53 protein-coding genes (1 of these 53 cut by a window edge) are annotated in these 57671 nt (G+C 60.0%); 28 read left to right on the plus strand and 25 right to left on the minus strand.

Annotated features, from left to right (window positions below):
• Nucleotides 1–35: 35 nt before the first annotated feature.
• The 5 genes from ACA056_RS12835 to ACA056_RS12855 all read right to left on the minus strand — a co-directional run bounded on the left by ACA056_RS12835 (nt 36) and on the right by ACA056_RS12855 (nt 6311).
• The gene (locus ACA056_RS12835; protein WP_497273231.1) at nt 36–1055 is read right to left on the minus strand and encodes a branched-chain amino acid aminotransferase; all 1020 of its coding nucleotides are present in this window, start codon (nt 1053–1055) and stop codon (nt 36–38) included.
• A gap of 299 nt (nt 1056–1354) precedes the next feature.
• A complete protein-coding gene (gene lpdA / locus ACA056_RS12840) occupies nt 1355–2740 on the minus strand; it encodes a dihydrolipoyl dehydrogenase (protein WP_497273233.1) in 1386 nt (461 codons plus the stop codon).
• Between the two features lie 3 nt (nt 2741–2743).
• Complete coding sequence (locus tag ACA056_RS12845) at nt 2744–4015, minus strand: dihydrolipoamide acetyltransferase family protein (protein WP_497273235.1); 1272 nt, start codon at nt 4013–4015, stop codon at nt 2744–2746.
• A complete protein-coding gene (locus tag ACA056_RS12850) occupies nt 4016–5074 on the minus strand; it encodes an alpha-ketoacid dehydrogenase subunit beta (RefSeq protein ID WP_497273237.1) in 1059 nt (352 codons plus the stop codon).
• Nucleotide 5075: 1 nt separating this feature from the next.
• On the minus strand, nt 5076–6311 hold the full coding sequence (locus tag ACA056_RS12855) for a 3-methyl-2-oxobutanoate dehydrogenase (2-methylpropanoyl-transferring) subunit alpha (RefSeq protein WP_497273239.1): 1236 nt from the start codon (nt 6309–6311) through the stop codon (nt 5076–5078).
• 185 nt (nt 6312–6496) lie between these two features.
• On the opposite strand from ACA056_RS12855, the gene bkdR reads away from it, so the two are divergent.
• Nucleotides 6497–6982 carry a Bkd operon transcriptional regulator BkdR gene (gene bkdR / locus ACA056_RS12860; RefSeq protein ID WP_046048920.1) on the plus strand — a complete coding sequence of 162 codons (486 nt, stop codon included), beginning with the start codon at nt 6497–6499 and terminating at the stop codon, nt 6980–6982.
• A gap of 303 nt (nt 6983–7285) precedes the next feature.
• The gene (locus tag ACA056_RS12865) at nt 7286–8281 is read left to right on the plus strand and encodes an IS110 family RNA-guided transposase (protein WP_497265786.1); all 996 of its coding nucleotides are present in this window, start codon (nt 7286–7288) and stop codon (nt 8279–8281) included.
• Nucleotides 8282–8376: 95 nt separating this feature from the next.
• Here ACA056_RS12865 and ACA056_RS12870 read toward each other — a convergent pair whose 3' ends face one another.
• Nucleotides 8377–9240 carry an MBL fold metallo-hydrolase gene (locus ACA056_RS12870; protein WP_497273241.1) on the minus strand — a complete coding sequence of 288 codons (864 nt, stop codon included), beginning with the start codon at nt 9238–9240 and terminating at the stop codon, nt 8377–8379.
• Nucleotides 9241–9400: 160 nt separating this feature from the next.
• Here ACA056_RS12870 and ACA056_RS12875 point away from each other — a divergent pair, with 160 nt between their 5' ends.
• From ACA056_RS12875 to nahK, 4 genes are all read left to right on the plus strand, one after another.
• Nucleotides 9401–10207: a sulfite exporter TauE/SafE family protein gene (locus tag ACA056_RS12875; protein ID WP_497273243.1), complete on the plus strand. Its 807-nt coding sequence runs from the start codon at nt 9401–9403 to the stop codon at nt 10205–10207.
• 210 nt (nt 10208–10417) lie between these two features.
• Nucleotides 10418–11602 carry a porin gene (locus tag ACA056_RS12880; RefSeq protein ID WP_497273245.1) on the plus strand — a complete coding sequence of 395 codons (1185 nt, stop codon included), beginning with the start codon at nt 10418–10420 and terminating at the stop codon, nt 11600–11602.
• Between the two features lie 256 nt (nt 11603–11858).
• Entirely contained in the window at nt 11859–13025 is a 1167-nt protein-coding gene (gene nosP / locus ACA056_RS12885; protein ID WP_497273247.1) for a nitric oxide-sensing protein NosP, read from the plus strand.
• On the plus strand, nt 12994–15588 hold the full coding sequence (gene nahK, locus ACA056_RS12890; RefSeq protein ID WP_497273533.1) for a hybrid sensor histidine kinase/response regulator NahK/ErcS': 2595 nt from the start codon (nt 12994–12996) through the stop codon (nt 15586–15588). Before nosP ends, nahK begins: the two co-directional genes overlap by 32 nt.
• Nucleotides 15589–15722: 134 nt before the next feature.
• Here nahK and ACA056_RS12895 read toward each other — a convergent pair whose 3' ends face one another.
• The 6 genes from ACA056_RS12895 to ACA056_RS12920 all read right to left on the minus strand — a co-directional run bounded on the left by ACA056_RS12895 (nt 15723) and on the right by ACA056_RS12920 (nt 20853).
• Entirely contained in the window at nt 15723–16385 is a 663-nt protein-coding gene (locus ACA056_RS12895; protein ID WP_008149733.1) for a response regulator transcription factor, read from the minus strand.
• A 56-nt stretch (nt 16386–16441) separates the two neighbouring features.
• Nucleotides 16442–16999 carry a PQQ-dependent catabolism-associated CXXCW motif protein gene (locus ACA056_RS12900; protein ID WP_497273249.1) on the minus strand — a complete coding sequence of 186 codons (558 nt, stop codon included), beginning with the start codon at nt 16997–16999 and terminating at the stop codon, nt 16442–16444.
• A 163-nt stretch (nt 17000–17162) separates the two neighbouring features.
• Nucleotides 17163–17954: an ABC transporter permease gene (locus ACA056_RS12905; RefSeq protein WP_134421672.1), complete on the minus strand. Its 792-nt coding sequence runs from the start codon at nt 17952–17954 to the stop codon at nt 17163–17165.
• Complete coding sequence (locus tag ACA056_RS12910) at nt 17951–18682, minus strand: ABC transporter ATP-binding protein (RefSeq protein ID WP_497273251.1); 732 nt, start codon at nt 18680–18682, stop codon at nt 17951–17953. Before ACA056_RS12910 ends, ACA056_RS12905 begins: the two co-directional genes overlap by 4 nt.
• Entirely contained in the window at nt 18679–19638 is a 960-nt protein-coding gene (locus ACA056_RS12915) for a YVTN family beta-propeller repeat protein (RefSeq protein WP_497273253.1), read from the minus strand. The genes ACA056_RS12910 and ACA056_RS12915 overlap by 4 nt, the downstream gene beginning before the upstream one ends.
• Nucleotides 19639–19668: 30 nt before the next feature.
• Nucleotides 19669–20853 (minus strand): ABC transporter substrate-binding protein, encoded by a 1185-nt coding sequence (locus tag ACA056_RS12920; protein ID WP_497273255.1) that lies wholly within the window; start codon nt 20851–20853, stop codon nt 19669–19671.
• Between the two features lie 158 nt (nt 20854–21011).
• Between ACA056_RS12920 and ACA056_RS12925 the strand changes: the two genes are divergently transcribed.
• The 14 genes from ACA056_RS12925 to ACA056_RS12990 all read left to right on the plus strand — a co-directional run bounded on the left by ACA056_RS12925 (nt 21012) and on the right by ACA056_RS12990 (nt 35926).
• On the plus strand, nt 21012–21134 hold the full coding sequence (locus tag ACA056_RS12925) for a hypothetical protein (RefSeq protein ID WP_256365221.1): 123 nt from the start codon (nt 21012–21014) through the stop codon (nt 21132–21134).
• Nucleotides 21135–22304: 1170 nt separating this feature from the next.
• Nucleotides 22305–22766, plus strand: a complete 462-nt coding sequence (pedF, locus tag ACA056_RS12930) for a cytochrome c-550 PedF (RefSeq protein ID WP_497273257.1) — start codon at nt 22305–22307, stop codon at nt 22764–22766.
• Nucleotides 22767–22769: 3 nt separating this feature from the next.
• Nucleotides 22770–23645: a substrate-binding periplasmic protein gene (locus tag ACA056_RS12935; RefSeq protein ID WP_497273258.1), complete on the plus strand. Its 876-nt coding sequence runs from the start codon at nt 22770–22772 to the stop codon at nt 23643–23645.
• Nucleotides 23645–24406, plus strand: coding sequence for a quinoprotein dehydrogenase-associated SoxYZ-like carrier (locus ACA056_RS12940; protein ID WP_497273259.1), 762 nt, complete (start codon nt 23645–23647; stop codon nt 24404–24406). Before ACA056_RS12935 ends, ACA056_RS12940 begins: the two co-directional genes overlap by 1 nt.
• A gap of 16 nt (nt 24407–24422) precedes the next feature.
• Nucleotides 24423–25361: a quinoprotein relay system zinc metallohydrolase 1 gene (locus ACA056_RS12945; RefSeq protein ID WP_497273260.1), complete on the plus strand. Its 939-nt coding sequence runs from the start codon at nt 24423–24425 to the stop codon at nt 25359–25361.
• A gap of 272 nt (nt 25362–25633) precedes the next feature.
• Nucleotides 25634–27430 (plus strand): PQQ-dependent methanol/ethanol family dehydrogenase, encoded by a 1797-nt coding sequence (locus tag ACA056_RS12950; protein ID WP_497273261.1) that lies wholly within the window; start codon nt 25634–25636, stop codon nt 27428–27430.
• A 263-nt stretch (nt 27431–27693) separates the two neighbouring features.
• Complete coding sequence (exaC, locus tag ACA056_RS12955) at nt 27694–29214, plus strand: acetaldehyde dehydrogenase ExaC (RefSeq protein WP_497273262.1); 1521 nt, start codon at nt 27694–27696, stop codon at nt 29212–29214.
• A 293-nt stretch (nt 29215–29507) separates the two neighbouring features.
• On the plus strand, nt 29508–29579 hold the full coding sequence (pqqA, locus tag ACA056_RS12960; RefSeq protein WP_003253598.1) for a pyrroloquinoline quinone precursor peptide PqqA: 72 nt from the start codon (nt 29508–29510) through the stop codon (nt 29577–29579).
• Between the two features lie 55 nt (nt 29580–29634).
• Nucleotides 29635–30549, plus strand: a complete 915-nt coding sequence (gene pqqB, locus ACA056_RS12965; RefSeq protein WP_436274013.1) for a pyrroloquinoline quinone biosynthesis protein PqqB — start codon at nt 29635–29637, stop codon at nt 30547–30549.
• Between the two features lie 126 nt (nt 30550–30675).
• The gene (gene pqqC, locus ACA056_RS12970) at nt 30676–31428 is read left to right on the plus strand and encodes a pyrroloquinoline-quinone synthase PqqC (RefSeq protein WP_497273263.1); all 753 of its coding nucleotides are present in this window, start codon (nt 30676–30678) and stop codon (nt 31426–31428) included.
• Nucleotides 31425–31697: a pyrroloquinoline quinone biosynthesis peptide chaperone PqqD gene (pqqD, locus tag ACA056_RS12975; protein WP_415768738.1), complete on the plus strand. Its 273-nt coding sequence runs from the start codon at nt 31425–31427 to the stop codon at nt 31695–31697. Before pqqC ends, pqqD begins: the two co-directional genes overlap by 4 nt.
• Nucleotides 31675–32817, plus strand: coding sequence for a pyrroloquinoline quinone biosynthesis protein PqqE (pqqE, locus tag ACA056_RS12980; protein ID WP_497273264.1), 1143 nt, complete (start codon nt 31675–31677; stop codon nt 32815–32817). The genes pqqD and pqqE overlap by 23 nt, the downstream gene beginning before the upstream one ends.
• A 234-nt stretch (nt 32818–33051) precedes the next feature.
• Nucleotides 33052–34215, plus strand: a complete 1164-nt coding sequence (ercA, locus tag ACA056_RS12985; RefSeq protein ID WP_497273265.1) for an alcohol dehydrogenase-like regulatory protein ErcA — start codon at nt 33052–33054, stop codon at nt 34213–34215.
• Nucleotides 34199–35926 carry a PAS domain-containing hybrid sensor histidine kinase/response regulator gene (locus ACA056_RS12990; protein WP_497273266.1) on the plus strand — a complete coding sequence of 576 codons (1728 nt, stop codon included), beginning with the start codon at nt 34199–34201 and terminating at the stop codon, nt 35924–35926. The genes ercA and ACA056_RS12990 overlap by 17 nt, the downstream gene beginning before the upstream one ends.
• Here ACA056_RS12990 and ACA056_RS12995 read toward each other — a convergent pair.
• From ACA056_RS12995 to copC, 6 genes are all read right to left on the minus strand, one after another.
• Nucleotides 35911–36786, minus strand: a complete 876-nt coding sequence (locus tag ACA056_RS12995) for an aldose 1-epimerase (RefSeq protein ID WP_497273267.1) — start codon at nt 36784–36786, stop codon at nt 35911–35913. The genes ACA056_RS12990 and ACA056_RS12995 overlap by 16 nt on opposite strands.
• On the minus strand, nt 36783–37667 hold the full coding sequence (locus ACA056_RS13000; RefSeq protein WP_497273268.1) for an SMP-30/gluconolactonase/LRE family protein: 885 nt from the start codon (nt 37665–37667) through the stop codon (nt 36783–36785). The genes ACA056_RS12995 and ACA056_RS13000 overlap by 4 nt, the downstream gene beginning before the upstream one ends.
• Before the next feature lie 53 nt (nt 37668–37720).
• Nucleotides 37721–38545 carry an NAD-dependent epimerase/dehydratase family protein gene (locus ACA056_RS13005; protein ID WP_497273269.1) on the minus strand — a complete coding sequence of 275 codons (825 nt, stop codon included), beginning with the start codon at nt 38543–38545 and terminating at the stop codon, nt 37721–37723.
• A 276-nt stretch (nt 38546–38821) separates the two neighbouring features.
• Nucleotides 38822–40120, minus strand: a complete 1299-nt coding sequence (locus ACA056_RS13010; protein WP_497273270.1) for an OprD family porin — start codon at nt 40118–40120, stop codon at nt 38822–38824.
• A gap of 250 nt (nt 40121–40370) precedes the next feature.
• On the minus strand, nt 40371–41231 hold the full coding sequence (copD, locus tag ACA056_RS13015) for a copper homeostasis membrane protein CopD (protein ID WP_497273271.1): 861 nt from the start codon (nt 41229–41231) through the stop codon (nt 40371–40373).
• 3 nt (nt 41232–41234) lie between these two features.
• On the minus strand, nt 41235–41600 hold the full coding sequence (copC, locus tag ACA056_RS13020) for a copper homeostasis periplasmic binding protein CopC (RefSeq protein WP_497273272.1): 366 nt from the start codon (nt 41598–41600) through the stop codon (nt 41235–41237).
• A 140-nt stretch (nt 41601–41740) separates the two neighbouring features.
• Between copC and ACA056_RS13025 the strand changes: the two genes are divergently transcribed.
• Entirely contained in the window at nt 41741–42361 is a 621-nt protein-coding gene (locus tag ACA056_RS13025; protein ID WP_283184283.1) for a TetR/AcrR family transcriptional regulator, read from the plus strand.
• A 115-nt stretch (nt 42362–42476) separates the two neighbouring features.
• On the opposite strand, the gene preA is transcribed toward ACA056_RS13025, so the two are convergent.
• From preA to hydA, 3 genes are all read right to left on the minus strand, one after another.
• Nucleotides 42477–43751 carry an NAD-dependent dihydropyrimidine dehydrogenase subunit PreA gene (gene preA, locus ACA056_RS13030; protein WP_497273273.1) on the minus strand — a complete coding sequence of 425 codons (1275 nt, stop codon included), beginning with the start codon at nt 43749–43751 and terminating at the stop codon, nt 42477–42479.
• Complete coding sequence (locus ACA056_RS13035) at nt 43752–45119, minus strand: NAD(P)-dependent oxidoreductase (protein WP_497273534.1); 1368 nt, start codon at nt 45117–45119, stop codon at nt 43752–43754.
• A gap of 162 nt (nt 45120–45281) precedes the next feature.
• Nucleotides 45282–46721, minus strand: coding sequence for a dihydropyrimidinase (gene hydA, locus ACA056_RS13040; RefSeq protein WP_497273274.1), 1440 nt, complete (start codon nt 46719–46721; stop codon nt 45282–45284).
• Nucleotides 46722–47272: 551 nt separating this feature from the next.
• Here hydA and ACA056_RS13045 point away from each other — a divergent pair.
• Both ACA056_RS13045 and ACA056_RS13050 read left to right on the plus strand, forming a co-directional pair.
• Complete coding sequence (locus ACA056_RS13045; RefSeq protein WP_497273275.1) at nt 47273–48757, plus strand: NCS1 family nucleobase:cation symporter-1; 1485 nt, start codon at nt 47273–47275, stop codon at nt 48755–48757.
• A gap of 152 nt (nt 48758–48909) precedes the next feature.
• The gene (locus ACA056_RS13050) at nt 48910–50193 is read left to right on the plus strand and encodes a Zn-dependent hydrolase (RefSeq protein WP_056741745.1); all 1284 of its coding nucleotides are present in this window, start codon (nt 48910–48912) and stop codon (nt 50191–50193) included.
• 79 nt (nt 50194–50272) lie between these two features.
• Here ACA056_RS13050 and ACA056_RS13055 read toward each other — a convergent pair whose 3' ends face one another.
• Both ACA056_RS13055 and ACA056_RS13060 read right to left on the minus strand, forming a co-directional pair.
• Nucleotides 50273–50686 carry a DUF6691 family protein gene (locus tag ACA056_RS13055; RefSeq protein ID WP_497273276.1) on the minus strand — a complete coding sequence of 138 codons (414 nt, stop codon included), beginning with the start codon at nt 50684–50686 and terminating at the stop codon, nt 50273–50275.
• 2 nt (nt 50687–50688) lie between these two features.
• Nucleotides 50689–51123 carry a YeeE/YedE family protein gene (locus ACA056_RS13060; RefSeq protein ID WP_497273277.1) on the minus strand — a complete coding sequence of 145 codons (435 nt, stop codon included), beginning with the start codon at nt 51121–51123 and terminating at the stop codon, nt 50689–50691.
• Between the two features lie 172 nt (nt 51124–51295).
• Here ACA056_RS13060 and ACA056_RS13065 point away from each other — a divergent pair, with 172 nt between their 5' ends.
• Both ACA056_RS13065 and sigJ read left to right on the plus strand, forming a co-directional pair.
• Complete coding sequence (locus ACA056_RS13065) at nt 51296–51730, plus strand: carboxymuconolactone decarboxylase family protein (RefSeq protein ID WP_497273278.1); 435 nt, start codon at nt 51296–51298, stop codon at nt 51728–51730.
• Between the two features lie 3 nt (nt 51731–51733).
• Nucleotides 51734–52627: an RNA polymerase sigma factor SigJ gene (gene sigJ, locus ACA056_RS13070; protein WP_497273279.1), complete on the plus strand. Its 894-nt coding sequence runs from the start codon at nt 51734–51736 to the stop codon at nt 52625–52627.
• Between the two features lie 177 nt (nt 52628–52804).
• Here sigJ and ACA056_RS13075 read toward each other — a convergent pair whose 3' ends face one another.
• Complete coding sequence (locus ACA056_RS13075; RefSeq protein WP_497273280.1) at nt 52805–53263, minus strand: hemerythrin domain-containing protein; 459 nt, start codon at nt 53261–53263, stop codon at nt 52805–52807.
• A gap of 433 nt (nt 53264–53696) precedes the next feature.
• Between ACA056_RS13075 and ACA056_RS13080 the strand changes: the two genes are divergently transcribed.
• Both ACA056_RS13080 and ACA056_RS13085 read left to right on the plus strand, forming a co-directional pair.
• Nucleotides 53697–55193 (plus strand): helix-turn-helix transcriptional regulator, encoded by a 1497-nt coding sequence (locus ACA056_RS13080; RefSeq protein ID WP_497273281.1) that lies wholly within the window; start codon nt 53697–53699, stop codon nt 55191–55193.
• Nucleotides 55194–55323: 130 nt separating this feature from the next.
• Nucleotides 55324–55572 (plus strand): DUF1652 domain-containing protein, encoded by a 249-nt coding sequence (locus ACA056_RS13085; RefSeq protein ID WP_497273282.1) that lies wholly within the window; start codon nt 55324–55326, stop codon nt 55570–55572.
• A 415-nt stretch (nt 55573–55987) separates the two neighbouring features.
• Here the strand turns inward: ACA056_RS13085 and ACA056_RS13090 are convergent, their stop codons facing one another.
• A complete protein-coding gene (locus ACA056_RS13090; protein ID WP_497273283.1) occupies nt 55988–57103 on the minus strand; it encodes a Gfo/Idh/MocA family protein in 1116 nt (371 codons plus the stop codon).
• A gap of 318 nt (nt 57104–57421) precedes the next feature.
• On the opposite strand from ACA056_RS13090, the gene ACA056_RS13095 reads away from it, so the two are divergent.
• Nucleotides 57422–57671, plus strand: partial view of a hypothetical protein gene (locus ACA056_RS13095; protein WP_497273284.1) — the 5' portion only. The gene runs 164 nt beyond the window's last position; the window shows 250 of its 414 coding nt (coding positions 1–250); the start codon lies at nt 57422–57424; its stop codon lies beyond the right edge, outside the window.

Genomic DNA, 57671 nt, shown 5'->3' on the forward strand with positions numbered 1-57671 from the left:
GGGTTATGTGCCGCTGGGGATCAGGCCCCGTCAAATCAAACCTTGACGATCCAGCCCGCTGGCGCTTCGATGTCGCCGGTCTGTACACCGGTCAGCTCTTTGTAGAGCTTCTGGGTGACTGGGCCAACTTCGGTTTCGCTATGGAATACGTGCAGTTTGTCGTTGTAGCTGATGCCGCCGATCGGTGTGATCACCGCGGCAGTACCGCAAGCACCGGCTTCCTTGAAGTCGGACAGCTTGTCGATGAACACGTGGCCTTCGACCACTTCCAGGCCCAGACGCGATTTTGCCAGCTCGATCAACGACAGACGGGTGATGCCCGGCAGCACCGACGGCGAGTTCGGGGTCACGAACTTGTTGTCGTGGGTGATCCCGAAGAAGTTGGCCGAGCCGACTTCTTCGATTTTCGTGTGGGTCATCGGGTCCAGGTAGATGCAGTCGGCGAAGTGGGCTTTCTTGGCCTGGGAACCTGGCATCAAGCTGGCCGCGTAGTTACCACCGACCTTGGCTGCACCGGTACCTTGTGGGGCGGCGCGGTCGTAGCTGGAGATCAGGAAGTTGTGCGGGGTCAGGCCGCCCTTGAAGTAGGCACCGACCGGAATGGCGAAGATCGAGAAGATGAACTCGGGGGCGGTACGCACGCCGATGTTGTCACCCACGCCGATCACGAACGGACGCAGGTACAGCGCGCCGCCGGTGCCGTAAGGCGGGATGAAACGCTCGTTGGCACGGACCACTTCCTTGCAGGCTTCGACGAACTGCTCGGTGGACACTTGTGGCATCAGCAGGCGGGCGCAGCTGCGTTGCATGCGTGCGGCGTTCTGGTCCGGGCGGAACAGGTTGATCGAACCGTCCTTGCAACGATAGGCTTTCAGCCCTTCGAAGCATTGCTGGCCATAGTGAAGGGCAGTGGAGCCTTCGCTGATGTGCAGCACATTGTCTTCGGTCAGGGTGCCTTTGTCCCACTCGCCATTACGCCAGTGCGACAGATAGCGCTTGTCTGTCTTGATGTAGTCAAAACCCAACTTGTCCCAATTGATGCTTTCGTTACCCATGACACCCTCTATCACTTAACAACCGCCGAAACGGTTCAAGGCTTCTGACGTTTTTCTGGATGGGGACAACAATACTTCATTCCGGGCCCATTTCGCAGCCGGAATTCAATCTCTGCGACCATCGATGCCCCCGATGTAGCAGCTGTCGAGCAACGCGAGGCGCCGTTCGGCGGCGAAGTCGTCGTAATTCGCCCCACGCGGTCTACATGAAAGAACGCGATGGCCGGTTTTGCGACGACTTCGTCGCCGGACGCAGCCTCGCGTTGCTCGACAGCTGCTACAGGGTTTTGTGTGCGTCGTTACAGGTGCAACGCGTGGCCCAACGCACGCAACGCCGCTTCCTGGACAGCCTCGCCCAAGGTCGGATGCGCGTGGATGGTGCCGGCGATGTCTTCCAGCCGGGCGCCCATTTCCAGGCTCTGACCGAATGCCGTCGACAATTCCGACACGCCCACACCGACCGCCTGCCAGCCAACAATCACATGATTGTCACGCCGCGCCACGACCCGCACGAAACCGCTTTTCGATTCCAACGTCATCGCCCGACCATTGGCCGCAAACGGGAAGCTGGAAACGATGCAGTCCAGACCAGCCGCCTTGACGTCGTCCGGGGTCTTGCCGACGACCACCAGTTCCGGGTCGGTAAAGCACACGGCGGCGATGGCGGTCGGGTTGAACTCACGGGATTTACCGCTGATCAGTTCGGCAACCATCTCGCCCTGAGCCATGGCCCGGTGCGCGAGCATCGGTTCGCCGCTCAGGTCGCCGATGGCATACACATTGCGCATGCTGGTCTGGCAGCGATTGTCGATCTTGATCGCCGAGCCGTTCATGTCCAGGTTCAAACCTTCGAGGTTCCATCCCTGGGTGTTCGGTTTGCGGCCGACGGCCACCAGCACCTGGTCGGTTTCCAGGTTCAGGGTGTCACCGTCCGGGTCAAGAACTTGCAGTGTATTACTAGCAGAATCAAAGCCTTGGACGCTGTGCTTCAAGTAAAGCTTTATGCCAAGTTTTTTCAGTTCGTCATGTACAGGCTGCGTCAGTTCGGCGTCGTAGGCCGGCAGGATGCGATCCTGAGCCTCGACCACGCTGACCTCGGCGCCGAGCTTGCGATAGGCAATCCCCAGCTCCAGACCGATGTAACCGCCACCGACCACGATCAGCCGTTTCGGCACGGACGTCGGCGCCAGGGCTTCGGTGGAGGAGATGATCGGGCCGCCAATCGGCAGCATCGGCAGATTCACGCTTTTCGAACCGGTGGCCAGCACCAGGTGCTCGCACTGAATGCGCGTGTCGCCGACTTCTACGGTTTTACCATCGATAACTTTCGCAAAACCTTGAATAACCTGGACTTTGTTCTTTTTCAACAATGCGGACACGCCGGTGGTCAGGCGATCAACGATGCCGTCCTTCCACTCGACACTCTTGCTGATATCGAGCGTCGGCGCGGACACGCTGATACCCAGCGCCGAATGCTGGCTGTGGTGCTGCGTCTGGTGAAACTGTTCGGCGACGTGGATCAACGCCTTCGACGGAATGCAGCCGATGTTCAGGCAAGTGCCGCCCAGTGATTCGCCTTCAACCAGAATGGTCGAGATGCCCAGCTGACCGGCACGAATCGCCGTCACATAACCGCCAGGGCCGCCGCCGATGATCAGCAGCGTGGTGTTCAAAGTCTGTTGCATGACTTACTCCACAAACAGGGTGGCGGGTTGTTCGAGCAGGCCACGAACGGCCTGGATGAATTGCGCCGCGTCCATGCCATCGACCACGCGGTGATCGAAGGAGCTGGAGAGGTTCATCATCTTGCGAATCACGATCTGGCCTTTGACGACCATCGGGCGTTCGACGATTTTGTTGACGCCGACAATCGCCACTTCCGGCAGGTTCAGCACCGGGGTGCTGACGATACCGCCCAAGGCGCCGAGGCTGGTCAGGGTGATGGTCGAACCGGACAGTTCATCGCGGCTGGCCTTGCCATTGCGCGCGGCGGTGGCCAGACGGGAGATTTCCGTGGCGCTGTCCCACAGGCTGCGGGTTTCGGCGTGACGGACTACCGGCACCATCAAACCGATGTCGGCTTGGGTGGCGATGCCTACGTGCACGGCGCCGAGGCGGGTGATGACCTGGGCTTCGTCGTCGTAACGGGCGTTGATTTGCGGGAAGTCGCGCAGGGCGACGACCAATGCGCGGACCAAAAACGGCAGCAAGGTCAGCTTGCCGCGGGTCGCGCCGTGTTTTTCGTTCAGATGAGCGCGCAGTTCTTCCACGGCGGTGACGTCGATTTCTTCGACGTAACTGAAGTGAGCGGCGCGCTGAGTGGCGTCCTGCATACGCTGGGCAATCTTGCGGCGCATGCCGATAACCGGGATTTGTTCTTCGTCGTTACGCTGGGCGTAAGCGGCGGCAATGGTCGATTGTGGCTGCTGACCCTGGGCCAGATAGGTGTCGAGGTCTTCGTGCAGCACCCGACCGGCAGGACCGGTGCCACGTACCAGACGCAATTGAATGCCGAGGTCCAGCGCATGTTTACGCACGGCCGGGGAGGCCAGCGGGCGCTCATCAGCTTCGCGAGCGACCATTGGGCCTTGGCATACGGCAGCTCGCGGCGCCGCAGCGGCGATCGGTTTGCTTTCAACAGCGGCTGCAACTTTCGGTGCCGCAACCGGCGCTTCTTTAACAGGTACAGGTTGAGCCGACTCTTTAACGTTGCCCGCGCCTTCGACTTCAATGCTGATCAGGATGCTGCCAACCGCCATGACTTCGCCGGGCACACCGCCCAGCGCAATCACCTTGCCGTTCACCGGCGACGGGATGTCGACCATCGCCTTGTCGGTCATCACATCGGCCAGCACCTGATCTTCGACGACCATGTCGCCGACTTTGACGTGCCACACCGACAGTTCAACTTCTGCAATGCCTTCACCAATGTCCGGCATTTTAATAACGTGCGTGCCCATTCAGACCTCCATAACCCGTTTCAAAGCCGCGCCCACACGGGTCGGACCAGGGAAATACGCCCACTCTTGCGCGTGCGGGTAGGGAGTGTCCCAACCGGTGACGCGTTCGATCGGGGCTTCCAGGTGATGGAAGCAATGCTCTTGCACCAGGGCGACCAGTTCGGCGCCGAAACCGCAGGTGCGGGTCGCTTCGTGAACGATCACGCAGCGGCCGGTTTTCTTCACCGACTTGACGATGGTGTCCAGGTCCAGCGGCCACAAGCTGCGCAGGTCGATGACTTCAGCGTCGATACCGGTTTCTTCAGCCGCAACTTGCGACACATAAACCGTGGTGCCGTAAGTCAGGATGGTCACGTCTTTGCCCGGACGGGTGATGGCGGCGACGTCCAGCGGTACGGTGTAGTAACCGTCCGGCACTTGTGCGGCCGGGTGTTTCGACCACGGGGTAACCGGGCGTTCGTGGTGACCGTCGAACGGGCCGTTGTACAGGCGTTTTGGCTCGAGGAAGATCACCGGGTCATCGTTTTCGATGGAGGCGATCAACAAGCCTTTGGCGTCGTAAGGGTTGGACGGCATGACCGTGCGCAAACCGCAGACCTGGGTGAACATCGCTTCGATGCTCTGGCTGTGCGTCTGGCCGCCATAGATGCCGCCGCCGCAAGGCATGCGCAGGGTCATCGGTGCGGTGAACTCGCCGGCCGAGCGATAACGCAGGCGGGCGGCTTCGGAAATGATCTGGTCCGACGCCGGGTACACGTAATCGGCGAACTGGATCTCGGCCACTGGCCGCAGACCGTAGGCACCCATACCGACGGCGACGCCGACGATGCCGCTTTCGGAGATCGGCGCATCGAACACCCGGGAGGTGCCGTATTTGGTCTGCAGGCCTTCGGTGCAACGGAACACTCCGCCGAAGTAGCCGACGTCCTGGCCGAACACCACGACGTTGTCGTCACGCTCAAGCATCACATCCATGGCCGAGCGCAGAGCCTGGATCATGGTCATGGTGGTCGTGGTCATGGCGGTTTCCAACTCGATTTTGTTGTTGTGATCGTTCATGTCAGATCCCCAACTCTTGACGCTGGCGCTTCAAGTGCTCCGGCATCTCTTTGTAGACGTCTTCGAACATGGTCGCGGCGCTCGGAATCTGGCCGCCGGCGAGGGTGCCGTACTGTTCGGCTTCTTTTTGCGCGGCAATGACTTCGGCTTCCAGTTCGGCGCTGACGGCGACGTGTTCCTCTTCGGACCACTGACCGATTTTCACCAGGTGCTGCTTCAGGCGCGCAATCGGGTCGCCCAACGGGAAGTAGCTCCAGTCGTCGGCAGGACGGTATTTGGACGGATCATCAGAAGTCGAGTGCGGACCGGCGCGGTAGGTGACCCATTCGATCATGGTCGGGCCGAGATTGCGGCGCGCACGTTCGGCGGCCCAGGCAGAGGCGGCATACACCGCGACGAAATCGTTGCCGTCGACCCGAAGGGAGGCAATCCCGCAACCGACGCCACGACCGGCAAAGGTAGTGGCTTCACCACCGGCAATCGCCTGGAACGTGGAGATCGCCCACTGGTTGTTGACCACGTTGAGGATCACTGGCGCACGGTAAACGTGGGCGAAGGTGAGGGCGGTGTGGAAGTCGGATTCAGCAGTAGCGCCGTCGCCGATCCAGGCCGAGGCGATTTTGGTGTCGCCCTTGATCGCCGAGGCCATGCCCCAGCCCACGCCTTGTACGAACTGGGTGGCGAGGTTGCCGGAAATAGTGAAGAAGCCGAAGTCTTTGACTGAATACATGATCGGCAGCTGACGTCCCTTGAGCGGATCACGCTCGTTGGACAGCAGTTGGCAGATCAGGTCCACCAGCGGCACTTCCCGCGCCATCAGGATGCTTTGCTGGCGGTAGGTCGGGAAGCACATGTCATCGACGTTCAGGGCCAGGGCCTGGCCGCTGCCGATGGCTTCTTCGCCAAGGCTCTGCATGTAGAACGACATTTTCTTCTGACGCTGGGCGACCACCATGCGGTTGTCATAGATCCGCGTCTTGAGCATGGCGCGCATGCCTTTACGCAGGATCTCGACCGGTACGCCTTCAGCCCATGGGCCGAGGGCATTGCCCTGGTCATCGAGCACGCGAATCAGGCCCTTGGCCAGATCGGCGGTGTCGGCCGGTTCAACGTCGATTGGGGGTTTGCGCACCGTACCGGCGTCGGTCAGACGCAGGTAGGAGAAGTCGGTTTTGCAGCCAGGACGGCCCGAAGGTTCGGGAACGTGCAGGTGCAGCGGTTCGTACGCTTGGTTCATGGCTTCTACGCTCGATCTTGTGAATTTCTTGTAGTGAGCTGACCGTCATTCTTCGATAAAAGAATTCTTGTCCTACAACAATCATAGGCCGGGCCAAGAAGAATATTTCTCTCTGTTTCGTTGCGTTGGCGATCATTTGAGGATAAAAAATCTGCATAAACATAAAAAACAGGTGGTTTTGTCTCATGCGCAAACTGGACCGTACCGATATCGGCATTTTGAACAGCCTTCAGGAGAACGCGCGCATCACCAACGCCGACCTCGCACGCTCGGTCAACCTGTCGCCGACGCCGTGCTTCAACCGGGTCAAGGCGATGGAAGAATTGGGCCTGATTCGCGAGCAGGTGACCCTGCTGGATGCCGAGCTGCTAGGGCTGCACGTCAACGTGTTCATTCACGTCAGCCTGGAGAAACAGGTGGAGGAGGCGTTGCAGCATTTCGAGGAGGCGATCTCGGATCGCCCGGAAGTGATGGAGTGTTATTTGATGGCGGGCGACCCGGATTATCTGATTCGGGTGCTGGTGCCGACCATTCAGTCGCTGGAGCGCTTCATGATGGACTTCCTCACCAAAGTCCCCGGTGTCGCCAACATCCGCTCGAGCTTTGCGCTCAAGCAGGTGCGCTATAAAACCGCGCTGCCGTTGCCGGCGAATGGGTTGACCCTGGCCTGACGGCAAGATCAAAAGATCGCAGGCTTCGCCAGCTCCTTGTATGTTGACCTTGATTCCAACGAGAGAGGTTACGCTCAAGGATTCATACAACAGCAAGTGCGTTTCTGGGGGAGGCCGATAGCTCCTGAAGGCAGGATTTGCTCCTGACCTTGTCTGTAGAGAGGCCCCCCCGCCTCATTGCCCACCACGAAGAGTATCGAGAAGCCGACAAGTCGGACTTCGCATTACAAGGTTGCAGTGGCATGAAATTCGAGGTCGGGGGAACCAGGGGCAATCTTACCGAAAGTCAGGGAAGTGAAAAGCATGAATACTCATGTCGGCATAGACATTGGTGCGCGCACGTCTGTCATGGGATGGCGGCAGAGCGGTAAAACATCAGGCCAGTGGGACGTTCAGCACACGCCCAAAGGACGTAAGGCTGCCGTGACAAAGATGTTAGGTCTCAAACCGCTGAGTGTGGTCATGGAGGCCACTGGCATTTACTACCTGGATCTTGCATTGGAGTTGCACGCTGCCGGCCTGCCGGTCTCGGTGATCAACCCCAAAAGCTTCCACAATTTTGCAAAAGTGATGCTGCAAAACAGCAAAACTGACCAGATAGACGCTCAATTGCTGGCTGAATATGGCGAGCGCATGACTCCCAGGCTTTGGGTTCCGCCTACTACCGATCAAATGACGCTGCGTGCGATTGGCCGCCATATCAATCGGCTGATTGGTCATCGAACACGAGCCAAAAACGAATTACACGCGCTACAAGCGACAGAAACGAGTGTGGAGCTGCTGATCGAGGATGAGAAAGAGGCGATTGCAGGGCTGGACACACGGATTGATCGCTTGAAGAAAGCCGCACGTGATGCCATCGCCAAATGCCCGGATCTGAGTTTACAGTTTCGCTGCATGATGGCGGCCCCCGGCGTTGGAGAAGCCTCAGCCATCGCCGCACTGGCTGAGCTGACAACCCTTCCGGTAACGCTTAAATCGGCGCAGGTAAGCCGCTATGCAGGCCTGGATGTCAGGTTGACCCAGTCAGGCACCAGCGTGAACCGGCCAGGGCGAATGTCCAAATGCGGTAATGCTTACTTGCGCGCAGCGATGTTCATGCCGGCGATGACGGCAATCCGTTGTGATGAGAGTGTGAAGGCCTTCTACGAGGCTCTGGTAGCGCGCGGCAAGAAGAAAATGCAGGCCATCGGTGCGGTCATGCGCAAATACCTAACCGGGTTATGGGCATGCATGCGTTCCGGAGAAGAATTTAATACGGCCAAGCTTTTTAGCGAAAAACATCTCGCGAAAGCTTGACCGTGAACAGAGTATCTACAGGGTTTGGACCATCCGCAAGATCACGGTCGCACCCGGTCAATGTAGGAGCTGCCGCAGGCTGCGATCTTTTGATCTTAAAGTTTGTTTAGCGGGATTTTCAGATAGGTCACGCCATTGCCCTCGGCCGGCGGCAAGTTCCCCGCCCGCACATTCACTTGAATCGCCGGCAGCAACAACGTCGGCATGCCCAACCCCGCATCGCGCTGGGTGCGCATGGCGACGAACGCGGCTTCGTCGATACCGTCATGAATGTGAATGTTGCTTTTGCGCTGCTCGCCCACCGTGCTCATGCACTGAGGTTCGCGGCCCTCGGGCGGGTAGTCGTGGCAGACATACAGTCGAACGCCGGCAGGGAAAGCCAGCAGTTTGCAAATCGAGGTGAACATCTGGTTGGCGTTGCCGCCGGGGAAATCGCAGCGCGCGGTGCCCACGTCCGGCATGAACAGCGTATCGCCCACCAGAATCACATCGCTGTCGATCAGATAGGCCATGTCCGCTGGCGTGTGGCCGGGAACATGCAGGGCCGTGGCCTTGAGGTTGCCGATCCGGAACGATTCGTCCGGCGCGAACAGATGATCGAACTGCGAACCATCGATACAGAATTCCGGCTCAAGGTTGAACAGGGTCTTGAACACGCCCTGAACCTTGCTGATCGACTGACCAATCGCAATCTTCCCGCCCAGTTCCCGACGCAGATACGGTGCGGCGGACAGGTGATCGGCATGGGCGTGGGTTTCCAGCAGCCATTGCACCTGCAGCTGATGTTGGCGAACGAAGGCGATGATCTTGTCGGCCTGGGTGGTGGCGGTTCGCCCGGCGGCGGGGTCGTAGTCGAGCACCGGGTCGACGATTGCGCATTGGCCGCCATCGTTTTCATAGATCACGTAGCTGAAGGTCGACGAGGCAGGGTCTAAAAAAGCTTCAATCAAGGCGGGCATGGTGGCCGTTTCTTTCTGGACAAGCCATGAGGGTAGTTTCATTTTCCCTACGCTGACCAGCCCGCATTAATTCAATTAATGAAAAAAGCTGCACGGGCTCTATCCTGTCAGTCATCGATACCGGGCGCTCCCGGCTTTTTTCGCAGATCACGAGTGTTTTATGTTGCTGGCGAGTTTCTTTGGCGTGGTGATGGGGTTGGTACTCGGTTTGACCGGAGCCGGTGGCGGCATTCTTGCGGTGCCGGCGCTGGTTTTGGGGTTGGGCTTGACCATGACGCAAGCCGCGCCGGTCGCACTGTTCGCGGTGGGCAGTGCGGCGGCTGTCGGCGCCATTGACGGGTTGCGCCATGGCCTGGTGCGCTACCGCGCAGCGTTGCTGATCGCCCTGCTGGGGGCGATTTTTTCGCCGATCGGCATCTACTTCGCCCATCAGTTGCCGGAAAAAATCCTGATGGTTCTGTTCAGCCTGCTGATGGTCATGGTGGCCTGGCGGATGTTGCGTCGTGAGCGCCAGGACGAAGGTCCAAGCGACCACGGGCACGCCAACTGGGGCCAGAAGAACTGCATGCTCGATCAGCAGACCGGGCGCTTTTCCTGGACCGCCAAGTGCACCGCGACCCTCGCGGCACTGGGCGCGGTAACCGGTGTGGTCTCCGGGCTGCTCGGGGTGGGCGGCGGCTTCCTGATCGTCCCGGCGTTCAAGCAACTGACCGATGTGCAGATGCGCGGAATCGTCGCCACTTCCTTGATGGTCATCAGCCTGATTTCCGCCATCGGCGTGATCGGCGCGTTTCAGGCCGGGGTGCGAATCGACGGTCTGGGTGTGGCATTTATTGCCTCGAGCGTCGTCGGCATGATCATTGGCCGAAGACTTTGCGCGCGAGTACCGGCCCGGGGGTTGCAGATCGGCTTCGCCAGCATCTGTGTCGTGGTCGCCGCTTACATGCTGTTTAGAGCGGGTGGCTAGCGAGTATCGGTTCCTGTGAATGCCAGTCCGTTCCACAGGCGTACACCTTAAGTTCCGGGCCTCGCCGACGGACGGTCTTACACCGAACCTGTCGCGTATGGCCTGCCACTCCAAAGCACTTCAAAACCGCCTCCAAGGCAGCGTATGACGCCGCCGGTCAGCTTTCGATAATCGCCTCCGACATCCAGTCCCCCCGCTGCGGAGCGCGTCATGCACAACAATAAGAACTTCAAGCATCGTTTCTTGCCTGCCTTCATCGCCAGCCTGTCGACCCTCGGATTGAGCTCGATGGCCGAGGCCGAGATCATGCTGTACGACAAGGACCAGACCACGTTTTCCACCGACGGCTACATCAACGCCTTCTATGTGAACAGCGATGTGGACCGTGCCGGCGACCAATTCGACCGGAAACAGGCACGGGTCAAAATGGGTTTTCTGCCCAACTACCTGGGCTTCAACATGAGCAAGCAGATCGATGACCTCAAGCTCGGCGCCCGGTCCTCCTTCTGGGTGACCATCAACGACAGTGAAACCAACGGCACCGATACCGCCATCGACGTGCGGCAGTTCTACGGCACCGTGGCCAACCCGGAGTGGGGCGAAGTGCTGATCGGCAAAGACTTCGGTCTGTTCGCCCGTTCCAACATCCTGCTGGATGAAATGCTCGCCGGTTACGGCCAGGTCAGCGATACCCTGGGGCTGGTGGACGGTGGCGGGGTGTCGTTCGGCAACATCGGCACGGGTTATCCGTACCCGTTCCCGACGTCGCAGATCACCTACCGCACGCCGGTGATGGAGGGATTGCGGGTGGCCGTGGGAATCATGGACCCGGTGGACACCAACGACAGCAGCCCGACAGGTAAGGCTTACCAGGAGAACCCGCGTACCGAGAGCGAGATCACCTATCAGTTCGACCTCGCCGGGGCGAAGATCTACAGCTGGGTCAACGGCAGCTACCAGACCTCGGACAATACCGATTCCACCGTCGAGTCCGTCACCTCCAAAGGCGTCGGCTACGGCGTGCAGGCGAAAATGGGCGGCTTGTCCCTCACCGGCTCCGGTTTCCAGGCCAAGGGTATCAACCCGTTCTTCACCAACAACGCCGGGGAACCGACCCTGCGCAACGTCGACAGTGACGGTTACCTGCTGCAGGGCTCCTACAAACTCGGCAAGAACCGACTGGCCTTGTCTTACGGCAAGACCAACGACGACGGCAATGGCGTGGTCGGCAGCGGCGCGGACTACGAAACGCGCGGCGTTGCGCTGTTCCATGACGTCAACGACAACCTCAAGCTGGTGGCCGAGTACAACCAGTTCGCAATCAATGGCCACGACACCAGCGACCAGAACGAAGACACCGACACCTTTGCGGTGGGGGCGGTGCTGACCTGGTAACCGCTGACATAAATCCCTGTGGCGAGGGGACTTGTCCCCGTTGGGTCGCGAAGCGGCCCCGATGTTGGTCGCGCATCGACTGGCTCGGGGCCTGCTGCGCAGTCCAACGGGGACAAGTCCCCTCGCCACAAGGGTTCGAACGTCACTGTTGTACTCATCCCATCGAAGCGGCTACCCGCTACCCAAGTAGCATACGTCGCAGCTCACAGGCTTCGTACACTCGTACCTCATACATGCGCACCTGCGGGAGGCGACAATGCAGCAGGTCCAGAGTGATGAAGGTGTGGTCAGTGCAATGTCCCAGGCCACCGATGCCCAACAGGTGGCCCAGGAGCTGGCGCGACAACTGTTGCATCCGCACTTGGGTTTCGTGCTGTTCTTCTGTTCCGCCGAGTACGACTTGCAGGCGCTGGGCCAGGCCTTGCAACAAAGCTTTGGCGGCATTCGCCTGGTGGGTTGCACCAGCGCCGGGGAAATCACGCCCCTTGGCTACGGCCGCAACTGCGTGACCGCGGTGGGTTTCGACCACCGTCATTTTTCCATCGACGCCGAACTGATCTCCGAGATGGAGCGCTTCAGCCTGATCGACGCCCAGCAAATGGTCGAGCGACTGGTCGGTGGCTGTCGCAGCAACACCCTCGCGCCGATCAAGGGCAACAGCTTTGCGCTGACCCTGCTCGATGGGTTGTCCAGTCGAGAAGAAATGGTTCTCGCGGCCCTGAGTGCGGCATTGGGCGACATCCCGCATTTCGGTGGTTCGGCCGGCGACGACAATTACCTGACCCACACCCACGTCTATTTTAATGGCGAGTTCCACAGCGGCGCGGCGGTGGTGGTGCTGGTCAATACCTGGCTGGATTTCGAAGTTTTCACTACCCATCACATTCTGCCCCGAGCAGAAAAACTGGTGGTCACCGGGGCCGACAGCGCCTCGCGCCGGGTCTTTGAACTCAATGCCGAGCCCGCCGCCGAGGAGTACGCCCGGCACATCGGTGTGCCGGTGGCCGAGCTCGATCACCGGATATTCGCCGCGCACCCGTTGGCCGTGCGGATCAACGATCAGTATTACGTACGGGCGATCCAGCAGGTTCATCCGGACCTGAGCCTGAGTTTCTACTGCGCGGTGGAAAACGGCATCGTCCTCACGGTCATGACGCCCGGCCCGATGCTGCCGAATCTGCAAACCCTGTTCGAAGGATTGCAGGAGCGCCTCGGCGACCTGTTGCTGACCATCGGCTGCGACTGCTTTCTCAGGCGTCTGGAACTGGAAGACGGCGGCAGTCTCGAGCAGATTGGAACGTTTTTGCGTGACCAACGGGTGATGGGTTTCAACACCTACGGAGAACAGTTCAATGGCATGCATATCAACCAGACCTTCACCGGGGTTGCCATTGCCCGAGGCCGGTCCCCTGGAAACCGCTGATCTTCAGGCGCAGATCGCCAGCCTGCAGCGCGACAATCACAAACTGCAGCGCATCAATGGCGCGTTGATCGAGCGCATCGAATCCGGGATCACCCGCGGTAACGACCCGTACGCGGCGTTCCAGCATTCGGTGGTGCTGGCCGAACAGGTGCGTGAGCGCACCGACGCCTTGAACCAGGCCATGGCTGAACTCAAGTCGGGCAATCACTTGCTCAGCGAGGCACGCCTGCGGGCGGAAACCGCGCATCAGCATTTGATCGATGCGATCGAGAGCATTTCCGATGCGTTTGTGCTGTTCGATGCGGACCAGCGGATCGTGCTGTTCAACAGCCGTTTCAAGGCGTTCTGGGGCAATAGCCGGGTGCGGATCAACGCCGGCATGCGCCTGGCCGAGGTCAAGCGGCTGATGTCCGCCACCGGGCTGTTCACTGAAGAGCCGCGCGGGCATGCCGACGAAAACCTGCTCTATCGCCTGCAGGACGGCCGCTGGTTGCAAGTCAGCGAACGGCCGACTCAGGAAGGCGGGCGGGTGATCCTGTTCACTGACATTACCGACGTCAAACTCAGCGAAACCGTGCGCCGCGAGCAGGCGGTGGCGCAGAAATCCCATTTATTGCAACGGGCGGTCGACAACCTGTCCCAAGGCGTGGCCATGGTCAACGCCGAGGGCATTCTGGAGTTGTGGAACCGACGTTTCCTCGAACTCAGCGGCCTGGCCCCAGTGGCGGCCCATCGCCCGTTTGCCGAAGTGATCGCCGACAGCGAGTTGAACCTGCTGACCCCGGCCAGTCGCGATGCAAACGGGCGGCCTGTGCAGGAACGCGAGCAACGTCTTTACGATGGCCGGGTGCTGGAAATCCGCACCCATCCGTTGCCCACCGGCGGTTTCGTCAACACCTTCACCGACATCACCGAACGCTACCAACACGCCGAAGCGCTGAGCGAAAGCGAGCGCTGGATTCGCCTGATCACCGACCATGTGCCGGCGCTGATTGCCTACCTTAATGCCGACCTGGTCTACGAGTTCACCAACAAGGTGTATGAAGAATGGTACTGCTGGCCTCGGGGCGTGATGCTTGGGCAGAGCCTGCGCGAAGTCCACAGCGAACAGCATTACCAGCGCCTGGAAGCCTACGTGGCCCGGGCCCTGGCCGGTGAGAGCGTGACGTTCGAGTTCGCCGAAACCAACATCAACAATCAGGAGCGCTACATGCTGCGCTCCTACGTACCCAATCGCCTGGCCACCGGGGAAGTGGTGGGGATATTCGTGCTGATCCGCGACATCACCGAACGCCGCCGCACCGCTGAAGCGCTGCACCAGGCCTATCAGAATCTAGAGTTGCGGGTGCGCGAACGCACCGCGGAACTGACCACGCTCAATGACCAGTTGCTGCGCGAGATCGACGAGCGTCGGCGAGCGGAATCTCGCCTGCGTGAAGCCAAACTCCAAGCCGAACAGGCCAACCTGTCGAAGACCAAGTTTCTCGCTGCCGTCAGTCATGACCTGCTGCAACCGCTCAACGCCGCGCGGCTGTTTACCAGCGCGTTGCTCGAACGGCGGGAGCCGGTGGCCAATGCCATTTTGGTGCGCAATGTCAGCAATTCACTGGAAGACGTGGAGAACCTGCTGGGTACGCTGGTGGACATTTCCAAACTGGATGCCGGGGTGATCAAGGCCGACATTGCGCCGTTCGCCCTGAGCGAATTGTTGGAGAACCTTGCGGCCGAGTACACCCAGGTGGCCCGCAGCGAAGGCCTGGAGCTGCATTTCATCCCCTGTTCGGCACTGGTGCGCAGCGACATTCAGTTGCTGGCGCGGATTCTTCGAAATCTGCTGAGCAACGCCATTCGCTACACCTACAGCGGTCGTGTGGTGCTCGGTTGCCGGCGTCATCACCAGCGCCTGTCGATCGAGGTCTGGGACAGCGGCATGGGCATCGCCGAAAACCGTCTGGAAGAGATTTTTCAGGAATTCAAACGTGGTGACGTGCAGCGTCCGGATCAGGATCGCGGGTTAGGTCTGGGCCTGGCGATCGTCGAAAAAATCGCCGGGATTCTCGGTCACCGCATTCACGTGCGTTCGTGGCCGGGCAAGGGCTCGATGTTCTCGGTCGAAGTGCCGCTCAGCGCCACGGCACCCAAGGCGCTGCCAAGCCTGTTGGTGAGTGAGCCGATGCTTGAACGTCTGCGTGGGGCGCGGGTGTGGGTGCTGGATAACGACGCGGCTATTTGCGCCGGGATGCGCACGTTGCTCGAAGGGTGGGGGTGTCTGGTGGTCACGGCGCTGTCCGAGCAGGACCTGGCGCGGCAAGTGGACAACTATCACGAAGAAGCAGATTTGCTGATCGCCGACTATCACCTGAATGACGATCAGAACGGCGTCGATGCCGTGGCCCGGATCAACGCCCGTCGCGGCTCGGCGATTCCGGCGATGATGATCACCGCCAACTACAGCAACGAACTCAAGCAGCAGATTCGTGAGCTGGGCCACACCCTGATGCACAAACCGGTGCGGCCGATGAAGCTCAAGACGGCGATGAGTCACTTGCTCGGTAGGCCTTGAGTCTTCTGGTGTGATCACTGGCCCCATCGCGAGCAAGCTCGCTCCCACATTAGATCTGTGACGTACACAAACTCTGTGTTCACTGAAGATCAAAATGTGGGAGCGAGCTTGCTCGCGATGAAGGCGACTCGGTCTCAACGCCGTAAGTAAGACCCGAAATCAATATCCCCGGCACTCAAAATCGCCTGCACCCGGTTATGCACATTGAGTTTGCGCAGGATGGCCGAGACGTGGGCCTTGACCGTGGTTTCGGCGATTTCCAGGGTGTAGGCGATCTGTTTATTCGACTCGCCCTTTGTCATGCGTTCGAGCACCAGCAACTGCTTGCGGGTCAAGGCCTGGAGCAATTCAGGTGGGAAGCTCGGGGCATCGTTCATGCGCCTTGTACCGCATTTTTGCGTGCGGATGATGTCCGGCGGCAAGTAGACATTGCCGTTGAGGATCTGCTGGATGGCCTCGGTCATTTGCACCCGTGGCGAGGATTTGGTGATGAAACCCACCGCACCATAAGTGATGGCTTGCAACACGACTTGTTTGTCCTGTTCGGCCGAGACGATCACCACCGGAATGGTCGGCGCCTCGTTGCGCAGGTTGATCAGGCCATTGAGGCCGTGCATGCCGGGCATGTTCAGGTCGAGCAGGATCAGGTCCAGGTCGTCGTGTTCCTGCGTCAGCACCAGGGCGCTGTCCAGGTCGGCGGTTTCCATCACCTCGCTGCCCGGAAAACCATCGCTGATGACGTTATGAATAGCTTCGCGAAACAGCGGGTGATCGTCGGCAATCAGAATTTTGTACACAGCCTTTCACCTCATTATTTTGATTAGGGTGTGGCAACAACACGCACGCGTAACGGTTAGGGAAAGGGCTCGGGCTGAGCCGGCGTTACGGGCAGGTTGGCTGCCTGCCAGGCGTCCAGGCCGTCGCGATACCAATACAGAGTCTTATAGCCTATGGCGGCGGCGCGCTTCACGGCGTTCCAGCTCAGCCAGCAATCGGAGCGGCAGTAGAAGACCAGCGGTTGCGCGAGATCGCCTGCGGTCAATGTGTTCAGCTTACGCGCAAAATAGTCCTGCCAGTCGGGCGTCAGGTCACCGTCGCCGGTATTGGCCAGCCAATGGCTGCCGGGGAGGTTTTCGTGGGGCTGGTCCTCGATGAACCGTCCTTGCAGCCATTGGCGGCGGTAGACGTCGATCAGCACCGGACGCGGTGTCTGGGTCAGCAGGATTTGCAGGGCCGCGGTATCGATGATGCCGGCGCCCTGGACTTGATTCGGGGTCGGGCTGCGGTACAGACCGATGCGATAGCCGTCAGCGGAGAACAGCGGTGTTTCGGCCTGCGCGACACCCAGCAACAGGCTCAGCGATAGCGCAGCGAGAGAAGGGCGCAACAGACGACGTCGGGCACGCGGCATGGGGTTCAATCCTTATAGTTATGAACCTATTACATGCCAGTCTCGGTGCGATTGAAATGCGACGATAGACAGGGGAACCGGTACTAAAGTAGTAATTTTTGCATGTTTGATGGAGATCAACTGTGGGAGCGAGCCTGCTCGCTCCCACAGGGGGATTGTGTTGTTAGTTGGTTTTGCGCAGGGCGGCGTGTTGCGGGTTGAAGGTGAATACGGCGAGCAGCGCGAATACCAGCGTCAGCCCCACGCACACCGCCAGCGCCAACGGATTGAAGCGTTCATACAAGGCAAACCGCACCAGTTCCACCGCATGGGTGAAAGGGTTCAATGCGCACAACCAGTACAACCACTCGCTGGACTCGCGCATCTTCCACAGTGGATACAGCGCCGACGACAGGAAAAACAGCGGGAAGATCACGAAGTTCATCACCCCGGCAAAGTTCTCCAGCTGACGGATCGCGTTCGACAGTAACAGACCCAACGCGCTGAGCATCAACGCTACCAGCAGCAACGCCGGCAAGGCGATCAACAAGCCCATGGCCGGTGGCTGGACGCCGTACACCCAGGCAATCGCCAGAAAGGCGTATACCTGCAACAGCGAGATCAACGAGGTGGCCAACAGTTTGCTGCACAGCAGGAAAGTGCGGGGCAGGGGGCTGGTCAGCAGTACGCGCATGCTGCCCATTTCCCGGTCGTAGACCATCGACAGCGAACCTTGCATGCCGTTGAACAGCAGGATCATGCAGGCCAACCCGGGGATGATGTACACCTCATACGGAATGTAGGTGTCGTAGGGCTCGATGATCGCGATCCCGAGTGCCGCGCGAAAACCGGCAGCGAACACCAGCAGCCACAACAACGGCCGCACCAGCGCACTGAGAAACCGCGTGCGCTGCAACACAAAACGCAGCCATTCACGCAGCACGATGCCACTGAAACATTGCCAGTAGGCGTTCATTGGGCGGCTCCTGAGGTCGTCAGTCGAGTGAAGGCCGAACCCAGGTCACCACCGTGCTCCAGGCTCAGGGCGTCGGCTTGTCCGCTGGCGACCAGCCGGCCCTGATGCAGGATCAACAAGTCGTCGCTGGGCTGCACTTCATCCAGCAAATGGGTGGTCCAGAGCACGCTGATGCCTTGCTCGCGGCACAAACTGCGGATGTGCTGATTGAGCGCCAGCCGACTGGCCGGGTCGAGGCCGACGCTGGCCTCGTCGAGCAGCAGCAGGCGCGGCTCATGCAGCAAGGCGCGGGCGATTTCCACCCGGCGACGGTGGCCGCCATTGAGTTCGCGGACCCGCTCGCGACGGCGTTCAGTCAAGGCTTGGCGGGCCAATTCGGCGTCGACCCGCAGGCCAGTCTGACGCCGGGACATCCCATGCAGCGCGGCGTGATAACGCAGGTTTTGCTCGACGCTGAGGTCCAGGTCCAACGTGCTTTGCTGAAACACCACACCCAATTGCTTGAGCGCCGGACGCGCCGCGTTGCGCAACGAACAGCCGCCAACGCGGATGTCACCGCGCTGCAAATCGTAGAGTCGAGTAAGCAGGGCAATCAGCGTCGATTTGCCCGCGCCATTCGGCCCCAGCAACGCCGCGAAACGGCCAGGCGCCAGGCTGAAACTCACCTGGCGCAACGCCTCTTTCGCCCCATAAGCGAAACTCAGCTCGCTGACTTCCAGTGCGTTCATGGGGTCACCACCACGCCCCACGGATAACGCCCGACCTTGATCGACTTGGTCACCTTGAGGCTGTCGACATCGATCACCGACACATCGCCGCTGACGCCGTTGGTGGCCAGCAATTGTTTTTGGTCCGGGGTAAACGACATCTGCCAGACCCGCCGGCCGACCAGCAGGTAATCAAGAATTTCGAAGGTCTTGGCGTCGATCACCGCCACATGATTGGCCGGGCCGAGGGCGACGAAACCGTACTTGCCGTCAGCACTGAGTTTGATGCCCACCGGTTGAACCTTATCCGGGTGCACGCCCTTGATCTGGAAGGTCAGGGTCTTGAGGCTCTGGCGGGTGGCGACGTCGAGAATGGTCACCGTGCCGCCGATTTCCGCCGAAGCCCAGAGCTTCGAGCCATCGGGTGTGAACTCGACGAAGCGCGGCCGCTGATCCACCAGGGTGCTGTCGGCCAGGGTCTGAGTGCTGGTGTCGATCCAGTGCAGCATGTTGGTGGTTTCGCTGGTGTTCACCGCCCACTTGCCATCGGGGCTGACGGCCATGCCTTCGGGTTCGACGCCAACGCTGATTTGGCTCAGCACCTTGGAGGTTTCGGTGTCGATCACCGTCACCAGCGCATCGTCTTCGTTGGAAACGTATAGCCAGCGATTATTCGGGTGCAGGGCGAATTGTTCAGGATCCTTGCCCGAGGGCAGTTCCTTGATGATCTTGCGCGTGGCCACGTCCATCACCTGGACCCGGTCCGAATCACTGGCGCAGATGTACAGGAGCTTGTTGTCGTGGGACAGCAATAAACCGCGCGGGCGCTGGCCGACGGCCAGGGTGTCGGTGACTTGCAAGGTCTGCAGGTCGATCAGGCTCAGGCTGTTGTCCTTTTCGTTGGAGACCCAGGCGGTGCTGGCAGCGGCGTGCCCGGCGGCGAGCAGCAGGGCGCAGGAAAGCAGGGTGCGGCGCATGGCAGATTCCTTGTTGTTTTAATTATCGGGTCAGGGAAAACGGCAGGTGACTTCGGCCTTGTCGTATCCGAGGCTGTCCATTTCGTTGAAGGGGTGCAGGAAGCCATCTTGCGGCGACGTGCTGACCAGAGCCCGGGGCTGCACGATGGGAATGGGTTGGCGCAACTGGCCGTTCCACGGCCGATAGCTGAGCTTGCGACCCTTGAAACCGTCCAGCGGCAATTGATCGCTGATCTCAAGCGTACGGATCGCCATCGGATCGACCTGACGCAGTTTGCTCACCGCACCGGCGATGCTGCGCACGGCGATCCAGGCCGCGAAATCGCGGTCATTCATCCAGCGCCCGGTCAGGGCTTCGAAGCGTTTCTGCAACTGGGCGGCGCCGTAGGTTTCCACGGTTTTATGCCAGCCCACCGGGGTCAGCCCCTGGGTGCCGGCGACCGGCCGTGGGTACCAGGTCTGGTAGGGCACGTATTCGCCGAAATCGCCGCGTTCATCCGCCACCAGCACCACGTCGTATTCGGCGGTCTGGGTGAACAGCGGCATGTCGGCCTGGGCGCTGCGGCGCTGATCGTTGTCGAAACTCCAGGCTTTTTCCGCGACCAGTTTCAGGCCGAAGCGTTTGGCAGCGCGGCGCAGGGCGGCCGCATAGGCTTGATCGTCCGGGGTCGGGCCGACGATTAGCAGCGCCCGTTGCCATTTGCGCACCACCAGAAATTGCGCCAGCGCATCGGCGAGCATCGCCCGACTCGGCAGGCTGTGCAGCACGTTCGGCAGGCAGTCGGTGGTGCGCAGGCTGTCGTCGGGGCTGCCGGCGTTGAACAGCAAGCTGTCGGGCAGCACGGCGCTGAGTTGGCGCAGGCTGGCGGCCGGTGCGTTGACGACAAACAGGCGCAGACCTTGTTCATGTTGAGCCTTGGCCGCTTCGACCAAGGCATCGGGATTGTCGACGTTGGCGCTGACCAGGTTGTAGCTCTGGTTCAGGAAACGCCCGGTGCTGTTGCTGTCAGTAATCGCCAGTTCGGCTCCACGCAGCCCGGCATCGACCGGCTCGGGAATGACGTTCGACAGCAACGGGCCCGGGTCGGGGCGATAGCCCAGGTAGCCGATCTGCACCTGCAACGGCGCGTCCGCGGCCTGGCTCTGGGTCGCCAACCCGGCGGCGCAGGCAATCGCCAACAGATAGATCAGGGCGTAAGGGGCAAGCTGGCGCATAAGGCACTCCGTTACAGGTAGCGCCAGCATAGGAACGCTGTGAGGCAGAAGGAAATATGCAGAAAGTACCAGTGAGCCAGTACCAAGGTAGTAACTCGCCCGGGGTGGCGCGGTTTTAGCATGGACAACAACGGCCATCACACGGGAGGAGATTGATCATGCGTATTCTCAAAGCGCTGCTCCTGCCGTTGCTGCTGATCCTGACCCTGATCGGCGTCGACAAGCTCCACGGCCCGCGTCCCGCGCCGTTGCTGGTCTTGCCTGCGCCTGCGGGGCGCTAGGCGTGCCATCCGCCACTCCAATCACCTGACCTTGCTCAAGAGCAAATTGCAGGTCACGTCTACGTTTGATGATCGTTCCCTGAATATTCGCATGGTGCTGCCGTGCACCGCTGAGGTTCGCCTGCTTCAGGCTTCGGCCTGCACAGGGTGGTGCGCCCGGCGTGTTGGTGGATACGGAAAAAATCCCGCTGTTGCCGTAATGCTGTTCACTTAAGCTTGGTGTTTCCAGGCACACACATGCGTAGCGGGGGGGTGGATCAAGAGCGAGGCGGCCGACCTGTGTTTTGTTGATCGTGTGCATATCCGTTTCTGCGGTCACGGCGGCCTAGGGTTCCGCCCTTACGGCGGGTCACTTGGAAAAGCCCCAAGTAACCAAGGGCTCTTGCCCCTTTCGTTCGGTGCCTCGCCTAGGCTCGGCATGCCCTCGCTCCGGTCCTGCTCCGTGGGCCCGCCGCCATCGGCCATCCATGGCCGGGGGCGGCTAACCCGGCATCCATGCCGGGTTGCCCACTGCGCAGAACCTCCACTCGGCCTCTCGAGGGGGCGGTGCATCAAGATCAAAAGCTGCAGGCGAGCTAACGCTCGGCCTGTTGAGTGGTGAGGGGCGTGCGTACACCGCCTCCCCCTGTAGGAGCTGTCGAGTGAAACGAGGCTGCGATCTTTTGCTCTTGCTGTGGCTGTGGCTGTGGCTGTGGCTTTTGATCTTGATCTGTTGCCCCTTTCCCAGAGGCCGAACGCAGGCATTGCGCAGGGGGCACCGCGGCAAGGATGCCGCGGTAGCCGCCCCCGGCCATGGATGGCCGATGGCGGCGGGCCCCCGGAGCAATGCCTTCGTTACGGCATGCCGAGCCTAGGCGAGGCACCGAATGGAGGGGCAAAGCCTTTTGCTAACTTTTCGGCGTTTGGAAAAGTGAGTCGCTGTAAGAGCGAAACCGTAATCAGCCATCACCGCAGAAACGGATATGTACCCCGACCTTAAGTGAACAGCATTACGCTGTTGCCGGGAATACTTCCCGTGCGGCACCTGATTCAGGTGTGCGCCACAAGCCCTACTACCAAGGAACTAGACGGCGGCCACCAAAGCAGTATGGGGCTTGCGCGAAGCCCTTCCTAAGATGGGTGCCATAGCCTCTGCCAAGAGGTTTTGCGTGCAATCAAGAGGGCATAACAATGACAACAAAACGCAACGCCTTACTCGTTGCCGGACTGCTGGCCGGCTTTATCAGCGCAGGTTCCGTCTGGGCCCACGGCAACGTGGTCCCCCAGGCTGTCGCCACCCCGGGCCTGACCCCGATCAAGGACGCTGGCGTACCGGTCGATGCCGATGGTTGGGCTTCAGTTAACCCTTATCGCGCCACCCCGGAACACGATAAGGCCGTGGAAATCGGCTCTTCGGCGTACAACCAGAACTGTGCGGCCTGCCATGGCCTGGAGGCCAAATCCGGCGGCATCGCCCCTGATTTGCGCATGCTCGATGTCGCCGAGGCGGGTGATGAATGGTTCGTCGAACGCGTGCGCAACGGCGCCGTGCGTGACGGCCGGGTCTACATGCCGAAGATGGCCGACTACCTGAGCCAGGAAGCTTTGTGGGCGGTACGCACCTATCTGGACAGCGTTCACGTCGAGGAGTAACCCATGCGCCTGCTCGCTGTGTTGATCAGCGCTGTGTTGCTGTGCTGCCAGGCAGTGCAGGCGCAGGTCCGTACCTATGACGAAATGATCGCCGCCGGGGAGCTGAAAGTGGCGGTTTACAAGGATTTCGCCCCCTACAGTTTTGAACACGACGGCCAGGCCCGTGGCGTTGATGTCGAACTCGCCGAAGCGTTGGCCAAGGCCCTCGGCGTACGCCTGGCGTTGATTTGGGCGCCGGCCGGCGAGAAGCTTGATGACGACCTGCGCGATTACATCTGGCGTGCCAGTCAGTTGCACGACCTGCAACTGGCCGACCTGATGATGCGCGTGCCGTACGACCGCGACTACGCGCAGAAACGCAATGAACTGGGCGAACTGGAAAACGGCCATGTGGTGATGTTCGGGCCGTACCAGAACGAACAATGGCAGGTCGCCTATGACCGCCGCCGGCTGGACAAGGTGGGCAGCGTCGCTGTGTTCGAGCACCACCCGATCGGCGTCGAAGTCGACAGCGTGCCGTCGTTCTACCTGACCTCGGTGTTCAGCGGCATGCTCGCCGGCAAAACCCACCACTATCCCGGAGTGCCTCAAGCGTTCGCTGCCATGAAGGCCGGTGAAGTCGACGCCGTCATGGCGATGCGTGGCGAGATCGACTGGCAAGTGCATGAAGCGGCGGACCCGCAAGTGGCGCTGGCGGAAAACGCCTACCCGAACATGGGCAAGCAGCTGTGGGAGATCGGCATGGCGGTGCACGAAAGCAACCGTCAACTGGCCTATGCCGTGGAAGAAGCGCTGGAAGCCTTGATCCGCGAGGGCTCGGTCAAAACCATATATGGCCATTACGGCCTGCGCTATGACGTGCCCGAGATGTATCAATAGTGAACTGGCGAGTGGGTTGTCTATTGGCCTGTTGGTTACCCATCGCCGCGCACGCCGTGGACATCGACCCGGGCAAAGACCCGGTGCCCTCGGTGATGTGGGCCTTCTATCACAAGCAGATGCTCGGCGATGCGCCGTTCGTGTTCGACGAGCGGGTCAAGCTGCTGGCGCCGCCGTTCGCCGAAGACGCCCGGCAAGTACCGCTGGAAATCGACGCGCGAGCGTTCAAGGGCGAAGTGGTCAAAATCCTCGCCTGGGCCGAACTCAACCCCTTGCCGAAAATCGTCGATTTCCAGCCGCTCGATCGCGTACTGCCCTGGCTGTCGATCCGCATCCGTATCGAGCAAGCCACGCCATTGCGCGCGGCAGTGCTGACCCGCGATGGGGTCTGGCATGTCGGCTCGACGCTGATCGACGCGGCCGGCGGTGGTTGCACGGCGCCAAGTGTGGTGCGCACTCAGCCGGGCTGGGAAGAGCACATCGGCGAGGTGCTGGGCGGTCGTTATCCCCGTGGCGAATTCAGCCGCGTGCGCTTGCAGGTGGCGCACCCGATGGACAACGGCATGGTCAGCGGCATCCCGGAATTCTTCATCAACCATGCCGAACTGCGAGATCAGAACGATCATCTGCTGGCACGTCTGGAGCTGTTTCCCGCCGTCAGTGAAAACCCCAACCTGGCCTTCGATATCGAAGGGGCAGGGCAGACGCGCCTGATGCTGCGCGACAACAGCGGCAATCAATTCGATGCGGCCATACCCTGACCCAAAGGAGCGCGTCATGCGCTGGATGCTGCTGTTGTTTATGAGCCTGAGCCTGCCGGCCCAGGCCGAACTCGACTACTCACTCAAGCCCCGACAGATCGCCGAAGACACCTGGCTGCTGGAAGGCAGTACCGACAATTTCGCCAAGGCGAACGGCGGCAACATCGTCAACACCGCGTTCATCGTCACCGAACGCGGCGTGGTGGTGATCGACACCGGGCCGTCGAAACGCTACGGCGAAGCGATGCGCAAGGCGATTGCCGCGATCACCGACAAACCGGTGATCGAGGTGCTGCTGACCCATCATCATCCTGATCATGTGCTCGGCAACCAGGCCTTCACTGACGTGCCGATCGGCGCGTTGGCTGGCACCACCGAGCTGTTGCATCAGCAGGGCGATGCCATGGCCGAGAACATGTACCGACTGGTGGGCGACTGGATGCGCGGCACCGAGGTGGTGTTGCCGACCCGGACGCTGACGCCCGGCGTGCGAAGTTTTGGGGATCACGATCTGCGTCTGCTGGCCCTGGGTGGGCACACGGGCGCGGATCTGGCTATTCTCGACCAGAAAACAGGCGTGTTGTTTGCCGGGGATCTGGTGTTTTACCAACGGGCGCTGACCACGCCCAACAGTCCGGGGCTGTCGGTGTGGCTGGCGGACATCGCCACGCTTCAAGGCTTGCCGTGGAGGCTGATCGTCCCCGGCCATGGCCCGGTGGCCAGCGATCAACAGCCCTTCGAGCAAATGCGCGACTACCTGACCTGGCTCGATCAGCTGATGCGCGATGGCGCCGCCAATGGCAGCGACATGGCCGAGATGATCCGCAGCCCCATCCCCGAACGGTTTGCCGGGATCACTCTGAGCCGCTACGAGCTGATCCGCAGCGTCAGCCATCTGTATCCGCGTTACGAGCGCGGGCAGATGACGCGGGTGGATTCTGGCGCGACTAAGTGAATTAACCGATCCCCTGTGGGAGCGAGCCTGCTCGCGATGGCGGTGGGTCAGTTGACAATAATGTCGCCTGACACGACGCCTTCGCGAGCAGGCTCGCTCCCACAGGGGGCAGTGTTGATCATGAAATTCGGTGTTCATCTCCTCCGACCCGGTACTAAGGAACTAGCAATCTCAGCACTGCGGGCAATTGTTCAAAGGGCGGCGGCGCCCAAGAATCTGCACCAGACCGGGAGAATTTCCCGGGTATAACAAAAACCGCAGAGGTAGCCGTCATGACCCAACCCGCACGTCGCCAACCCTTCGTCTTGAGCGTGCTGCTCAGTGCCATGCTGTTGTCTGGCTCGGCATTGGCCGGCGTCACCGATCAAGACATTCTCCAGGACCCCAAGAACCCGGAGCAGATCGTCACCAACGGTCTGGGCGTCCAGGGTCAACGCTACAGCCCGCTGGACACGCTCAACGTCAACAACGTGAAGGATTTGCGGCCGGTCTGGGCGTTCTCCTTCGGCGGTGAAAAACAACGCGGTCAGCAAGCACAGCCGATGATCAAGGACGGCGTGATGTACATGACCGGTTCTTACTCGCGGGTGTTCGCGGTGGATGCGCGCACCGGCAAGAAGCTCTGGCAATACGATGCGCGCCTGCCCGATGACATCCGTCCTTGCTGCGACGTGATCAACCGCGGCGTGGCGCTGTACGGCGATTTGGTGATCTTCGGCACCCTCGACGCCAAGCTTGTGGCCTTGAACAAGGACACCGGCAAAGTCGTCTGGAGCAAGAAAGTCGCTGACCACAAGGAAGGTTATTCCATCAGTGCCGCGCCGTTGGTGATCAACGGCAAACTGATCACCGGTGTCGCCGGCGGCGAGTTCGGGGTGGTTGGCAAAATCGAAGCCTACGACCCGAAAAACGGTAACTTGTTGTGGACCCGTCCCACCGTTGAAGGCCACATGGGTTACACCTACAAGGACGGCAAAGCGGTGGAGAATGGCATCTCCGGCGGTGAAGCCGGCAAGACCTGGCCTGGTGATCTCTGGAAAACCGGCGGCGCCGCCCCTTGGCTAGGCGGTTACTACGACCCGGAAACCAATCTGCTGCTGTTTGGCACCGGCAACCCGGCGCCGTGGAACTCACACCTGCGTCCTGGCGACAACCTCTACTCCTCGTCGCGTCTGGCGCTCAATCCGGACGACGGCACCATCAAATGGCACTTCCAGAGCACGCCTCACGACGGCTGGGACTATGACGGCGTAAACGAGCTGGTCTCGTTCAACTACACCGAAGGCGGCAAAGAGATCAAAGCCGCCGCGACCGCTGACCGTAACGGCTTCTTCTACGTGCTGGACCGCACCAACGGCAAATTCATTCGCGGCTTCCCGTTCGTGGACAAAATCACCTGGGCCACCGGCCTGGATAAAGAGGGCCGGCCGATCTACAACGAAGCCAGTCGCCCAGGCGCGCCAGGCGCGACAGGCACGCCCGGCGCCGAAGCCAAAGGCAGTTCGGTATTCGTAGCCCCGGCGTTCCTCGGCGCGAAAAACTGGATGCCGATGGCCTACAACAGGGACACCGGACTGTTCTATGTGCCGTCCAACGAATGGGGCATGGACATCTGGAACGAAGGCATCGCCTACAAGAAAGGCGCGGCGTTCCTCGGTGCCGGTTTCACCATCAAACCGTTGAATGAAGACTACATCGGCGTGCTGCGCGCCATCGACCCGAAAACCGGCAAGGAAGTCTGGCGCCACAAGAACTTCGCGCCGTTGTGGGGCGGAGTGCTGACCACCAAGGGCAACCTGGTGTTCACCGGTACGCCGGAAGGTTTCCTGCAGGCGTTCAATGCCAAGACCGGCGAAAAAGTCTGGGAATTCCAGACCGGCTCCGGCGTACTCGGCTCGCCTGTGACCTGGGAAATGGACGGCGAACAGTACGTTTCGGTTCTCTCCGGTTGGGGCGGCGCCGTACCGCTGTGGGGCGGCGAAGTGGCCAAGCGCATCAAGGACTTCAACCAGGGCGGCATGCTCTGGACCTTCAAGCTGCCGAAAGACCTGGTGGTGGCGAAGCATTAATACCAAGTCCACCGCATAACCCTGTGGGAGTGAGCCTGCTCGCGATAGCGGTCTGACAGTTAATATCATTGTTGAATGTACTGGCCCCATCGCGAGCAGGCTCGCTCCCACAGGGTGATTTGCCACAAGTAGATGTGCGCAAATCTACTACCAAATAACGAGAGTCCTCCTGCCAACGGCGCATACGTCTGACGCGCAGGGCTCTCTACTATCGGTTCATCGCCTGTTTGCCCAACAGGCATCGACCCAGACAGAGGCCCACCATGATCTACGCACAACCTGGTACACCTGGCGCCGTCGTTACGTTTAAACCGCGCTACGGCAATTTCATCGGCGGCGAGTTCGTCGCCCCGGTCAATGGTGAGTACTTCACCAACTCTTCGCCGGTTACCGGTGAAGTGATCGCCGAATTCCCTCGCTCCAGCGCCGCCGACATCGAAAAAGCCCTCGACGCAGCCCATGCCGCCGCCGATGCCTGGGGCAAGACCTCAGCGCAGGACCGCTCCCTGGTGCTGCTGAAAATCGCCGACCGCATCGAGCAGAACCTGGAAATCCTTGCCGTCACCGAAACCTGGGACAACGGCAAAGCCGTGCGCGAAACCCTGAATGCCGACGTGCCACTGGCCGCCGACCACTTCCGTTACTTCGCCGGTTGCATCCGCGCTCAAGAGGGCGGTGCCGCCGAGATCAACGAGCTGACCACCGCCTATCACTTCCACGAGCCGCTGGGCGTGGTCGGACAGATCATCCCGTGGAACTTCCCGCTGCTGATGGCCGCCTGGAAACTCGCCCCGGCCCTGGCCGCCGGTAACTGCGTGGTACTCAAACCCGCCGAGCAGACGCCGCTGTCGATCATGGTCTTCGCTGAGTTGATCGCCGACTTGCTGCCACCCGGCGTGCTGAACATCGTTCAGGGTTTCGGTCGCGAAGCCGGTGAGGCGCTGGCCACCAGCAAGCGCATCGCCAAGATTGCCTTCACCGGTTCCACCCCGATTGGCGCGCACATCATGAAATGCGCCGCCGAGAACATCATTCCAAGCACCGTTGAACTGGGCGGCAAATCGCCGAACATCTTCTTCGAAGACATCATGCAAGCCGAGCCGCAGTTCATCGAGAAGGCCGCCGAAGGTCTGGTGCTGGCGTTCTTCAACCAGGGCGAAGTCTGCACCTGTCCATCGCGAGCACTGGTGCAGGAGTCGATCTACGACGACTTCATGAAAGTGGTGATGAAGAAGATCGTCAAGATCAAGCGCGGCAACCCGCTGGACACCGAAACCATGGTCGGCGCCCAGGCGTCCGAGCAGCAATACGACAAGATCCTCTCGTACTTGAAAATTGCCCAGGATGAGGGCGCCGAGTTGCTCACCGGCGGCGCGGCCGAGCGTCTTGAGGGCGACTTGTCGACGGGTTATTACATCCAGCCGACCCTGCTCAAGGGCCACAACAAAATGCGCGTGTTCCAGGAAGAAATCTTCGGCCCGGTGGTGGGTATCACCACCTTCAAGGACGAAGCCGAAGCCCTGGCGATTGCCAACGACAGCGAGTTCGGCCTCGGCGCCGGGCTGTGGACCCGCGACATCAACCGCGCCTACCGCATGGGCCGGGCGATCAAGGCCGGGCGTGTCTGGACCAACTGCTATCACTTGTACCCGGCTCACGCCGCGTTCGGTGGCTACAAGAAATCCGGTGTCGGCCGTGAAAACCACAAGATGATGCTCGACCACTACCAGCAGACCAAAAACCTGCTGGTGAGCTACGACATCAATCCGATGGGGTTCTTCTAACTCCCGCAAGAACACTGAAGAACCTGTGGGAGCGAGCCTTTGTGGCGAGGGGGCTTGCCCCCATTGGACTGCGCAGCAGGCCCATTTTTCGGGGCCGCTCCGCGACCCAACGAGGGCAAGCCCCCTCGCCACACAAGCTCGCTCCCACATTGTTTTTGGGTGTGCTGAAAAACCGCGCAACACCCCCTACCAATGCACGCCGCCACCTCGTTCGAAAGTAGCATTCGGGTGCCTGGCGCCCCGTGCATTAATGGCTTTACCGGAATCGTCCGGCACAAGAAGAGGATTGACCCATGTGGACTAAACCCGCGTTTACCGACCTGCGCATTGGCTTCGAAGTGACGATGTATTTCGCCAACCGCTGACTGTTCACCCGGCCAGCCGTTACGTTGGCCGGGCCTGCCTTCTGGAGCATTGCCCATGCACATTCGCGTTCTCGGATCCGCCGCTGGCGGTGGTTTTCCGCAATGGAATTGCAACTGCCGCCAGTGCGCCGCAATGCGCAATGGCAGCTTGCGGGCCCAACGCCGGACCCAGTCCTCGATTGCCCTGAGCGACAACGGTGTGGATTGGGTGCTGTGCAATGCTTCACCAGACATTCGCGCGCAACTCGAGAGTTTCGCGCCGCTGCAACCGGCGCGCCGGGTTCGTGACACGGCGATTGCCGGCGTCGTCCTGCTAGACAGCCAGATTGACCATTGCACCGGCCTGTTAAGTCTGCGCGAAGGCTGCCCACATTCGGTCTGGTGCACCGAACGCGTCCATGAAGACCTGAGCAGCGGCTTCCCGTTGTTCACCATGCTCAAGCACTGGAACGGCGGGTTGCAGTGGCAGCCGGTCGGGCTCGACCGCGAGCCGTTCAGCATCACCGCTTGCGCGCACCTGAGGTTTCGCGCGATCCCCTTGGTCAGCAACGCACCGCCATATTCGCCCAATCGCGGCAATCCGCAGCCGGGCGACACCATCGGCTTGTTTATCGAAGACCGGCGCAGCGGTGCTTCGCTGTTCTACGCGCCTGGCCTGGGACAGGTCGACGATGAGGTTCTGAGCTGGATGCAACGCGCCGATTGCCTGTTGCTGGACGGCACCTTGTGGCGCGACGACGAGATGCGAGTTTGCGAAGTCGGCCAGAACCTGGGCAGTGAAATGGGTCACCTGTCGCAAAGCGGCCCTGGCGGCATGCTCGAAATCCTTGAAGGCTTCACCCGCCAGCGCAAGGTGCTGATCCACATCAACAACACCAACCCTATCCTCGATGAAGACTCGGCGGAGAGGGCGTTGCTGGAGCGGCGCGGGATTGAAGTGGCGTTTGACGGCATGAGTATTGAGCTGTAGCGGAGGGCCCCATCGCGAGCAAGCTCGCTCCCACAGGGGACTCAAGTTCGCAACAGATCCAGTGTGGGAGCGAGCTTGCTCGCGATGAGGCCTGACCAGACACCGCAGATTCCCCGGAGAACCGCAATGACTGACACCCCAATGTCCCCAGCCGAATTCGAAGCGGCCCTGCGCGCCAAAGGCGCCTATTACCACATCCATCACCCGTTCCACCAAGCCATGTACGCCGGGCGCTCCAGTCGCGAGCAGATTCAGGGCTGGGTCGCCAATCGCTTCTATTATCAGGTGAACATCCCTCTGAAGGACGCAGCGATTCTCGCCAACTGCCCGGACCGCGACGTGCGCCGGGAATGGTTGCAACGCATACTCGATCACGACGGTGCACCCGGCAGCGAAGGCGGGATCGAAGCCTGGCTGCGGCTGGGCGAAGCGGTGGGACTGGATCGCGAGCAAATCCTTTCACAGGAATTGGTGCTGCCCGGTGTCCGTTTCGCCGTGGACGCCTACGTCAATTTCGCCCGTCGCGCCTGTTGGCAGGAAGCCGCCAGCAGTTCGCTGACCGAGCTGTTTGCGCCACAGATCCACCAATCCCGGCTCGATGCCTGGCCGGCCCATTACCCGTGGATCGACGTCGGCGGTTACGACTATTTCCGTACTCGTCTGAGTCAGGCGCGACGGGATGTCGAGCATGGCTTGCGCATCACCCTGGCGCACTACGTCACTGTTGAAGGCCAGCAACGCATGCTGGAAATCCTGCAATTCAAGCTCGACGTGCTGTGGAGCATGCTCGACGCCATGAGCATGGCCTACGAGCTGGAGCGTCCGCCGTATCACAGCGTCACCACGGAGCACGTCTGGCACCGGGGGATTGCCCTGTGAGTCTGATCAACCGCGAGCAATCACCGTCGTTGCGTCAGGGTTTTCGCCTGCAATGGGAACCTCGTCAGGACTGTCACGTGCTGCTGTACCCCGAAGGCATGATCAAACTCAACACCAGTGCCGGGCAGATCCTCGATCTGGTGGACGGCCAGCGCAGCGTTGCGGCGATCATTGATCAACTGTCTGCGAATTTCCCTGGCGTACCGGGGATCGACGAGGATGTACTGGCGTTTCTGGAGGTGGCCCATGCTCAATTCTGGATCGAATGACTCGCCTCCGGGCCCGCCGCTGTGGCTGTTGGCGGAGCTGACTTATCGTTGCCCGCTGCAATGCCCTTATTGCTCCAACCCGCTGGACTTCGCCCAATCAGGCGAAGAGTTGAGCACCGAAGAATGGATCCGGGTGTTCCGCGAGGCCCGGGAAATGGGCGCCGCGCAGTTGGGCTTTTCCGGCGGTGAGCCGTTGGTTCGCCAGGACCTGGCCGAGCTGATCAAGGCCGCCCGGGACATGGGTTACTACACCAACCTGATCACCTCGGGCATCGGCCTGACCGAGCAGAAAGTCCGCGATTTCAAGGTCGCGGGGCTGGACCATATCCAGATCAGCTTCCAGGCCGCCGACGAAGCGGTGAACAACATGCTCGCCGGCTCGCGCAAGGCCTTCGCCCAGAAACTCGCGATGGCTCGGGCGGTAAAGGCCCAGGGTTATCCGATGGTGCTGAACTTCGTCACTCATCGGCACAACATCGACCAGATCGCCCAGATCATCGATTTGTGCCTGGAGCTGGAAGCGGATTTCGTCGAATTGGCGACGTGCCAGTTCTACGGCTGGGCCGAACTCAACCGCGTTGGCCTGTTGCCCACGCGCGAACAACTGCAGCGTGCCGAGCGCATCACCAACGAATATCGACAGCGTCTTGAAGCGCAGGGCCACCCGTGCAAGCTGATCTTCGTCACCCCGGATTACTACGAAGAACGCCCCAAGACCTGCATGAACGGCTGGGCCAATCTGTTTCTCGACATCACCCCCGACGGCACGGCGTTGCCTTGCCACAGCGCCCGGCAGTTGCCGGTGCAGTTCCCCAATGTGCGCGAGCACAGTATCGAGCACATCTGGACTGATTCTTTCGGTTTCAATCGCTTTCGTGGCGATGACTGGATGAAGGAACCGTGCCGCTCCTGCGATGAAAAGCACAAGGATCTGGGCGGCTGCCGCTGCCAGGCATTCATGCTGACCGGCGACGCCGCCAACGCGGACCCGGTGTGCAGCAAGTCCCCGCACCACGGTGTGATTCTCAAGGCTCGCGAGGAAGCCGAGGCACCGGGGCAGGGCATGGAGCACCTGACATTGCGTAACGAGAAGGCTTCGCGACTGATCTACCGCGGGTGAACTGTGGACGCAGAACCCCTGTGGGAGCGAGCTTGCTCGCGATGAGGCCAGCACATTCAACATTAGTATTGACTGCCAGACCGCTATCGCGAGCAAGCTCGCTCCCACAGGGGATCTCTGGTGAATTCAAGATTTGAGTACACCCCAGCCTGCTACCCATTGGTCTGATTGCATTCACAGCCGGATGCTTTAGTGTGGACGTTACCTTCCAAAACAATAAAAACAGGCTTTCCAATGAGCCAGAGTCTCAGCCAGCTGCGTAAATTCGTTTCGCCTGAAATCATCTTTGGTGCCGGCTGCCGGCACAACGTCGGCAATTGCGCCAAAACCTTTGGTGCCCGCAAGGTGCTGCTGGTCAGCGATCCCGGCGTGATTGCTGCCGGTTGGGTCGCCGATGTCGAGGCCAGCCTGCAAGCCCAGGGCATTGAGTATTTCCTGTACAGCGCAGTCTCGCCCAACCCGCGGGTCGAAGAAGTGATGCTCGGCGCCGATCTGTACCGGGAGAATCATTGCGACGTGATCGTTGCCGTCGGTGGCGGTAGCCCGATGGATTGCGGCAAAGGCATCGGCATTGTCGTCGCCCATGGGCGCAGCATCCTCGAATTCGAAGGCGTCGACACCATCCGCGTCCCGAGCCCGCCGCTGATCCTGATTCCGACCACCGCCGGCACCTCGGCCGATGTCTCGCAGTTCGTGATCATCTCCAACCAGCAAGAACGCATGAAGTTCTCCATCGTCAGTAAGGCGGTGGTCCCGGACGTGTCGCTGATCGACCCGGAAACCACCCTGAGCATGGACCCGTTCCTGTCGGCCTGTACCGGCATCGACGCGTTGGTGCATGCCATCGAAGCGTTTGTGTCCACCGGTCACGGGCCGTTGACCGATCCCCATGCGCTGGAGGCGATGCGCCTGATCAACGGCAACCTGGTGCAGATGATCGCCAACCCGAACGACATCGCCCTGCGCGAGAAAATCATGCTCGGCAGCATGCAGGCCGGGCTGGCGTTCTCCAACGCGATCCTCGGCGCCGTGCATGCCATGTCTCACAGCCTGGGTGGCTTTCTCGATCTGCCTCATGGACTGTGCAACGCGGTGTTGGTGGAGCATGTGGTGGCGTTCAACTACAACTCGGCACCAGAACGCTTCAAGGTGATCGCCGAGACCTTTGGCATCGATTGCCGGGGCTTGAATCACCGGCAGATTAGCGGACGTCTGGTCGAGCATCTGATCGCTCTGAAACATGCAATCGGCTTCCACGAAACCCTCGGACTGCACGGAGTCAGCACCGCGGACATTCCGTTCCTGTCGCAACACGCCATGCACGACCCGTGCATCCTGACCAACCCGCGCCAGTCCAGTCAGCGTGATGTCGAGGTCGTCTATGGCGAAGCCCTCTGACGAACAGCAACGAGCGCTGGCGGGGTTACTGGGATTAGGCAGTCACTCGGCGCGCAAGAGTCATTACCCGGAACTGGCTGCGCGCCTCGACGAGCTGGAAGCCGAGCGCAATCGCTATAAATGGCTGTTCGAAAACGCGGTCCACGGGATCTTCCAGGCCAGTCTGTTGGAAGGCATGCGTGCCGCCAACCCGGCGCTGGCGCGGATGCTTGGCTATCAGGATCCTCAAGAGGTGCTGCTTTCGCTGGCCGACCTGGCGAGCAACCTGTTTGTCGGCGGCGCGCAAGAGCTGGAGAACATCCGTGAAATGCTCAAGCGCGAGCGCAGCCTGCTCGGTTACGAAACCCAATTGCGGCGCAAGGATGGCACCAGCCTCGACGTGCTGATGAACCTGTTGCTCAAGCCCGATCAGGAAGGGCTGGTGGAAGGTTTTGTCGCCGACATCACCGAACGCAAAGTCGCCCAGCAGCGCCTGCAGCAACTCAACGACGAACTGGAGCGGCGAGTCACCGCGCGCACCGATGAGTTGCTGGAAGCCAACCGCAACCTGCAACAGCAGATCACCCAGCGTAAACAGATTGCCCAGGCCTTGCGCGATGCCCGGGACGCCGCCGAGGCCGCCAATCGCAGCAAGGACAAATACCTCGCCGCCGCCAGTCATGACCTGCTGCAACCGCTCAACGCCGCGCGTTTGCTGATCTCCACCCTGCGCGAACGCAAGCTGCCCGATGTCGAACAGGTGCTGGTGGAGCGTACGCACCAGGCGCTGGAAGGGGCCGAAGATTTGCTCACCGATTTGCTGGATATTTCCCGGCTCGATCAGGCGGCGGTCAAACCGGACATTGCGCTGTACCGCCTCGACGAATTGCTCGCGCCGCTGGTGTCGGAATTCCAGTCAGTGGCCCAGGCTGAAGGGTTGAGACTGCGGGTGCGCATGGGTGATTACGCTATCAGCACTGACCTGCGCCTGATGACGCGGATCTTGCGCAACTTCCTCAGCAACGCCTGCCGCTACACCGACGAGGGCACCATCCTGCTGGGGGCCAGACGCCGGGGTGAAATGCTGCGCCTGGAAGTCTGGGACACCGGGCGCGGGATCGCGGCGGACCGGTTGGATTCGATCTTCCTCGAGTTCAACCAACTGGACGTCGGACGTGCTGCCGACCGCAAGGGTGTGGGCCTGGGGCTGGCCATCGTTGAGCGCATCGCCAAGATCCTCGGCTATAAAGTCGGGGTTCATTCGTTGCCTGGGCGCGGTTCGATGTTCAGCATCGACGTGCCGATTTCCCATGAGGTTCCGCTGCCGATCAGTCTGGCCGCGCCACTACCGGGCACCGGCAATCCATTGCCCGGCCGACGTTTGCTGGTGCTGGACAACGAAGTGAGCATCCTCGAAAGCATGAGCGCGCTGCTCGGGCAATGGGGCTGCGAGGTGGTCACGGCCACTGATGAATTTTCCGCACTGGCCGCCTTGCAGGGGCGACCGCCGGAACTGATTCTGGCGGACTACCACCTCGATCACGGCGTGGTGGGCTGTGATGTGGTCAGGCATTTGCGTGAGCATTACCGCCAGGCGATTCCGGCGGTCATCATCACTGCCGACCGCACGGATCAGTGTCGGCGCTCATTGCAGCGACTCGACGCACCGCTGCTGAACAAACCGGTGAAACCCGGCAAGTTGCGTGCGGTGCTGAGTCAGTTGTTGGGGTAGCGATAGTGCAGGCTGAAACCGAGCTCGGCTGACTCGCCTTGCTCAAGCAGTCGCAACCCCGGTCGACCGGGCAGGTGATGCGCGTTGACCGGGTGACTCACCGGTTCGATACAGAAAAAATCCAGGCCCACCGGGCAGTAGAGCAGGTAGTAATCGCTGCCAGTGGCCCGGCATTCCAGCTCATAGCCCAACGCAGGCTGGCGAATTAGGCAGTGACCGTCCCATTCGCAGAAGCCGTTGTCGACCAATGTGTCGGGCAGCGCCTTGAGTGACTGGAAATCCCATTCGGCCGGCAACGCACTGAGGTGTGTCGGCAGTTTTGTCCCGTCACACAACCAGACTTGCCGGGCTTGCGCCTGCAGCTGGGTGCCCGTGGTACGCGGAAAGTAGGGATGCAAGCCGAGCCCATGCCAGGCAGGGCTTTTGGCCAGATGGGTGACCTTTATATCAAGGCTCAGCTTGCCGTCGCTCAGATGGAATCGTTGCCGGGCGCGATAGGCGAAGGGCGTGGTGCTGTCGAGTTGCAGGACGACTTCATCGCGCGTCTGCGAAACCACCTGCCACGGCTGTTGCCAGGCGCTGCCGTGAATCGGCAGGGGATCAGTGAGGCTGTTGGGTGTCAGTGCCAGCCAGCCCTCGGGGCATTCAAAGCCGCCTTCGGAAATTCGGTTCGACCACGGTGCCAAGGGAAAACACCCGAGTTTTCCCGGCAGACCGGTGTTCAGCGCGTGAGCGTCACTGTGGCGCAACAGCGGCAGACCCGTGCCGCGCACGCTCCAGTTGACGATGCTGCCACCGAGTTGCGGGGCGAGGGTGAGGTGTGTGAATTCGTCTTCGAGTTCAAGCAATGTCGGCGTCATATTGCCTTCGGCTCCGGCAAACCTTTCACCCCGGGATTGAGGGCGAACACACCGCCGGCCAGTGACTGTTCGTTATGGTCGTCGCTGGGGCGGATCGAGGTCACGAACAGCGTGTCCAGGCGACTGCCGCCGAAGGCACACATGCTCGGTTTTTTTACCGGAACGGCGAGGGAACGGTCCAGTCGGCCATCGGGAGTGAAACGGTGAATCAGCCCGGCGTCGTTGGCGCAAATCCAGTAGCCGCCTTCGGCATCGACCGCTGCGCCGTCGGGACGACCAGGGAACTGATGCATGTCGACAAACAGCCGCCGGTTGGACGGTGTGCCGCTGTCGATGTCGTAATCAAAGGCCCAGATTTGCTGGACCAGAGGATGAGAGTCAGACAGGTACATCGTTCGCCCGTCCGGGCTGAAACCCAGGCCGTTGGGCACGATAAACCCATTGAGTTGCGCCTCGAGTGGCCCGCGTTGCCCGGCGCTGTAGCGATACAGCGTGCCTTCGGCAGCGTTGGCGCCCATGTTCAGCACCATGCTGCCGGCCCAGAAACGCCCCTGACGATCGCAGCGACCATCGTTCAGGCGCATATCTGTGCGGGCGTGTTCGATCGGAGCCAGGAGGTTGCTGTCGAGGCTGCCATCGTTATGCGGGTGCAGATGAAAGAACCCGCTTTCCATCCCGGCAACCCAGCCGCCGTCGCGGTGACGCGCAATGCAAGCGAGCATTTCCGGCGCTGTCCAGGCGTGAACATGGCCGGTTTCGGCGCTCCAGCGCTGAAGTCCGCCGGCAGGAATATCAACCCAATACAGGGCATTTTCCTCGGGGACCCAGACCGGGCATTCACCGACCGCGTTGCGGGCATCGACAATCAATTCGGCTTGCATGACAACTCATCCCCTCGGGTTTTTGTTGTTGGGATCAAGTGAGGTACGCGGGTTCAGTCGCCGAACGGGCCAGACGCGACAAACGCACCACCCTGGTAGACCCGTGCCGGGTCACCAGCGGCTGGCATCGGTTGGGCTTCGACTTTTTCGCGGAACACTTCGGAGCTGTCCTGAGGCTCATAACCCAGGCAGGTGGCGAAACGGTTGTCCCACCAGACGTTCTTGTTGTCGGACATGCCGTAGACCACGGTGTGGCCGACATTAGGGGCGTACAGCGCACATTCGAGCAATTGAGTCAGGTCGCCGAAGCTCAACCAGGTGCTCATCATTCGACGGTTCAGCGGTTCAGCGAACGAGGATCCGATGCGCACGCTGACGGTCTCGATGCCGTAGCGATCGAAGTAGAAACTGGCCATGTCTTCGCCGTAGGACTTGGACAAGCCGTAGTAGCTGTCCGGGCGGCGAGGGGAGTGGGCGTCGATGACTTCATCTTGCTTATAGAAGCCGATCACGTGGTTGGAACTGGCGAAAATCACGCGCTTCACGCCATGACGACGAGCGGCTTCATAGATGTGGAACACGCCGCAGATGTTGGCGCCGAGAATCTCTTCGAACGAGTGCTCCGTTGATACGCCGCCGAAGTGCAGGATCGCGTCCACGCCTTCGACCAGCTGATGGACTGCTTGCTTGTCTGCCAGGTCGCAGGGCACGACTTCTTCACGGTCATCGATGGCCGGGGCGATGTCGGCGATGTCCGACAGGCGAATCACATTGGCGTAGGGCCGCAGGCTTTCGCGCAGGACTTTGCCGAGGCCACCGGCGGCACCGGTCAGGAGGAGACGATTAAAAGGAGCGCGGGCTTGAGTAGTGATGGTCATGGGAGTCCCTGAACAAGCAGTCATTGTTATTGAATTTGTTGTAGGTTGTCGTACGACTAGGGCGAAGTATCGTTAGGGTCTCAGGTCGTTGTCAACGCGTCATCGATTGAAATTGACGGAGGGTCATTTCTGCATCCGCTGACACTGCGAAGCACTTTGTGGGAGCGAGCTTGCTCGCGATGGTTTTATGTCAAATACATTGATGTTGAATGTAACGCCGCCATCGCGAGCAAGCTCGCTCCCACAGGGCTCGTGTTGATCCCCCCGTCCCTCGGCTTACAGCAACGAGAGCGGGTAGTTGATGATAATGCGGTTTTCGTCGAATTCGTTGGTGCTGAAGTCCTTGCGGATCGACGCATTACGCCATTTGACGTTGAGATTCTTCAGCGCGCCGCTTTGCACGGTGTAAGCCAGTTCTGACTCGCGGCCCCATTCCTTGCCGTCGGTGATGGTGCCTGTGTGCACGTTATCGCCGCTGATGTAGCGGTTCATCATCGTCAGGCCGGGAATGCCGAGCGCCACAAAATTGTAGTCGTGGCGCAGTTGCCAGGATCTTTCCTTGGCGTTGTCGTAGCTGGAGTTGTAGCTGTCGTTGGCCAGGGTGCCGCCGCTGGTGCCGTTGACCCGCATCCAGACATCGTCGCCGGTGAGTTTTTGCAGGCCGACAAAGAAAGTGCTGCCGCCGTACTTGGCCGAGAGCATGGCGAACGCGGTTTTGTTGTCGAGGTCGCCGGCCAGGGCGCTGCCGTCTTCCTTGCCGATGAAGTAGCCAAGGTTGGCGCCGAGGGTCCAGTCGCCGATGGGCTGGCTGTGGCTCAGGTTGAAATACTGCTGCTGATAGATGTCGCTGAGTTGCGCGTACCAGACACCGACCTGGGTGCGCTTCTCGTTGAACGCATATTCACCGCCGCCAAAGTTGAAACGGTCCGAGGTGAAGGCAGCCGATTTGCCGTTCATGAACATGTCTTCCATGCTCGCATCATTGCGCGGGCTGTTGGCGCGGAACTGGCCGCCGTAGAGCGTCAGGCCACTGATCTCGGCGGACGTCACCTGACCACCGCGGAAGGTTTGCGGCAGCGAGCGGCCGTCGTCGGAGCGCAGGATCGGCAACACCGGTATCCATTCACCGACCTTCAATTCGGTTTTCGAGACTTTACTTTTCAGCGCCACACCCAGGCGCCCGAAATTGTCGGCCGGGCGACCGTCGTCATGAATCGGCAGCAACGAGGTGCCACCCGTGCCTTTGCCACCGTCGAGTTTTTCCGAGTACAGGCCCAGCACATCCATGCCGAAACCGACGGGGCCCTGGGTGAATCCGGATTTGGCATCGAGGATGAAGCTTTGGGTCCACTCTTCAGCCTTGCCCTGCGGGTAGGCCGGGTTCGTGAAGTTGCGGTTGATGTAGAAGTTGCGCAAGTTCAGTGTGGCTTTGGCGTCATCGACGAAACCTTCGGCATGACTGGTCATGGGCAGGGCGATGGCCAGGCTGCTGCAACCGATCAGGCTCAGGGTATGACGGCGTGCGAAGGTTGGGCGAGGGGTGCAGACGGAGGAATTGCGGACGAGCTTGCTCACAGTGATGCTCCCGTGTTTCTTGTTGTTTTTATTTTTTGTCATACGTCGTCGTACAACATTGGCGCGGATTATTTGCAAGTGTTGCGGGGAATGTCAATCAGAAGTTGTACGATGACTTGGCTCGGTTTTATGGTATGTCGAAGAACCCCTGTGGGAGCGAGCTTGCTCGCGATAGCGGTCTGACATTCACTGCAGTGGTGTCTGTTCTACCGTCATCGCGAGCAAGCTCGCTCCCACAGGGGTCTGTGTTTTAGCTCACGATCATCGGGGGCAGGGTGCCCAGAAGTGAAACCGCTGCCACCGCTCCCATCCCCAGCAACCATTCCAGAATTACGCTGCTTTTCAGAATGGCCAGACGCTGCTCGCAGTCGTTGATCCGCAGCCGATTGAACAGCGCCAATCCCAGCATCGCCGCGACCAGCGCAACCTTGATCAACAGAATCAGCGCAAACCCGGACAGCAACGGCGTCGGCCAGAACTGCCCGGTGAGTACCCGCACGTTGATCAAACCGGTCATCACCAACCCCGCCACCAATACGTAACCAACGCCGCTGAAGCGTTGCAATGTTGCTTTGATGGAATGCTCTGTCGGCTGCCGCAGGATCATCACCAACAACATCAAGCCGCCGAGCCAGGCGCCGACGCAGGTCAGGTGAATGATTTGATTGAGGATCAGCAATTGGCCGTTGAGGCCGTCGAGCATGGCACCGTGGCCGACCGGGGCGAGGGTGGCCAGCAGCAGGCTGGCGAGGCCGATTCGCAGGGGCAGGTTTGAACGTAAGGGCGTCATCAGCAGCGCTACCAACAACGCATTGAGCAGCAAGTGCCAGCGCCAGACCTGGCCGAAAAACGTCTTGCCCAGCACCAGTTGCAGGGTCGACGGATCGAATGCCGCGTCCCACGAACCGGCCATGCTGGCGGTGATCAGCAGCAACCAGCTAACGCCAGTGACCAACGCCACCGCCGCCAGCCAGCGGCTTGTTTTCGTCAGTCGCTGATCCAGATTTCCAGCGTCGCCATTGAGCAGCAGAGGCCTGAACACCCAGACCCCGAACAGCATCAGCACAACGGTGAAATGCAGAAAGCGGCACAGCACCATCGAGCTCGTCATGAATTACTGGCCAACCTTGAAGCTATAGGCGCCTTCGCTTTTGTGGGTATCGACCGACACCGCGTGCCATTCGACTTTGTAGGCACCCGCTGCCAACGGTGCGGCCGGGGTGACGATCAGGGTTTTCTTGTCGCTGCCTTCGGTGGCGAGGCTCTTCACCGGCACGTTGCTGCCGTCCTTGCTGATCGTGACCTTGGAAAAGGTGGCTTCAACACCTTCGGAAAACATCAGACGCAGTTCCGACGGAGCGCTCACCGTGCTGTCGGCAGCCGGGGTCTGGTCTTTAAGATGGGCATGGGCAAACACCGACGAAGCGGCGAACAGCGAGCCGAGCAGGGCGACGGTGGTCAGGGTTTTCTTGAGCAGCATCGTGGAATACCTCTGAGGCGGGTTCGAAAAGGCGGTCAGTTTACCTGCGAGAAGTTGGGTGTACGAAGTTTCGTTTTCCCTTGTCGCCGCGAGGTAGAGCGGATGCTAGTCTTGAGCAACGCTGTTGTCAGGGAGCCCTCATGGGCAATCACAAGATCGAGATTCGTCGCAGTAACGTCGAGAAAATTCTGTTGGGGGCCGAAAAGGTTTTCGCCGAAAAAGGTTTCGGCGGCACCGCCATGGCCGACATCGCCGCCGAAGTGCAACTGCCGCGCTCCAACCTGCATTACTACTTCAGCACCAAGAGTGATCTGTACAGCGCCGTGCTGTTGGGTTTGCTGGAAGTGTGGAAACAGGACGCCTTGTGCTTCGAGATGTTCGACGACCCGCGCGTGGTGCTCAGCAGCTACATCCGCGCCAAGATGAACCACTCCCGCAGCCGGCCTTATGGCTCCAAAGTCTGGGCCAACGAAATCATCCACGGCGCGCCGACCCTGGGTGAGAAACTGGACGTCAGTCTGTACGACTGGGCCAAGATGAAAGAAGCGAAAATTCGCCAGTGGGTGGATGACAAACGCATCCTGCCGGTGGAACCTTCGAGCCTGCTGTACATGATCTGGGCGTCGACCCAGCACTACGCCGACTTTGATCATCAGGTGAATATTCTGAATGACCACCAGCCGTTGTCGGACATGCAGTTTGAGCGGGCGGTGCAGACGGTGACGAGTGTGATCTTGCGGGGGATTGGATTAGAACCTTGAAGCTTGCGGCGCAGCTGCCGGCCCCTTCGCGAGCAGGCTCGCTCCCACATTTGAAATGCATTCCAATGTGGGAGCGAGCCTGCTCGCGAAAGCGTCAGTTCAGGCGCCGCTGACCTCAAGGGCTGACATGGTAGGGATTGCGCGGATCATGATTCCAATCCAGAAACGGCTTCCCGTTCTCCATCGGCACCATCTCAATACAATCCTGCACCGGACACGTGATCTGACACAGATTGCACCCCACGCACTCATCATCAATCACTTCATATTTGTGCGTTCCGTCCGCCTGCTTCAGGCTCGCAACCGCCTGGTGCGAGGTGTCTTCGCAAGCAATGTGGCAACGACCGCAACCAATGCAGGCCTCCTGGTCAATCTTGGCGATCACCTGATAGTTAATGTCCAGGTACTTCCAGTCCGTGGTATTGCCCACCGCACGCCCGGAAAACTCTGACACGCTGGCGTAGCCCTGACTGTCCATCCAGCGCGATAAACCGTCCTTCATCTCCTCGACAATCCGGAAGCCATGCAGCATCGCCGCCGTGCACACCTGCACCGAGCCGCTGCCCAGCGCAATGAATTCCGCCGCGTCGCGCCAGCTGCTAATGCCGCCAATGCCCGAGATCGGCAGGCCTTGCGTCTGTGGATCGCGGGCGATTTCGGCGACCATGTTCAGCGCAATCGGCTTCACCGCCGAACCGCAATAACCGCCGTGGGTGCTTTGGCTGCCCACGGCGGGATTGGCGACCATGCGCTCCAGGTTGACGCTGGTGATCGAGTTGATCGTGTTGATCAACGACACCGCATCGGCACCGCCGCGATGGGCCGCGCGGGCGGCGACGCGAATGTCGGTGATGTTCGGTGTGAGCTTGACGATCACCGGCAGCGAGCAGTAGGTCTTGCACCAACGGGTGACCTGCTCAACGTACTCCGGCACCTGGCCGACCGCCGCGCCCATGCCGCGCTCCGGCATCCCGTGCGGGCAACCGAAGTTCAGCTCGATGCCATCGGCGCCGGTGGCTTCCACCAGCGGCAGGATGAATTTCCAGGATTCTTCGACGCAGGGCACCATCAGCGACACAATCAGCGCACGGTCCGGCCAGTCCTTTTTGACCTGGGTGATTTCCCGCAGATTGATTTCCAGCGAACGATCAGTAATCAGCTCGATGTTGTTGAAGCCCACCACTTCACGGTTGGCGCCGAAGTGCGCTGAGTAACGCGACGATACGTTGACCGCCGCCGGGTCTTCACCCAGGGTTTTCCAGACCACGCCACCCCAGCCGGCCTCGAAGGCGCGGACCACGTTGTAGGCCTTGTCGGTCGGTGGCGCGGAGGCCAGCCAGAACGGATTGGGGGCTTTGATGCCGGCGAAGACAATCGAGAGATCGGCCATTTACGCAGCCTCCACGTTAAGCATGAGTTGGGCGTTGATGGCCTCGGCGGCCTGTTTGCCGTGCTGCACGGCCTGCACGGTGAGGTCCTGATCGAGACTGGTGCAGTCGCCGCCGGCGTACACGCCGGGGATGCTGGTGCGCAGGTTTTCGTCCACTTGAATCCGCTCGCCCTGACGTTTGAGCTCGCGGGCCAGCGGATCGGCGAGGGCGCTGGAGTCGAAGGCCTGACCGATGGCTTTGAAGATTGCGTCAGCGGCCAGTTCGAAGGTTTCGCCGGTGGTTTGCAGGCGACCGTCTACCAAATGGGTGCGGGCGAAGCGCATGCCGCGCACGTTGCCTTGATCATCGAGTAGCACTTCTTCAGGTTGTGCCCAGGTCAGCAGTCGCACCTGATTGGCTTTGGCGATGTCCTGTTCGTGACCTGTCGCGCCCATTTCATCGACACCGCGGCGGTACACCAAATTGACATCGCGTGCCCCGAGGCGAGCCATTTGCACGGCCATGTCGATGGCGGTGTTGCCTGCGCCCAAAACGATGCAACGGTCAGCGAGGGGGAGTTGGGTCAGGTCATCGGCCTGACGCAGTTCGCGGATGTAGTCAGTAGCGGCGAGCAGGCCCGGCGCATCTTCATGAGCAAGCCCCAGCTGTTTGCTGGCGGCCAGACCGAGCCCAAGGAACACCGCATCGAACTGCTGATGCAGTTCGCTTAAGGTCAGGTTCTCTCCAAGTTTCTGCCCGTGGCGGATCTCGATTCCACCAATCTCCAATAGGAATTCAAGCTCCTTCTGCGCGTAGTCGTCCACCAGTTTGTACTTGGCGATCCCGTATTCGTTGAGGCCGCCAGCCTTTTCCCGTGCCTCGAAAATCAACACGTCATGGCCATGCATCGCGCTGCGGTGAGCGCAGGACAAACCGGCCGGACCGGCGCCGACCACGGCGATGCGCTTGCCAGTTGATGCAGCACGCGTGAAGGGGTGTTCGCTGAAGTGTGCGTTGTCGACGGCGTAACGCTGCAACAGGCCGATCAGCACCGGAGCGCATTCATGGTCGTTGTTGCGTACGCAGGCTTGCTGGCAAAGAACCTCCGTTGGGCACACCCGGGCGCAACTGCCGCCGAGGATGTTCGCCGAGAGGATTTTCTGCGCGGCGCCCTGAACGTTTTCCTGATGGATATTGCGGATGAACGACGGAATGTCGATCTCGCTCGGACAGGCATTCACGCAGGGCGCGTCGTAGCAATACAGACAACGCGAGGCCTCCAGATGGGCCTGGCGGTCGTTGAGTGGTGGCGCCAGATCGGTGAAATGGCCGGCGAGGGCGGCCGCATTCTCGTGCGGATGCGGGAGGTGGCTCAGGGTCTTGATCACGGTGTTGGCCTCACGGTTAATTGAGGTGATGCCTCTATCGGGCATTGGGTTTTTTTGTTGTCTGGACTGGCCCTATCGCGAGCAAGCTCGCTCCCACAGGGATCTCGGGCGTCCACAAAACCTGTGGGAGCGAGCTTGCTCGCGATAGGCCGAAGGCCGCTTTCAGCGTTTCACTGCTGTCGGCTTGTTCAACTCAGCCCGCTTGCTCAGCAATTCAAACACCGCCGGATACGCCGGCCGCTCGACATACCGCCCGGCACCACGCTCGGCCCGCAAATCACCATCGGCCCATACCACCCGGCCCTGGCTGACGGTGTGGCTCGGCACACCGCGCACGGTCTTGCCTTCGAAGATGTTGAAGTCCACTTGCTGATGGTGAGTCTTCGCCGAAATCGTCCGCGTACCTTCCGGATCCCACAGCACCAGATCCGCGTCCGCACCGACGCGAATCGCGCCTTTGCGTGGGTAGAGGTTGAAGATTTTCGCGGTGTTGGTGGAAGTGAGCGCCACGAAGTGCTGCATCGACAAACGCCCGGTGTTCACCCCTTCATCCCAGAGCACCGCCATGCGGTCTTCGATACCGGCCGTGCCATTGGGGATCTTGCTGAAATCGTCACGGCCAGCCGCTTTTTGCTCGGCGCAGAAGCAGCAATGGTCGGTGGCGGTGGTGTGCAGGTTGCCCGATTGCAGGCCATGCCAAAGCGCCTCTTGATGGCCGCGCGGACGGAAGGGCGGGCTCATCACGTAACCGGCGGCGGTCTGCCAGTCCGGGTGTTGGTAGACGCTGTCGTCCAGCAGCAGATGCCCGGCCAGAACCTCGCCGTAGACTTGTTGGCCCTTGCTGCGGGCATAGGTGATTTCGTCGAGGGCTTCCTTGGTCGAGACATGCACCAGGTAAAGCGGCGTGCCCAGGGTCTCGGCGATGCGGATCGCCCGACTGGCCGCTTCACCTTCAACCTGTGAAGGACGCGACAACGGATGCGCTTCCGGGCCGGTCATGCCCTGGGCCATCAACTTGCGTTGCAGGTGATAGACCAGCTCACCGTTTTCCGCATGCACGGTCGGCACCGCGCCCAACTCCAGGCAGCGCTCGAAACTCGCCACCAGCGTGTCGTCGGCGGCCATGATCGCGTTCTTGTAGGCCATGAAATGCTTGAAGCTGTTGACCCCGTGCTGGCTGACCAGCTCGGCCATTTCTTCGCGCACCTGTTCGCTCCACCAGGTAATCGCGACGTGGAAACCGTAATCCGATGCCGACTTCTCGGCCCAGCCGCGCCACTGATGAAACGCTTCCATCAAGGATTGCTGCGGATTGGGAATTACAAAGTCGATGATCGACGTCGTGCCACCGGCAAGTCCCGCCGCGGTGCCACTGAAGAAGTCTTCACTGGCCACCGTGCCCATGAAGGGCAGTTGCATGTGCGTGTGTGGATCGATGCCGCCGGGCATCAGGTATTGGCCGCTGCCGTCGAGCACTTCGGTACCCGCCGGAACATCAAGATTTTCGCCGATGGCTTTGATCACGCCGTCGGCGCAATAGACGTCGGCGCGATAACTTTCATCATGGGTAACAACGGTGGCGCCACGGATCAACAGAGACATTCCGAGTTCCTCGCAGGCAATGACCGACTTGTGCCGGTTCTAAATGTTTTATATGAAGCCGGCGCAAACAAGTGTATTCCTGTCAGCGCTGTCAGGAATAAACGCTAGTCTTAGTTTAAGGATTGAGCAAGAATATTTTTTATAAGCTTATATCTGTTTTAAGTTATTGATAATTAACGTTTAAAATTGAAAATCACCAAAATGGTGAGGGCGCTCCCCATTTTGACGCACTTGACAGGTTGTAAAAATAGACGAGATTTCTTATGTGAAATCAGCCGCTTGAGGATGGTCTATGGTTGATGCGCAACGTTGAAAAAAAGTGGTATGCACCAGATTGAGTCCTGACTGTTCGGACAACTTGCCTGGCATTTGGCCTGAGTGAACAAGCAAGTAACCGGTGACTCATCGGCTATATAAATAAAACTGATAAACATCAGTTGGTTACAAGGTTTTTATGGAACTGCCCGATGCGCAAACGGGGTAACCGGCACGCTAATTGATGCCGCCAGCCCCTGATGAGCAACAATAATCAAAAGAACAGTGGAGCGGCCATGCAACAGATCAGATCGCAAGTGACCGAACGCGACGGCTTGTTTGAGCTCGAAGCCGGCAGTGATGTCCTCGACAGCCCCCGTTACAACCACGACATGGCACCGACCAAGGTGCGCGAACGAACCTGGAACAAATGGCACATCACCGCATTGTGGGTCGGTATGGCGATCTGCGTGCCGACCTACACCCTCGGCGGCGTGCTCACCGCGCATTTCGGCCTGAGCGTCGGTGAAGCGCTGCTGGCGATTTTGTTCGCCAACATCATCGTACTGATCCCGTTGACCCTGAACGCCTTTCCCGGCACCAAGTACGGCATTCCGTTTCCGGTGTTGTTGCGTTCGTCCTTCGGCATCCTCGGCTCCAACATTCCGTGCCTGATCCGGGCAGTGGTAGCGTGTGGCTGGTTCGGCATTCAGACGATGTTCGGCGGGCTGGCCATTCACCTGTTTCTGGGGTCGGTGTTCGACGGTTGGAAAGCCCTTGGCGGTACCGGTGAAGTGATCGGGTTCATGGTGTTCTGGGCCTTGAACCTGTGGGTGGTGATTCGTGGCGCGGACTCGATCAAATGGCTCGAAACCCTCTCGGCACCGTTGTTGGTGCTGGTGGGCGCGGGGCTGCTGGTGTGGGCGATGCCGAACGTATCGATGAGCGAATTGATGGCGATCCCGGCCAAACGTCCGGAAGGCGCGAGTGTGGTCAGTTACTTTGCCGCGGGGCTGACCGCCATGGTCGGGTTCTGGGCCACCTTGTCCCTGAACATTCCGGATTTCAGCCGCTATGCGAAAAGCCAGAAGGATCAGATCGTCGGGCAGATTATTGGCTTGCCCCTGACCATGTTCCTGTTTGCTTCCCTTGGCGTAGTGATGACGGCCGCCTCGGTAAAACTGGTGGGTGTCACCGTCTCCGATCCGGTCACCCTGATCGGTCATATCCAGAGTCCGGTCTGGGTCGCACTGGCCATGGCGCTGATCATCATCGCCACGTTGTCGACCAACACAGCGGCCAACATCGTTTCGCCAACCAACGACTTCCAGAACGTCGCCCCCAAGTTCATCAACCGCACCACAGCGGTGATGCTCACTGGCCTGGTCGGCTTGGCGCTGATGGCCCATGAGCTGTTGAAGAAGCTCGGTTTGATCGTCTCGGATTTAAGCCTGGAGACGGTGTATTCCAACTGGCTGCTGGGTTATTCGAGCCTGTTGGGCCCGATCGCCGGGATCATGGTGGTGGACTACTTCCTGATCAAGAAACAGCAACTGGACCTGGCCGGCCTCTATCGCGATGACGTTTATCCGGCGTGGAACTGGTTCGGGTTTATCGCGTTTGGTGTGCCGGTGGCGCTGACGCTGCTGTCGCTCGGCAGCAATGCATTCAGCTGGTTCTACGACTATGGCTGGTTCACTGGCTCGGTATTGGGCGGGCTGATTTATTACGGGTTGTGCTCGATGCGCCCCAGCCCGTCTGTTGCGAAATCTGCGGTGTGATTGATGGCCTCATCGCGAGCAAGCTCGGCTCCCACAGGGTTTTGTGAACACTGAAGATCCCTTGTAGGAGCCGAGCTTGCTCGCGATGACGGCCTCAATTTCACCGATGCATTGCCTGAAGAAACCTATAACAACTGCCTGAGGAGATCATCATGAACGCTGCCGTAGACGTTCTGCAGTCCACCCATCAGCACATCAACCGCGACCGCTTGTGGCAGTCGCTCATGGACCTGGCCAAGCTCGGCGCTACGGTCAAGGGCGGCGTCTGTCGTCTGGCCCTGACCGACCTCGACCGTCAGGCCCGGGACATTTTCGTGAACTGGTGTGAGGAGGCCGGTTGCACCGTCAGCATCGACGCCGTCGGCAACATCTTCGCCCGCCGCCCCGGCCGCAACCCGAACCTGCCACCGGTGATGACCGGCAGCCACATCGACACCCAACCCACCGGCGGCAAGTTCGACGGCTGCTTCGGCGTACTGGCCGGCGTCGAAGTGCTGCGCACCCTCAATGACCTGGGCGTGGAAACCGAAGCGCCGCTGGAAGTCGTTGTCTGGACCAACGAGGAAGGTTCACGCTTCGCCCCCTGCATGATGGGTTCCGGTGTATTCGCAGAAAAATTCACCCTTGAAGAAACCCTGGCCAAGGTCGATGCCGAGGGCGTCACGGTCGGCGAAGCGTTGAACGCCATTGGCTATGCTGGCGAGCGCAAGGTCAGTGGCCATGCCGTCGGCGCCTATTTCGAGGCCCACATCGAGCAAGGCCCGATCCTCGAAGACGAACGCAAAACCATCGGCGTGGTGATGGGCGCCCTCGGCCAGAAATGGTTCGACCTGAAACTGCGCGGCGTCGAAGCCCACGCCGGCCCGACGCCGATGCACCTGCGTAAGGACGCCCTGGTCGGCGCCTCGGTGATCGTCGGTGCAGTCAACCGCGCTGCCCTCGGTCATCAACCCCACGCCTGCGGCACCGTCGGCTGTCTGCAAGCCTATCCCGGCTCACGCAATGTCATCCCCGGTGAAGTGCGCATGACCCTGGACTTCCGTCATCTGGAACCGGCGCGACTGGACTCGATGATCGCCGAAGTCCGCGAAGTCATCGAAACCACCTGCGAGGAACACGGCCTGACCTTTGAACTGACACCCACTGCGGATTTCCCGCCGCTGTACTTCGACAAAGGTTGCGTCGAAGCGGTACGCGGCGCTGCCCAAGGGCTGGGCCTGTCGCACATGGACATCGTCAGCGGAGCAGGGCACGACGCAATCTTCCTCGCCGAACTCGGCCCGGCCGGGATGATCTTCGTACCGTGCGAAGGCGGCATCAGCCACAACGAAATCGAAAACGCCGCGCCGGATGATCTGGCGGCCGGGTGTGCGGTGTTGTTGCGGGCGATGTTGGCGGCGTCGGCGGCGATTGCCAGCGGAGAATTGGCGGCCTGAAACGCAAAAAATCGTAGCCTTCGGCAATGACTGCGCCGCCGAAGGCTACGACCTCTAGACATTGACCCGGCGAGGCGACTTAACGACGCGCTTGCAACACGCTGAATATCAACATCCCCGCCAGCATCGCGATTGCAAACACCCACGCCTGCCAATGCCCCGTCGGCAACAGCACCAGCGCCGGCCCGGGGCAGATGCCCGCAATGCCCCAACCGACCCCGAACAGCAAGCTGCCACCAATCAGGCGTCGATCCAGTTCACGACTGACCGGCAACTGCATCGGCGCCCCCAGCAACGACTTGGATTGTTTCATGGCCCAGTGAAACGGCACCCAGGCCACGGCAATCGCCCCGATCATGACCAGCGCCAGAGAGGGGTCCCACACACCGGTTATATCGAGAAACCCCAGCACTTTGGCCGGGTTGGCCATGCCGGCCAACAGCAGGCCGATGCCGAACAACAGGCCGGCAAGGAAAGCCGTGAGTTTTTTCATGTTCAAAACCCCAACAGATGGCGCAGGACAAACACGGTCACAAAGCCCGCGAACACGAAGCTCAACGTCGCGACGATGGAGCGTGGTGACAGCCGCGAAATACCGCACACTCCGTGGCCACTGGTGCAACCAGAGCCATAACGGGTGCCGATCCCGACACACAATCCGGCGGTGATCAGCCCCACGGTACCGGTCTTGAATTCAATGGTCGGCCACACCTGAAACAGCGCCCACAACAGGGGGGCCGCCAGCAGTCCAAGGATGAATAAGGCTTTCTCGCCTCGCCCCGAATCACCTGGCGCCAGTAGACTGCCGAGTAATCCGCTAATCCCGGCGACACGCCCATTGGCCACGACCATCACGCTGGCCGCCAAGCCGATCAACGCACCGCCTGCCAACGCGGACCAAGGCGTGAAATGCAGCGTATCCAGCATCATGGCAACTCTCCAGGCAGGTAAGGGACAGCATTAAATCACTCTTCGACTTGAGCTTAGGGCTGCCGCCGCGAAAAGGTTCTACGACCAAAAGATCAAATCCTTTGTCGGCGCGTCACAAACCATAACGCTGGATCGTCATCTCGTTGAATCCCCCAAACAGTGGAGCCACACGATGTCGTCCAACACCCAACCGATCAACCTGCTGCAATCCATTCCTCAAGTCTTCGAAAGCCTGACCCAGGTGCATGTCACCCTCGATCATCACGACCTGCCTGCAAGCCTGAAGCATTTGATCCACCTGCGCGCCTCGCAGATCAACCAATGCGGTTTCTGCGTGAAGATGCACACCCGCGAGGCCCGTGACGCCAATGAAACCAACGAGCGACTGGACCGCCTGATCGTCTGGCGCCACGTCAGCGATTTCAGCGCGTCCGAACGCGCCGCCCTGGCCTGGACCGAAGCCCTGACTGTTCTGGATGAAAAGACCGATTACGCCAGCCTGCGCGGTGACTTGCGCGAGCACTTCAACGATGCGCAAATCGGCGCCTTGACGGCCGAGATCGGCATGATAAACCTGTGGAACCGTTTGCAGGTGTCGAGGCATTGATTGATGAACTCCGCTGAAAACGCCGCCGCTGTGTTCGAGCAGCGCCGGCCCTTTTTGCTCGGTCTGGCGTATCGCATCCTAGGCTCCCGCGCCGAAGCCGAGGATGTCGTGCAAGAGCAGTTCATCAAATGGCTGGAGGCCGACCGCGCCGCCATTGCTACTCCGGCCGCCTGGCTGACCACGGCGTGCACCCGGCACTGCATCGATTTGCTGCGCTCGGCTCACAAGTCGCGGGTTGATTACGTCGGTACCTGGCTGCCGGAACCGATTCACACCACCCATCAGGACTCACCCGAACACAGGCATGAACTGGCCTCGTCGCTGTCCACCGCGTTCCTGTTGCTGCTGGAGCGGTTAACCCCCAAGGAGCGTGCGGCGTACCTGCTCTACGAAATTTTCGACATGGATTACGCGCAGGTCGCGGATGCGGTCGGGGTTCAAGAGGCTGCGTGCCGCAAACTGGTGTCCCGGGCCAAGGCCAGTCTCGGCAGCGGACAAACGCGCTTTCAGCCGGAACCGGCGCGTCAGGACCAATTGCTCTGCGCCTTCCATCGCGCCATCGCCAGCGGCTCGACCGCTTCATTGACCGCGATGCTGAGCGAAGACGTTGAACTCTGCGCCGACAGCGGCGGCAAGGCCTCGGCGATCCGCGAAACGTTGTCCGGCATTACCAGCGTGCTGGATTTCATTGGCCAGTCGTTGCACGTCTATTGGCAGACTTGCGAATGGCTGCGCAGCGAAATCAATGGCACCCAAGGCGTGATCATCAAGGCGGACGGGGTCATCACTGCGTCGATGACGTTTGGGTTCGACGAAGCGGGGCAGGTGAGCAGGATTTTTATCATGCGTAACCCGGAGAAGTTGGCTGGGTTACAGGGGTCGTTGGATGTGCAGTGACTCAGTGCAGCATCGTTATGCGCCAAAGCGAAGGGACTTGCAACGAGGAGCAGTCGATATAAGGACACCCGGTGAGTCAATGAAACTCGGGGCAAATTACTTGGTATCCACGTAATTACTTAGTGAGGTCGAGTACTAAGTAGTAGCTAAATATTGAAGGTATACGGTGAGCTCCAATTAATGCCATTGACCCTTTATTTCCTGCCACTGATCGTCTGACAGCCACTTATCTGCCACCGGAAAGAAAATATTTTCCTCCGAGTCCATGTGATCGAAATATTTTTTGATGAAGTCATCGATAGTGTCAGCAATTACTCTCGTTTCCTGAGTTGTGTCCTCCAACATCTTCAACTGTCCAGCAATGCGTCCAAATGCTTGATGATCTCGCTCGATATCCTTGACCCGTTGGTGGATCGGTGCCTCAGTCGCCAGCAAGGCCAGCCGAATAAGTTCTTCATTTTCATGGTGGTGTCGCTCTGCATCACCATGCAAGGCTTCCAGCATCTTGAACAACAGCTTGCAGTCATCAGCACCATCGGATTCATGCCTCATCTTCCTCAGCAACTCTTTGATCTGAGTAATTTTTATAGCCACCTCATGATGATAGGCCTGAAGTTCTTTCAACAAGACGTTCATATCAAATCCTCGTCACGACACCAAATCATCACAGAGAAATATTCTTTAACCAGCAACCTCCAAGGATACCCATACCTTTAAATTTCCATATTTATCAATAACTTTCCAATCGCGCTCACCAGAACTATTTAACCTTTTCAGTATAGGCGAGCACAAAGATCTCACCTCGGGAAATTTGCCGCCCTCGCCTCCGGCCGTGGGCACTTGGGCGCTCGAACTGGCTATTTTCGGGCTCGCTACGCAGTGTCAAACGTGCGGCTGCGATCATGAGCCTGATCCCGTCAGCGCGCCTCAACGCAAGCAAGCTCCCTCGTCACAGGGGATCGCGTTCGCAAGGTCCGGCAGGGTGAGCCATCTGCACTATCCCAACCCCCCGCGGTCGTAATCTTCACAGGCCGGCGCGTGAATGCGCCGCCGCACGCGTGGAGATCCAATGAGCCAGGACGTCCTGACCACCGAAACCAATCGCCGTCAGTTGCAACAGATCATCGCGGGCCTCTCCGATGGGGTGATTCTTCTGGAACTCGACCAGACCCTTCTCTGGGCCAATGACGCCGCGTTGGCCATGCACGGCGTCGGGCAACTCAGCGAACTGGGGGCGAATGCCAAGGAGTACGCCAAGCGCTTCGCCTTGCGTTATCGCAATAATCATCCGGTTCAGGCCGACAATTATCCGATCAGCCGCGTCGCCCGAGGCGAGTCCTTCAGTGATGTGTTGGTTGAGGTGACGCCAGCGGACGACGAAGAGCGCACCTGGGTCCACAGTGTGCGCAGCATGGTATTGGCCGACAGCGCCGGCGAGCCGGAGTCGCTGGTGCTGATCATGAACGATGTCACGGAGTGGGCCAGCGCCGAACAGCGTTTCGAAAAAACCTTCAATGCCAACCCGGCCCCGGCGGTGATCTGTCGCCTCAGCGATTTGCGCTACATCAAAGTCAACCCGGGCTTCCTGGAGATGACCGGCTATTCCCGTGATCAGGTGATCGGCCGTTCGACCTATGAACTGGACGTGCTGGAGGGGGCCGAAAACAAAGACCTGGCCAAGCAGCGTTTGCGTGAAGGGGCGACCATTCCGCAAATGCAGGCACAGTTGCAGTTACCCGAAGGCGGCAGCAAACAGGTGATCGTCGCCGGCCAGCCCCTTGAACTGAACGACGAAGCCTGCATGCTGTTTTCCTTCGTCGACATCGAGCCTCGGCATAAGGCCGAAGTCGCCCTGCGCCAGAGCGAGGAACGTTTCGCCAAGGCGTTTCGACTGACCCCGGTGCCGATCCTGGTGTGCAACGCCAGCGATCAGGTGGTGATGGACGTCAATGAGGCCTTCCTCGATACGCTCGCGTATCCCAGTGAAGAAGTGCTCGGCAAGACCATCGCAGAGATCGACTTCATCCATGACAAGGGCGCACGTACACGGCTGTTCGCCACCCTGGAGAAAATCGGAAGCCTGGATCGCATCGATGTCAGCCTCCGTAAGAAAGACACCGGGCTGATCGATTGCGCGGTCTCGGCCGACACCGTGAACATTCAGGACAGTCCCTGCTACCTGCTGGTGTTTATGGACATCACCGAACGTAAACGCACGCAGCTGGAGTTGGTGTCGGCGATCGAAGAGGTCATGAAAGACGCCTCCTGGTTCAGCCGCACGCTCATCGAGAAGCTCGCTAACGTGAAAAACGTCAACTCGCCGCAGTTGCCTAGCGTGTCTTTCACCGACCTGACTGCCCGCGAGCGCGATGTGCTCGGCCTGATCTGCGAAGGCCTGGCCGACAAGGAAATCGCCGCGCGGCTCAAACTCGCGCCGAACACGGTGCGCAACCATGTCTCGACGGTGTATTCCAAGCTCGATGTTCACAGTCGTAGCGAGGCGATTGTCTGGGCTCGCGAGCGCGGTTTGTTCTCCAGCGAGTGGCGCCCCAAAGCCCAGCGTTAGGTGCAAATGCACTAACCGAGGGGGTGCAAATTCATGTTCTGGCCGAGTGCGGCAGTTCTTAGGCTGTAAGGGTGCGATATAGGTCTTCGGGTATCGCGTCCCTTTCAAAAACAGCGACAGGAACCGCGGGATGATTTATGTGGCGCAATTGCGTATGCAACTGGAGCGGAGCTTTTCGCCGTTGGCCTGTGACTGCACTGTTACGGGTGATCAATCACTGACGGTGAAGCTCTATCATCCGGTGTCGGGGCAGGTGGATCTGGTGGTAACCGGGTTGAGTGTGGCCAGCCTCAGAACGCCGGCGGCGGTGGCAGCGTTGATCGAAGAGCTGCGTTATGAACTCGAGAGCAACACGTTGCATTGTCGCGAGACGTCCTAGGAACTGTCGGGTTTTGCCGGCGGTCGTATAAAGAATACGAGAGTATTTTTTCTGTGACCGGTCCGCGGGTTCGCGGTGAAGCAGTTGGGTCGCGGAAATATGTCGATCACTTACCGCGGATCAACCTATGAAAAGTCTTGGGAAACGCATCTTTGCAACACTGTCGTTCGCACTCTGGATAGCGATTCTGGGCGGTTGTGCCAGTCCTCCACCGCCACCTCCCGCCGCGCCGCCTCCACCCCCTGTGCGCACTTGCCAAACCACTGAAAACACCGATGTGCAAGGCGATATGCGGGCTGAAGGGCAGGTGACCCGGGAAACGACGCTCACTCGTTGCGTCACTCAGTAAGCATTCATCTGTTCACGTTGAACCGCCAGCGGCGCTGTGCTGCTGGCGGGTATCCGCACGTTTCGCTCAGACTTCCTCGATCCTGACCCAACGCGACTCCCGCGCTGCCAACCGGATCGCCGTCGCCAGACGTTCGACTTCCCACGCCTGTTCGAAATCTGTTCCACCCTGAGATAAGCCTGCCAGCGCCATCACCAGATCATGGACTTCCAGCGTTTTGAGTTCGTTGTAACCCAACTGATGCCCTGCCGCCGGACTGAACGCCGCATAACCCGGCAGATTTGGTCCTGCCAGCAAGCGCTGGAAACCGTCCTGACCGGCACGAAACAGGCGCAATTCATTCAGGCGTTCCTGATCGAACACCAAAGTCCCTCGGGTGCCGCTGATTTCGAAACTCAGGTGATTCTTGTAGCCGTGCTTGAGCCAACTGCTGCTGAACGTGCCCCGGGCGCCATTCGCAAACCGCAACAAGGCGTGGACCTGATCGTCGACGGCAATACTGCGTTGCTCCGGATTGCCAGCCGTGGCGGGACGTTGCCGGTGTACGGTCTGGGTGTTGGCGCTCACTGCCTCGACATCGCCCACCAGATACCGGGCCATGGCCAACAAGTGACTGCCCAGATCGGCCAGTGCGCCACCGGCATGATCGGCATCGCAACGCCACGACCAGGGTGACGCGGGATCGGCCATGAAGTCTTCGCTGAATTCACCCTGGAAACTGATGATCTGACCCAAGTCGCCGTTTTCAATCAGCTGCCGGGCGAGCGCGATCATCGGGTTGTGCTGGTAGTTGTAACCCACCCGCGTCACCACGCCTGCCGCTTTGGCCGCCAGGCGCATGGCGTCGGCCTGTTCCAGATTCACCGCCAACGGCTTCTCGCAATACACCGGTTTGCCGGCGGCGAGGGCGGCCATGGCCATGGGGTAGTGCAGGTGATTGGGCGTGGTGATGGCAATCAGATTGACCTGGGGGTCATCGATCAGTTGTTGCCAGTCGCTATGAGCGGTGTCGAAACCCCAGGCATCGGCGCAGTGGCGGGCACGCTGCGGATCGGCGTCGGCCAGGGCGGCGAGTTTGAGCTTGAGGGGCAGTTCGAAAACCGCACTGACGTTGCGAAACGCCAAGGCATGGGCGCGGCCCATGAAACCTGTGCCGATGAGTCCGATACCGAGTTCGCGCATAGCCGGGGTCCTTTTGGGATTTTGTTTTCAGGAGGGCTATTAATGGAATAAATATTCCCAATACGCAACATTATGGAATAAATATTCTTTTTGTGTGCGATATCAGGAAGCACGGGGAACGGCTACACCGCCTTGCTCCATTGCCTACAACTACACCGGAATCCGCCGGCTTGTACGTCTCGCTATCGGCCTCTATCGTTTCCGGGTGCGCAGATCAACGACAAATCGCGGGCTTTGATGACGGGACATACACCTCAGACTATATTGGCCACTAATTAATCAGATTTGAGCAATGCAACGAATCGAATAGAGGTGGCTATGTCGAAGGATCTCGAAAAAACAACCTGTGCTTTCGTTGATGGTGATCGTCACGAAGCCAAGGTTGTGCGTGATTCTGCCGGATTCCAGCACGGTGGCATCATCCGCCTGGCGAATGGGAAAATCGTCAGTGGACGTGCCAGTACTGTCAAAACAAATTCCGAGAAGGCATACGGATTTATCGCAGCTGCGGTTGCAAAAAGTGGATCAGGAGTGAGGATCGATATGGATAGCGAAGGACACAAAACAG

This window comes from Pseudomonas sp. LBUM1666 (assembly GCF_059695775.1).

Excerpts from the sequence above, each read along its gene's own strand:
- ACA056_RS12835 (WP_497273231.1), bottom strand. The coding sequence starts at position 1,055 with ATGGGTAACGAAAGCATCAATTGGGACAAGTTGGGTTTTGACTACATC.
- lpdA (WP_497273233.1), bottom strand. The coding sequence starts at position 2,740 with ATGCAACAGACTTTGAACACCACGCTGCTGATCATCGGCGGCGGCCCT.
- ACA056_RS12845 (WP_497273235.1), bottom strand. The coding sequence starts at position 4,015 with ATGGGCACGCACGTTATTAAAATGCCGGACATTGGTGAAGGCATTGCA.
- ACA056_RS12850 (WP_497273237.1), bottom strand. The coding sequence starts at position 5,074 with ATGAACGATCACAACAACAAAATCGAGTTGGAAACCGCCATGACCACG.
- ACA056_RS12855 (WP_497273239.1), bottom strand. The coding sequence starts at position 6,311 with ATGAACCAAGCGTACGAACCGCTGCACCTGCACGTTCCCGAACCTTCG.
- bkdR (WP_046048920.1), top strand. The coding sequence starts at position 6,497 with ATGCGCAAACTGGACCGTACCGATATCGGCATTTTGAACAGCCTTCAG.
- ACA056_RS12865 (WP_497265786.1), top strand. The coding sequence starts at position 7,286 with ATGAATACTCATGTCGGCATAGACATTGGTGCGCGCACGTCTGTCATG.
- ACA056_RS12870 (WP_497273241.1), bottom strand. The coding sequence starts at position 9,240 with ATGCCCGCCTTGATTGAAGCTTTTTTAGACCCTGCCTCGTCGACCTTC.
- ACA056_RS12875 (WP_497273243.1), top strand. The coding sequence starts at position 9,401 with ATGTTGCTGGCGAGTTTCTTTGGCGTGGTGATGGGGTTGGTACTCGGT.
- ACA056_RS12880 (WP_497273245.1), top strand. The coding sequence starts at position 10,418 with ATGCACAACAATAAGAACTTCAAGCATCGTTTCTTGCCTGCCTTCATC.
- nosP (WP_497273247.1), top strand. The coding sequence starts at position 11,859 with ATGCAGCAGGTCCAGAGTGATGAAGGTGTGGTCAGTGCAATGTCCCAG.
- ACA056_RS12900 (WP_497273249.1), bottom strand. The coding sequence starts at position 16,999 with ATGCCGCGTGCCCGACGTCGTCTGTTGCGCCCTTCTCTCGCTGCGCTA.
- ACA056_RS12905 (WP_134421672.1), bottom strand. The coding sequence starts at position 17,954 with ATGAACGCCTACTGGCAATGTTTCAGTGGCATCGTGCTGCGTGAATGG.
- ACA056_RS12910 (WP_497273251.1), bottom strand. The coding sequence starts at position 18,682 with ATGAACGCACTGGAAGTCAGCGAGCTGAGTTTCGCTTATGGGGCGAAA.
- ACA056_RS12915 (WP_497273253.1), bottom strand. The coding sequence starts at position 19,638 with ATGCGCCGCACCCTGCTTTCCTGCGCCCTGCTGCTCGCCGCCGGGCAC.
- ACA056_RS12920 (WP_497273255.1), bottom strand. The coding sequence starts at position 20,853 with ATGCGCCAGCTTGCCCCTTACGCCCTGATCTATCTGTTGGCGATTGCC.
- ACA056_RS12925 (WP_256365221.1), top strand. The coding sequence starts at position 21,012 with ATGCGTATTCTCAAAGCGCTGCTCCTGCCGTTGCTGCTGATCCTGACC.
- pedF (WP_497273257.1), top strand. The coding sequence starts at position 22,305 with ATGACAACAAAACGCAACGCCTTACTCGTTGCCGGACTGCTGGCCGGC.
- ACA056_RS12935 (WP_497273258.1), top strand. The coding sequence starts at position 22,770 with ATGCGCCTGCTCGCTGTGTTGATCAGCGCTGTGTTGCTGTGCTGCCAG.
- ACA056_RS12945 (WP_497273260.1), top strand. The coding sequence starts at position 24,423 with ATGCGCTGGATGCTGCTGTTGTTTATGAGCCTGAGCCTGCCGGCCCAG.
- ACA056_RS12950 (WP_497273261.1), top strand. The coding sequence starts at position 25,634 with ATGACCCAACCCGCACGTCGCCAACCCTTCGTCTTGAGCGTGCTGCTC.
- exaC (WP_497273262.1), top strand. The coding sequence starts at position 27,694 with ATGATCTACGCACAACCTGGTACACCTGGCGCCGTCGTTACGTTTAAA.
- pqqB (WP_436274013.1), top strand. The coding sequence starts at position 29,635 with ATGCACATTCGCGTTCTCGGATCCGCCGCTGGCGGTGGTTTTCCGCAA.
- pqqC (WP_497273263.1), top strand. The coding sequence starts at position 30,676 with ATGACTGACACCCCAATGTCCCCAGCCGAATTCGAAGCGGCCCTGCGC.
- pqqE (WP_497273264.1), top strand. The coding sequence starts at position 31,675 with ATGCTCAATTCTGGATCGAATGACTCGCCTCCGGGCCCGCCGCTGTGG.
- ercA (WP_497273265.1), top strand. The coding sequence starts at position 33,052 with ATGAGCCAGAGTCTCAGCCAGCTGCGTAAATTCGTTTCGCCTGAAATC.
- ACA056_RS12990 (WP_497273266.1), top strand. The coding sequence starts at position 34,199 with ATGGCGAAGCCCTCTGACGAACAGCAACGAGCGCTGGCGGGGTTACTG.
- ACA056_RS12995 (WP_497273267.1), bottom strand. The coding sequence starts at position 36,786 with ATGACGCCGACATTGCTTGAACTCGAAGACGAATTCACACACCTCACC.
- ACA056_RS13000 (WP_497273268.1), bottom strand. The coding sequence starts at position 37,667 with ATGCAAGCCGAATTGATTGTCGATGCCCGCAACGCGGTCGGTGAATGC.
- ACA056_RS13005 (WP_497273269.1), bottom strand. The coding sequence starts at position 38,545 with ATGACCATCACTACTCAAGCCCGCGCTCCTTTTAATCGTCTCCTCCTG.
- copD (WP_497273271.1), bottom strand. The coding sequence starts at position 41,231 with ATGACGAGCTCGATGGTGCTGTGCCGCTTTCTGCATTTCACCGTTGTG.
- copC (WP_497273272.1), bottom strand. The coding sequence starts at position 41,600 with ATGCTGCTCAAGAAAACCCTGACCACCGTCGCCCTGCTCGGCTCGCTG.
- ACA056_RS13025 (WP_283184283.1), top strand. The coding sequence starts at position 41,741 with ATGGGCAATCACAAGATCGAGATTCGTCGCAGTAACGTCGAGAAAATT.
- preA (WP_497273273.1), bottom strand. The coding sequence starts at position 43,751 with ATGGCCGATCTCTCGATTGTCTTCGCCGGCATCAAAGCCCCCAATCCG.
- hydA (WP_497273274.1), bottom strand. The coding sequence starts at position 46,721 with ATGTCTCTGTTGATCCGTGGCGCCACCGTTGTTACCCATGATGAAAGT.
- ACA056_RS13045 (WP_497273275.1), top strand. The coding sequence starts at position 47,273 with ATGCAACAGATCAGATCGCAAGTGACCGAACGCGACGGCTTGTTTGAG.
- ACA056_RS13050 (WP_056741745.1), top strand. The coding sequence starts at position 48,910 with ATGAACGCTGCCGTAGACGTTCTGCAGTCCACCCATCAGCACATCAAC.
- ACA056_RS13055 (WP_497273276.1), bottom strand. The coding sequence starts at position 50,686 with ATGAAAAAACTCACGGCTTTCCTTGCCGGCCTGTTGTTCGGCATCGGC.
- ACA056_RS13060 (WP_497273277.1), bottom strand. The coding sequence starts at position 51,123 with ATGATGCTGGATACGCTGCATTTCACGCCTTGGTCCGCGTTGGCAGGC.
- ACA056_RS13065 (WP_497273278.1), top strand. The coding sequence starts at position 51,296 with ATGTCGTCCAACACCCAACCGATCAACCTGCTGCAATCCATTCCTCAA.
- sigJ (WP_497273279.1), top strand. The coding sequence starts at position 51,734 with ATGAACTCCGCTGAAAACGCCGCCGCTGTGTTCGAGCAGCGCCGGCCC.
- ACA056_RS13075 (WP_497273280.1), bottom strand. The coding sequence starts at position 53,263 with ATGAACGTCTTGTTGAAAGAACTTCAGGCCTATCATCATGAGGTGGCT.
- ACA056_RS13080 (WP_497273281.1), top strand. The coding sequence starts at position 53,697 with ATGAGCCAGGACGTCCTGACCACCGAAACCAATCGCCGTCAGTTGCAA.
- ACA056_RS13085 (WP_497273282.1), top strand. The coding sequence starts at position 55,324 with ATGATTTATGTGGCGCAATTGCGTATGCAACTGGAGCGGAGCTTTTCG.
- ACA056_RS13090 (WP_497273283.1), bottom strand. The coding sequence starts at position 57,103 with ATGCGCGAACTCGGTATCGGACTCATCGGCACAGGTTTCATGGGCCGC.